At 41.5% G+C, this 46,944-nt stretch carries 39 protein-coding genes, 1 other RNA gene and 2 pseudogenes (1 of these 42 running past the window's edge); 24 read left to right on the top strand and 18 right to left on the bottom strand.

Going from position 1 to position 46,944, the window contains the following annotated elements:
- The 7 genes from AAA952_RS07115 to AAA952_RS07085 form a co-directional block, all read right to left on the bottom strand.
- Positions 1-606 (bottom strand): hypothetical protein (locus AAA952_RS07115; RefSeq protein WP_338255605.1); only part of this gene is annotated, 606 nt, incomplete at its 3' end.
- On the bottom strand, positions 581-871 hold the full coding sequence (locus AAA952_RS07110; RefSeq protein ID WP_338255603.1) for a hypothetical protein: 291 nt from the start codon (positions 869-871) through the stop codon (positions 581-583). The genes AAA952_RS07110 and AAA952_RS07115, both read right to left, overlap by 26 nt.
- Positions 864-1,172, bottom strand: coding sequence for a hypothetical protein (locus AAA952_RS07105; RefSeq protein WP_338255601.1), 309 nt, complete (start codon positions 1,170-1,172; stop codon positions 864-866). The genes AAA952_RS07110 and AAA952_RS07105 overlap by 8 nt, the downstream gene beginning before the upstream one ends.
- An 8-nt stretch (positions 1,173-1,180) precedes the next feature.
- Positions 1,181-1,630, bottom strand: coding sequence for a hypothetical protein (locus AAA952_RS07100; protein ID WP_338255599.1), 450 nt, complete (start codon positions 1,628-1,630; stop codon positions 1,181-1,183).
- A gap of 140 nt (positions 1,631-1,770) precedes the next feature.
- Positions 1,771-2,220 (bottom strand): hypothetical protein, encoded by a 450-nt coding sequence (locus tag AAA952_RS07095; protein ID WP_338255597.1) that lies wholly within the window; start codon positions 2,218-2,220, stop codon positions 1,771-1,773.
- Positions 2,221-2,290: 70 nt separating this feature from the next.
- Positions 2,291-2,911 carry a hypothetical protein gene (locus AAA952_RS07090; protein WP_338255596.1) on the bottom strand — a complete coding sequence of 207 codons (621 nt, stop codon included), beginning with the start codon at positions 2,909-2,911 and terminating at the stop codon, positions 2,291-2,293.
- 710 nt (positions 2,912-3,621) lie between these two features.
- Positions 3,622-5,127, bottom strand: coding sequence for a DEAD/DEAH box helicase (locus AAA952_RS07085; RefSeq protein WP_338255593.1), 1,506 nt, complete (start codon positions 5,125-5,127; stop codon positions 3,622-3,624).
- Positions 5,128-6,283: 1,156 nt separating this feature from the next.
- On the opposite strand from AAA952_RS07085, the gene AAA952_RS07080 reads away from it, so the two are divergent.
- The 3 genes from AAA952_RS07080 to AAA952_RS07070 all read left to right on the top strand — a co-directional run bounded on the left by AAA952_RS07080 (position 6,284) and on the right by AAA952_RS07070 (position 8,669).
- Positions 6,284-7,003, top strand: coding sequence for a T4 family baseplate hub assembly chaperone (locus tag AAA952_RS07080; RefSeq protein WP_338255591.1), 720 nt, complete (start codon positions 6,284-6,286; stop codon positions 7,001-7,003).
- Positions 7,000-7,854, top strand: coding sequence for a hypothetical protein (locus AAA952_RS07075; RefSeq protein ID WP_338255589.1), 855 nt, complete (start codon positions 7,000-7,002; stop codon positions 7,852-7,854). Before AAA952_RS07080 ends, AAA952_RS07075 begins: the two co-directional genes overlap by 4 nt.
- A 218-nt stretch (positions 7,855-8,072) precedes the next feature.
- Entirely contained in the window at positions 8,073-8,669 is a 597-nt protein-coding gene (locus AAA952_RS07070) for a recombinase family protein (RefSeq protein ID WP_338255587.1), read from the top strand.
- 162 nt (positions 8,670-8,831) lie between these two features.
- On the opposite strand, the gene AAA952_RS07065 is transcribed toward AAA952_RS07070, so the two are convergent.
- Both AAA952_RS07065 and AAA952_RS07060 read right to left on the bottom strand, forming a co-directional pair.
- Positions 8,832-10,010, bottom strand: coding sequence for a HEPN/Toprim-associated domain-containing protein (locus AAA952_RS07065; protein WP_338255585.1), 1,179 nt, complete (start codon positions 10,008-10,010; stop codon positions 8,832-8,834).
- A gap of 426 nt (positions 10,011-10,436) precedes the next feature.
- On the bottom strand, positions 10,437-10,865 hold the full coding sequence (locus AAA952_RS07060) for a hypothetical protein (RefSeq protein WP_338255583.1): 429 nt from the start codon (positions 10,863-10,865) through the stop codon (positions 10,437-10,439).
- 274 nt (positions 10,866-11,139) lie between these two features.
- Between AAA952_RS07060 and ffs the strand changes: the two genes are divergently transcribed.
- Positions 11,140-11,234, top strand: an RNA gene (gene ffs, locus AAA952_RS07055) — signal recognition particle sRNA small type.
- Positions 11,235-11,454: 220 nt separating this feature from the next.
- Here ffs and AAA952_RS07050 read toward each other — a convergent pair.
- Genes AAA952_RS07050 through dinG form a run of 6 tightly spaced genes read right to left on the bottom strand, consistent with a single transcriptional unit; the run spans position 11,455 to position 16,933 of the window.
- A complete protein-coding gene (locus tag AAA952_RS07050; protein WP_028760452.1) occupies positions 11,455-11,745 on the bottom strand; it encodes a late competence development ComFB family protein in 291 nt (96 codons plus the stop codon).
- Between the two features lie 33 nt (positions 11,746-11,778).
- Positions 11,779-12,690: a histone deacetylase family protein gene (locus AAA952_RS07045; protein ID WP_338255579.1), complete on the bottom strand. Its 912-nt coding sequence runs from the start codon at positions 12,688-12,690 to the stop codon at positions 11,779-11,781.
- A gap of 29 nt (positions 12,691-12,719) precedes the next feature.
- Complete coding sequence (locus AAA952_RS07040) at positions 12,720-13,409, bottom strand: DUF2057 domain-containing protein (RefSeq protein WP_131524308.1); 690 nt, start codon at positions 13,407-13,409, stop codon at positions 12,720-12,722.
- 9 nt (positions 13,410-13,418) lie between these two features.
- Positions 13,419-14,087 (bottom strand): primosomal replication protein, encoded by a 669-nt coding sequence (locus AAA952_RS07035; protein WP_249195591.1) that lies wholly within the window; start codon positions 14,085-14,087, stop codon positions 13,419-13,421.
- Positions 14,078-14,851, bottom strand: a complete 774-nt coding sequence (locus AAA952_RS07030; RefSeq protein ID WP_338255576.1) for a sulfite exporter TauE/SafE family protein — start codon at positions 14,849-14,851, stop codon at positions 14,078-14,080. The genes AAA952_RS07035 and AAA952_RS07030 overlap by 10 nt, the downstream gene beginning before the upstream one ends.
- 9 nt (positions 14,852-14,860) lie before the next feature.
- Positions 14,861-16,933 carry an ATP-dependent DNA helicase DinG gene (dinG, locus tag AAA952_RS07025; protein ID WP_263199201.1) on the bottom strand — a complete coding sequence of 691 codons (2,073 nt, stop codon included), beginning with the start codon at positions 16,931-16,933 and terminating at the stop codon, positions 14,861-14,863.
- 137 nt (positions 16,934-17,070) lie between these two features.
- Between dinG and AAA952_RS07020 the strand changes: the two genes are divergently transcribed.
- From AAA952_RS07020 to AAA952_RS07005, 4 genes are all read left to right on the top strand, one after another.
- Entirely contained in the window at positions 17,071-19,518 is a 2,448-nt protein-coding gene (locus AAA952_RS07020; protein WP_338255573.1) for a DNA polymerase II, read from the top strand.
- A gap of 222 nt (positions 19,519-19,740) precedes the next feature.
- Positions 19,741-20,952 carry a porin gene (locus AAA952_RS07015; protein WP_028760445.1) on the top strand — a complete coding sequence of 404 codons (1,212 nt, stop codon included), beginning with the start codon at positions 19,741-19,743 and terminating at the stop codon, positions 20,950-20,952.
- Between the two features lie 270 nt (positions 20,953-21,222).
- The gene (locus AAA952_RS07010; RefSeq protein WP_263235529.1) at positions 21,223-23,859 is read left to right on the top strand and encodes a TonB-dependent receptor; all 2,637 of its coding nucleotides are present in this window, start codon (positions 21,223-21,225) and stop codon (positions 23,857-23,859) included.
- Positions 23,860-24,694: 835 nt separating this feature from the next.
- On the top strand, positions 24,695-27,511 hold the full coding sequence (locus tag AAA952_RS07005; protein ID WP_338255569.1) for a TonB-dependent receptor domain-containing protein: 2,817 nt from the start codon (positions 24,695-24,697) through the stop codon (positions 27,509-27,511).
- A gap of 135 nt (positions 27,512-27,646) precedes the next feature.
- On the opposite strand, the pseudogene AAA952_RS07000 reads toward AAA952_RS07005, so the two are convergent.
- Positions 27,647-27,940: pseudogene (locus AAA952_RS07000) on the bottom strand (IS5/IS1182 family transposase); the annotation flags it as partial.
- Between the two features lie 117 nt (positions 27,941-28,057).
- On the opposite strand from AAA952_RS07000, the pseudogene AAA952_RS06995 reads away from it, so the two are divergent.
- The 7 genes and pseudogenes from AAA952_RS06995 (at position 28,058) to AAA952_RS06960 (ending at position 35,462) form a co-directional block, all read left to right on the top strand.
- Positions 28,058-29,153 (top strand): annotated as a pseudogene (locus tag AAA952_RS06995) (ISAs1 family transposase).
- Positions 29,154-30,504: 1,351 nt separating this feature from the next.
- Positions 30,505-31,287, top strand: a complete 783-nt coding sequence (locus tag AAA952_RS06985) for a DUF3450 domain-containing protein (protein ID WP_263175947.1) — start codon at positions 30,505-30,507, stop codon at positions 31,285-31,287.
- Positions 31,287-32,642, top strand: coding sequence for a MotA/TolQ/ExbB proton channel family protein (locus tag AAA952_RS06980; protein ID WP_168823674.1), 1,356 nt, complete (start codon positions 31,287-31,289; stop codon positions 32,640-32,642). The genes AAA952_RS06985 and AAA952_RS06980 overlap by 1 nt, the downstream gene beginning before the upstream one ends.
- The gene (locus AAA952_RS06975) at positions 32,642-33,169 is read left to right on the top strand and encodes a MotA/TolQ/ExbB proton channel family protein (RefSeq protein ID WP_081729046.1); all 528 of its coding nucleotides are present in this window, start codon (positions 32,642-32,644) and stop codon (positions 33,167-33,169) included. Before AAA952_RS06980 ends, AAA952_RS06975 begins: the two co-directional genes overlap by 1 nt.
- 13 nt (positions 33,170-33,182) lie before the next feature.
- Positions 33,183-33,587: an ExbD/TolR family protein gene (locus AAA952_RS06970; protein WP_028760438.1), complete on the top strand. Its 405-nt coding sequence runs from the start codon at positions 33,183-33,185 to the stop codon at positions 33,585-33,587.
- 1 nt (position 33,588) lies between these two features.
- Complete coding sequence (locus AAA952_RS06965; RefSeq protein ID WP_113938835.1) at positions 33,589-34,215, top strand: energy transducer TonB; 627 nt, start codon at positions 33,589-33,591, stop codon at positions 34,213-34,215.
- Positions 34,215-35,462 (top strand): tetratricopeptide repeat protein, encoded by a 1,248-nt coding sequence (locus tag AAA952_RS06960; protein ID WP_338255561.1) that lies wholly within the window; start codon positions 34,215-34,217, stop codon positions 35,460-35,462. The genes AAA952_RS06965 and AAA952_RS06960 overlap by 1 nt, the downstream gene beginning before the upstream one ends.
- Before the next feature lie 70 nt (positions 35,463-35,532).
- Here the strand turns inward: AAA952_RS06960 and AAA952_RS06955 are convergent, their stop codons facing one another.
- Positions 35,533-36,042, bottom strand: a complete 510-nt coding sequence (locus AAA952_RS06955; protein ID WP_028760435.1) for a diguanylate cyclase domain-containing protein — start codon at positions 36,040-36,042, stop codon at positions 35,533-35,535.
- A gap of 79 nt (positions 36,043-36,121) precedes the next feature.
- On the opposite strand from AAA952_RS06955, the gene AAA952_RS06950 reads away from it, so the two are divergent.
- From AAA952_RS06950 to AAA952_RS06930, 5 genes are all read left to right on the top strand, one after another.
- Positions 36,122-37,951: a DUF885 domain-containing protein gene (locus AAA952_RS06950; protein ID WP_338255558.1), complete on the top strand. Its 1,830-nt coding sequence runs from the start codon at positions 36,122-36,124 to the stop codon at positions 37,949-37,951.
- A gap of 171 nt (positions 37,952-38,122) precedes the next feature.
- A complete protein-coding gene (locus AAA952_RS06945) occupies positions 38,123-38,401 on the top strand; it encodes a peptidylprolyl isomerase (RefSeq protein ID WP_028760433.1) in 279 nt (92 codons plus the stop codon).
- Between the two features lie 83 nt (positions 38,402-38,484).
- Positions 38,485-39,021: a GNAT family N-acetyltransferase gene (locus tag AAA952_RS06940; RefSeq protein WP_338255555.1), complete on the top strand. Its 537-nt coding sequence runs from the start codon at positions 38,485-38,487 to the stop codon at positions 39,019-39,021.
- Positions 39,022-39,095: 74 nt separating this feature from the next.
- Positions 39,096-39,326, top strand: a complete 231-nt coding sequence (locus AAA952_RS06935) for an RNA-binding S4 domain-containing protein (protein ID WP_028760431.1) — start codon at positions 39,096-39,098, stop codon at positions 39,324-39,326.
- Positions 39,327-39,348: 22 nt separating this feature from the next.
- A complete protein-coding gene (locus tag AAA952_RS06930; RefSeq protein WP_105252914.1) occupies positions 39,349-39,744 on the top strand; it encodes a ribonuclease E inhibitor RraB in 396 nt (131 codons plus the stop codon).
- A 153-nt stretch (positions 39,745-39,897) separates the two neighbouring features.
- On the opposite strand, the gene AAA952_RS06925 is transcribed toward AAA952_RS06930, so the two are convergent.
- Positions 39,898-40,785 (bottom strand): LysR family transcriptional regulator, encoded by an 888-nt coding sequence (locus AAA952_RS06925; protein WP_113938830.1) that lies wholly within the window; start codon positions 40,783-40,785, stop codon positions 39,898-39,900.
- A 156-nt stretch (positions 40,786-40,941) separates the two neighbouring features.
- On the opposite strand from AAA952_RS06925, the gene AAA952_RS06920 reads away from it, so the two are divergent.
- The 4 genes from AAA952_RS06920 to AAA952_RS06905 form a co-directional block, all read left to right on the top strand.
- Positions 40,942-41,715: a TSUP family transporter gene (locus tag AAA952_RS06920; RefSeq protein WP_028760428.1), complete on the top strand. Its 774-nt coding sequence runs from the start codon at positions 40,942-40,944 to the stop codon at positions 41,713-41,715.
- 383 nt (positions 41,716-42,098) lie between these two features.
- Entirely contained in the window at positions 42,099-43,244 is a 1,146-nt protein-coding gene (locus AAA952_RS06915) for an exonuclease SbcCD subunit D (protein WP_263198220.1), read from the top strand.
- On the top strand, positions 43,241-46,297 hold the full coding sequence (locus AAA952_RS06910) for an SMC family ATPase (RefSeq protein WP_338255550.1): 3,057 nt from the start codon (positions 43,241-43,243) through the stop codon (positions 46,295-46,297). The genes AAA952_RS06915 and AAA952_RS06910 overlap by 4 nt, the downstream gene beginning before the upstream one ends.
- Positions 46,298-46,561: 264 nt before the next feature.
- Positions 46,562-46,944: the 5' portion of a peptidoglycan DD-metalloendopeptidase family protein gene (locus AAA952_RS06905; RefSeq protein ID WP_338255547.1), read on the top strand. 919 nt of this gene lie beyond the right edge of the window; only the first 383 of its 1,302 coding nucleotides appear in the window; it begins with the start codon at positions 46,562-46,564; the stop codon falls past the right edge of the window.

Here is a 46,944-nt window from a genome sequence, read left to right as displayed (position 1 = left end):
GCTTGCAAAAAACGATTCAACAACCGCTTTTTGATCTTTGATTTTGTTTGCTAATCGGGTATCGATAATGGTTGACAAGATGTCTAAGCCACCTGATTTAAAATCTGGATCGATATAGATATCACCATCATCACCTTCATCATAAAATTCAAACTCGTGGTCTATTGCTGATTCGAATTCTTCATCTAGGTAGAAATCATCGTTTTCCATAACACCGACACATTGATCTCTATAGATAACCTTACGAGACGTTGGCGTTGGTGTTGGTGATTCGATAGTAGTAGGTAGGTCAGTTGATACAAGCGCTTCGGATACTGGGCTTGTGCTATTAACAAGCGACATTATCGTTGCCTCTGATACTGGTTGGTCGTTTTTATCAAAACTGCAAAAGTAATTCAAACCAACAGGAACCATTTGTATAAACGCACCTGCATTAATTAGTGCGCTAATTTTTCTAACAATGGCGCTATCATCTGTAAGCAAAAGTAGCTCATCTTTGTTATATCTACCAATAGCATTTGATAGATTTCTTTGTTTTGCACTGTTAGCGTCAAAAAACACTAATCCACCGTGGCTTGCGTTATTGAATGATTTTACGATTTTCATAAATATCTCTTTTCCCCAATCTTGTTGCTTCTAGTTCTTGTTCTCGTCTTGCTGCGATACCGATTTTAACCAACTCATCTTTAATAATAATCATTAATTCATCGTGGGTTAAACCAGTTAGTGTATTCAGATTTGCGCGTCCACCTTGCTCTAACACCGTTAATAAACACGGTAGTCTAGTCGATACGTTTCTGATATCTTGTCGAGATAGATAGCAAGCTGAAATAAACTCTCTAATGCTGTTCTCTAAGTTAATGTTAACCATTATCCACCCCAAATAATTTAATTTGATTCAATCTTCTTGCATCATGTTTTGCTTCGATTTCGATTCTAAGATTGGTATAAGCATTGATGACAAGTGTTTTCAATTCATCTGATACGATAGCCATTTTGCTAAAACCTTCTTCATTGTCGGGCTGATAGGATATCAATACACTGTCATCTTTAGAGGTAATGGATAAACCATTCTCTGATAGCAAACCAAACCCACGTTGTTTGTTTGTACTTGAAACCATTTTGATATTAATTTGTTTAGATATTTCTTGAATAAACTTTATTGATTTCATTATATTCCTTAGAGTACAGTTGCTAAATCAGCAGCATGTTGTTGTTCGATTTTGGTATAAATTGATACCAGTTTTTCTTTGTGTTTAGAAAACTCGGGAAGCTCAGAGCAAAACTGATAAAACTTTCCAATCAATACTTGTTTAGTGGTAAAAAACTCTAATGGCGGTGTAGTACGACCCTGAAAGAAAACACCTAGTTTTTTGTGGGCATCTAATACTAGTTGGTAGTCGCAAGGGGCGGTACGTTCACCGATTGGTCTAGCAATTTCTTTTGCTGCAAACTTTTCACGTTCGATCGAGCCAGTGAGCCCTAATAGGTCTTTCTCCACTAGGTATTTGTCCATCTGGTTTAATACTTTTTTTTCGGTATAAAGTTGTAACTTTCTTGCTCTAATGCGATCGCCGTTCTCTTCATGGTATTTTTTAAAATACTCGGAACGGTCTTTAGTGGTTGACATATAATTTCCTGTTTTTATTTTTTTATTATGTTTAGCGCGAGAACGCCAAGGGTGAGGATAACAAACGATAGTACGCCCATATAAACTCCTTTAATTGCGCTAGACCTTTTATGATATGGTCTAGGTCTAGCGCTTGTTTATTAACAATCTTCTAATGAACTTGCATCACGTTCATGGATTTCCTCGATTAATTCGCGGTTGATTGCAACCAAAACCTTTAACTGGTTAGATTGGATAGCCATCAATGTAATCAGGTCATCTTGGCGTTTGCGCATATCTGCTAACAGATTTGCTTGCTCAGTGATTTGATCCCGTTGATGTGATACTACTTTGTATAAGTTTTCAATCTCTTCTTTTGCGATACGAGCATCAAACATTAGTGATACGATTTCTTCTGTTGATGCTGTACCCATAAACTCTAATGGGATATCCGCTTGTGATTGTTCTGCCATTTTTCGAACGATAGCTAATATAAATTCGACATCAGTAGTGCAGTATTCTTTATATGGATCGTTTTCTGCTTCCACGGCTTTAATTGCTTTTCTGACAGCAGCTAGGTTAATTTCTTCGATCTTGGTTAATATTGACATTTTTTAATTCCTTTGTTTTGTTTGAGTGGGAGAAACTATCTCCCACACATGTATTTAGTAACGGTTTAATTTACTCATATCGATTGCCTGTGTTTGGTCGGGCGCCACCTCTGTTAGACTTAATACTAAAATCAATAGCAGTCGGTTGTTTTAGAGTGGTTAAATCAATCGGCATTTCATGGTACTCAACCTTTGCTCTAACTCTTAATGCAGTTCCAGTTGGCAACGTGACTCGGATCATTTTAAATACAAACCCGTCTTGTTCTTTATCTAGAAAAAAGTAAGATTCAATTTGATTTGTGATGATAGATCCACATAAAATTGTTTTTGATTTCTCAATATTGTATTTTCGGAACGTGGTCGAAAGGGACTCAACTCGTTTTTTTAATGCAGCAGATTCATTTGGGCTTGCATCGGGATTATTCACCTGCAATAGATGGTGATAAATGTTTTTTAGTTTTTGATTACGTAATACAACACTAATGCCACGTGAGTCTGTATTTGTGTTATCTGTCAATTTGATTTGACAGCCAGTAATGACTTTAGCTATGTACTGAACGGTTTTATTTGATTCGATCACCACATCATGCGGTTGGTCGTTGATATTTTCTGTAATAGTGGTTTCGTAATAATCGGATTGTTCAGATAGATATCTCAGTGTATCGATTACAATTTGTTCTAATGGTTTCATTTTCTAACTTCCTTTGTTTATATAATGTATTTAGATAGGTGTGGGAGAACGGTTCTCCCACAAAGGTGATAGGTTGCTGGTGGTAAGTATGCGGGTGCTGGTGGTGTTAAATGGTATGCGGGGTACTGGTGGTGATAAATGTTAAAAGCGGATTCATAACAATACTAACCAGTAATAGTATTATCGTCGGTTCCCGACTCAGTAATAATAGTATTGATTTTAAGTAATAGTATTGATCAAACAAGTTGGTGAGCGCAGCGAGCAGACGCGCAGCGTCCCAATCAATAGCAATCTGTAACCATCTGTAATCCGTCCTATTGATAGGTGGCTTCGCCACGATGCTTCGCATCCTCTGATTTTAAGTAATAGTATTGATCAAACAAGTTGGTGAGCCGTAGGCGAGCAGACGCGCAGCGTCCCAATCAATAGCAATCTGTAACCATCTGTAATCAGTCCTATTGATAAGTGGCTTCGCCACGATGCTTCGCATCCTCTGATTTATTAATTAATTTGTTATGTTAACAACTCAACTTGTATAAACACCCCCTTTATAGATCTTGAGTAATTAACGTAAGGATCATTACTATTATTTGTAAGTCGGGAACCGACGATAATACTATTACTGGTTAGTATTGTTATGAATCCGCTTTTAACGTAAACCATCCATAACAAAAAAGGGATACCAAATTAATGACATCCCTTTTTTTACTTTAAATCTCAAAACTAAAATCAGCAGGCACACGTTTGAAATTTATCGCTGATTTTAGTTTAACCATGTGTTTTGGTTCTAACTCGTTTGGTTTAAAACCATTTGCATTAGTAAAATTAGATATTAAGCGGGCTGCTTTTGGATTTGTTGTACCAGCTTTAACCAATGCAGCAACAACAGGACAACCTTTACCAGTTTTACCTTTATTTCCTTTTGCGTTTATATTACCAACAGGTGCGCCACCAGTATCAACAACAACATTAATAGCCAAACTTTCGTCTATTGTTGCATTTGGAAATTTGGTTGCTAAAAACTTAGCACAGCGCATATCAGATACAAAAAACTTTAACTCACCTGTGTAGCTTGGATTGCGGATAGCAGTACGTGTGACAGTCTGATAGGCCACATCAAGCATGTTCTCGAATACAAACGCATCAACTAAAAAATCTTGATCAAACCCTAATAACTCACTACACATATTCATAAACGCTATATCGTGTGGATTTGGGTTGCTAGAGTATATAATCGCTGCTTGTGTACGATCGCTATATTTGTTAATACCATGCGATTTAGCACTAATCAACTCAAAATGATCATCTGCTTCGATTGTTTTTTTATTGTCATTGTTTACTGCAATGATAATACCTTTTTCTGAGTTTGCTTTAACAACATCAAGCATCTTATCAAAGTTTTCCATCATTGATTCATTACTAATAAAATCACGGTTTTCAAATTTAAGTAAAGGTATAATAGTTACCTTTTGTTCCATTGCATTACCACGGATATTAAGTCTACTTGGATGGATATTAGCTAGTTCATAACCACATAATTTAGTAAAGTAACCGACCGCAACAGAACCCATTGCGTTTGCACTCATTAAGTGGATATGCTCGAAATTATCAAACATTGTTGGGTTTACGTGAAATAAGTAATGAAAATAATCAAAACCACCTACTAATGGCTCGTCTTTTTTATATGCAAAATACTCGTTGTTTACTTTACATTTAAGTAAATTAATTTTACCTACTGAAAACTCTTCACTTTGTTGGTCGCAATGTTGATCGATAATCAATTGTAATTTTGCGTTAGGGCGATTAATAACATCATCAAATAAAACTGAATCGAATTTGGTTGTTTTTAAATGATTTAGTTGGATCAATCCACTAGGTAACTCATCTATCACCAAACACCTTTCACCAAACATATTACCATTAGATATCAAACACGCATGAGTAATGATAATAATACGAGTATTTTGTATTTTATTTTGATTGTTGATGATGTACTGAGTAACAGACCCACCGCATGTATCTTCATTTAATACTAATACTAATGCATTTGGTAACTGTGCTAGATATTGATTTTGTAGTTTTTTAGTTGGTACTGATATAAGGATGTATAAATCAGCTTGTTCTACTTCAATCAAATTTTTCATTAAATTGATCATTGAGTGTGACTTACCTGATCCAGCGTTATGTTCGTGGATAAAAAGTTGTTTGTTATTCATTTTATTTCTCGCTTAATTAATTACCCATTCCAATTGATGCTGGATTAATGTGTAATGATGGCCGAAAGAAGGATTTCTTTCTTATATATCTATTTAGTAAAATCGTATTCAATAACTCGGCTTTTACTTATGCATTTTAAAAAGGCCATGACTATTGCAATAATTTGAGGATTATATGCGTCATGGCCTTACAAAAATCATATTAATTTATCATTGAGTCGATATCGCCCCATCAAAAACCATATCAGACTAATACCATTCTTGAGCGAGGCAAGAAAGTAATAGTGCGGTTCCACAATGATAAATTAATATGATCTATTAAAAAACTCGTTACCACAACCCATTATGGTAACGAGTAAAAAAATAATGGGGAAATGAATAGTAAACCCATTATCATAAACAACTTAAACCTAACACAAAACACAAAACACAAAACACAAAAATAAACAGCATAATAATAGTCACTCGTAAGCGACTATAAAGGCAAACCAAAAATGATAAGTAAGCAATTCAAACTGACTATCATTATGCTGTCTGTAAACCTATTATAACACAATTAAAGCGCGGTCTAAACTAACAGGCTATATTGTGATATCCCCTGTTGCCAAGGGCATCACATATAAACAAGATATTGTCCATTAAACTAATATCACAATATAGTCTCATACCACATAACAATAACCCCTGTTGCCAAGGGCATCGTTTGCAAGGAATTTTGATAACAATGTCAGTATTATCGTTATGTGGTCTGTTTAGTTTAGTGCAAGGCGTCGATATCAAGCGGAGGACTCAACATCAAGCAAAGGGATTGGCAATGGTAATTGGCTTCCCCATACATGTATTTAGCAATGGTCTAAAACCGTGTTTTTGGTGTGTTGATCAAACTATTGCTTAAAATCATAGATTGCGAAGCAATTACGAGCGTAGCGAGTATAATCAATAACTTACTAAACAATAGCGTAGAAATAGAGTTCTTATAATATTTATAATATCTTTATTTCTACGCACATTTATTGACCAGCTAGTGATAGGTGGCTAACGCCACGATTTCGCTACGCTACATCACCCTATAGTATACGCCACCAGCACCACTCAGAGTGTTAAACAATGGTTCTCCAACTCTCTAAATACCTTTATAAACAAAAGGAATTTAGAGATGTCAAAATTTAAAAAAGAAGATTTACTATCACTCGCACCAACCAAATCAATAAATTTATCAGATAACCGCATTGTCCAAATCAGAGGTCTATGTGTTAAAGAGATCAAAATCATGCTTGGGGACAACTCATTTAACGAAACGATGGTTGAGGTAATCCAAAGCTGTGTTTTAACAGAGATCGATATCAGCAAGTTACCGACATTTGATATTGAGCTACTGTATCTAGCGATTTGGCGTTTAAGTAAAACAAGTGCAATCGTACCCGTATCATTCCGTTGTACTAACGAGATTGACGATAATCAATGCAACCACTTAGTACATACAGAAATCAACCTAGACCACGTTAAGCTGACAGACATACCCAGTACCAATATCGCTATCAATGGTGCACTAACAATCAAGATGCGATTTCCAACAATTTTAGAGCTAGATTTTTTTGATATCGAAAAACCAAGTGATGTATTTGATTTGGTATTGCGTTGTATTGAATCAGTCGCAATGAATGGTGAAACTATGGTGGTTGGTACTGATATCGAACCAAGTGAATTGGCCGAGGTGATGGATTATATTGATGAAACTGGCATGATTAAATTGATTGAGTTTGTTACCAACCTACCGACCAATAAGATTGATTTGGCGGTTAAGTGTGATAAATGCGGTCATACCGAACCTATGCGGTTATCTGGTCTAAATGAGATCATCGGGTGGGTTGAATGAACCTAAACCTAAACTATGTATCTAGGTCTGGTACAACCTCAGATGATGAAACACCAGACCTAGCTAGATTTATGAGAAAGGTCGAAACCAGTGATTTAGCTAGGTCAAACATGTTCTTAGTCCGATTTGTTAACTTAAACAACGGATTAAACGAAAATAGTGTTATATCGCCATTACTACCAAAGACCATTACCGACGGTCTATCCTTTAATCGGATAAAGGACATTAGCTATAACCAAATCCAAAAACACTTGAGCCCTAGAGTCAAAAGTATAATGGGCGCGAGTACACCACTACTTTTAAACACTCTGAGTGGTGCTGGTGGATTGCTAAGTGGTTTCTTTGGCGAAAGTTTTGATGTAAACCGCGACCTTGCAATGTTCTGTAAATCGGTATCACTGCCCGGCACTGCGTTTGATACTCAAGTAAACCATCATGAAAGAAAACCATTTACTGAAGTACGCAATAGGACTACTGATACCATCCGCATGACGTTTTATTGTTCCCCTGATTATGCTGAGCGCACTTGGTTTTTAACTTGGATGAATTCAATACACGATCAAGAAAACGCTATTTTCGGATTTTACTCAGATTACGCCAAGCCAATAGACATTATTACTTTAGATAGAGCAGGTGTTAAATCGAGTACGGTTAATTGTGTCGGGTGTTTTCCAATAAGAGTCGGGGAGGTACAAATGGGATACGAGCAAAATAACGAGATTTCTTCGTTTGAAGTAGAGTTTGCAATATCGACAATGAATCACGTTGCAACAAAAGGCAGTCCTAACATGGTCAACTCGATCGAGTCCTTTTTCAACAAATCTAGATCAACCATCAAATCGATTATCTAAATACCTATGCCGATAAGAGGGCATTAAGCAAAAAAGCCAACTGTTAATTCAGTTGGCTTTTTTTTATCCAAAATTTCAATATGAATAGACTATCACCTAAACATAGTACGGTTTTGCACATCAAATCACTATGATATAGATGTTTACACCACTTAAATCATAGTTTATTATTCATAGTGGTCTAATCATAGTAATGTGAAGTAATGATACGAGTTTACATGCGAGCGAGCACAGACGATCAAGATGCTGACCGTGCAAAGCAATCAATTAAGGATTTCCTAAAGTTAAGAGATGTTGCAGTTGCTGGTTGGTATACTGAAAACATATCAGGTACTAAATTAGATAGACCTGAATTAAGCCGATTGATAAATGATAGTGAATCGGGTGATATCCTTTTTGTTGAAAAATTGGATAGGCTTACACGTTTACCTTATGAGCAATGGGAATCTCTAAAAGCAAAGTTAAGGGACAAAGGGCTGATCGTTGTTGTGATGGATCAGCCAATGACACACAGTGCTTTTAGTGAATTAGTTGATGATAGCTTTACCTCACGTATCCTTACCGCCTTTATACTCGACCTGAGTGCATCACAGGCGCGTGATGATTATGAGACTAGGCGTGTCCGTGCAGCACAGGGTATCGAGAAAGCAAAATCACAGGGGAAGTATAAAGGACGCAGTAAAGACAATACCAAGCGTGAGGCAATCAAAAAACTGTTACTAGCTGGTGATACCTATTCAAGTATTCAGCAAGTTATCGGGTGCTCACCGTATCTAGTCCAGCAAGTTAGTCGTGAGTTAAAACAAGCTGAATGAAATCAATGGGAATTGTGGTGTATCTCTGGCTTATGGATAAATCGAGACTTAACACCATCAAAGAAATTTGAGATAACTAAAAATGTTGTTGTCGCTTGGTTTTTTAGTCTAAGTATATGATGCCACTTAAATTAAGAACGATTGGTATATACGTATAATCCCTTAGTTTTCCAAGAGTCCATCAACAATCTGGCTATCTACGGATTTTAATATAACTAAAACTAGTTCAGCTTGTTTTTTGACAGTTTGGTTTGATATTTCAACTATCTCCCCTTTGATTGTTTTTCCCGTTCTGTGAACTATATCGTGGCGAATTTGGACACATTTCGCTAATTCTCCCTGTATATCTTTGGGCAGATCAATTAGCAGCACATTCGAATAGAAAGTATTGATGGTCTCAATATTATGAAAAGAAAGGGTATTGATGTGATCAAGGATTGAGGAGTCAAGTTGCTCAAGTGTTTGAAATATTTTAGATACACAGATGTTTTTTTGACTTGTGTAAAACGGTTTAAATCTTTCTACAAATCTTCTTTTAATAGATTGTTTATTAAGCACTTGCCTTTTAGCTATATCCGACAGATAGGTTTCCATTATAGTGATAAGGGCACTAAACGAAAGCCGCTGGAGAACTGGATTTTTTACATCAGAGTTACAAAGAACTATGATGGCTTCTATCTCCAGTTTTGCAGATTCAAAGAACTTAGTGTATCCAGCTTGTGATTCTGCAATATCACCAAAATCATCTATCCAGCCACTATCTATAAGAGGAAAGACATTCAATTCACAAACTACATTAGGATCAGTTAGTTCAAGAATGACCCATGCATAGCTTTCAGATGACAAACAAGGAAAATGAAATCCACCACATGTGTAATCAGGGTACTCATCGTAGTTCGATAACATAAATTCTAAAAGATTTTGTTCGGCTTCACTTAATACCAGTTTGGTGTTGTCCTGAGAGTTGCTTGTCTGATTCTTCGCAATTGGTATCAGTTTTATCCAGCTATCCAAAGAGCAATTTTGAAGACCATTGAGGTATTTCACATATTCTAGATAACAACTATTCTCATGTTCATTAAATGAAGCAACATCCTCCTGAATATCTTTAATCCAACGGGCTTTTAGCTCTTTAAATTCAAGTTCTACCGACTCTCTATTGACCCCTTTTAGCTCCAATCTCCGCTTTAGTTTATCAGCACTCAAACGGTAACCAATAAACGTCTCGTTTTCACTAATTTCTCGAACTCTATCCAACTCAGAGAAAACCCACTTATGATAAGTGTTTTGCCACTCTTCTATGGTAAATCCACCTAACTCAATTCCTACCCATGTAGACATAAATCCTCAACCTCTTTTCTTTCAGAAGACATGAACTCAGATTTCATCATCTACATATAAAATTTTACTAAAACGATAGTTAGCGTAATGAAATATCCAGTTTAAAAAATAAGCTCTGGGACAAAAGCAATTTAAGCTAGCCTAAGTTACCACCACCAATACTTACGTGATAGTTTGTCTATCTCTTGTTGCTCAGAAGGTGTTAAGCGTTTGCCACTAAAGCGACGCTTGTTCTTCAATTGCTGATAACGGTCTAAATCGCCCTTGTTAGAAAAACTTATACCGATTATTCCTATAAGGACGATTACACCAATGAAGAAAGCAATCATATTTTCCCTAAGTAGGTAATCCCAACGTTCTTTTACGTACTTTCAAAACGAACGTTGGAATGCCAGTTATCTACACTAAAATCGTCAAAACGGTAAGTTAGGCTTTCTGATCCCAGCCTACAACATAACCATTTTCTACAGTAATTCTTAACGAATAGCGATTTGCACCTTGATGATTGTATTTCCAAACTTCTTTAACTTTAGTTTTAAGTCGCTTATTGTCTACGGCTTCTGGACTACCTAAAGAGTCTAAAAGCTGCTCAACTGTTTGACCTTCCCAAAAGTACCCGTCGAAAATTTTCTGAACGATTGACTCATCACCATACTTTTCTCTTAGAAATGCAAGGCGGGCTTTTTTCTTACTGCTGCTGTGTAAAACCATTAGGATAATTACGCCAACTATTACGAAAACTGGAATTTGCCAGCCTGTGGTCTCAAATATTTTTGAAATCACAACAACTGGAATGCCGATTATCATTGCAAGAGCAACTAATTTTCCTTCTGCTTTAGTAGATCTTCGAGCCATATACATCCTCTGTATTGTGCTTGTGTACGAGTTTTATCCTTCTAGTACATCACGAATTAACAATTTCACATCAACGTATCAAAAATCATCAAGAGATACCATATGGTAAAGCACATTGCTGTTTTGAAAATTGTTCTGAGTCGTTGAATTTTGAAGGGGATTATGTTTTTGAGGTTATAAACACTTGACCAAATCGCTTTTGGTGGTACAAATAGTAGGTCATTAAACAATTTAACCCACTTAGGCATCTTTAAGCATGTGAATGGTTACTTACCTTATGTCCCCCCGCAATGATAACTTGTGAACTCGGCCAGGCCCGGAAGGGAGCAACCGCAGCAAGCGACTCGTGTGCCGGGGTGTCGGCTCTAGGGGAACCTCCAATTCAACTTTCCCTCTGTTTATTCCGTTGTACTTCTCTATATCTACTCAATTTATGTTATTCAATATTTTAGTTTGCAGACTATTTCCGTTTTCTGCTGTTAATCATTTATAGCGTTAATATTTCTGCACAATGAGATAATCCATTGCCTGCTTCTGTTCTTGCCACTACAACGGCTAAAAATACTCTCAACAGTAACCTTTAACTAAATCAACGATTGGCTTCGGCTTCTTCCTGTAATCTTTTTTGCAGATTTTGTTTAAGAAAAGCGCGGGACTTTTCGAGTGCGGTTTGGATCTCACGCTTTAATTCCTGTAGCTCGTTATAGTCTTCAAAGAAGTAAGTATCGACGAGGTGGCGTATGTAGCGCACTGGCAGTTGATTTAAGGTCACGCAACATAAGTCGGCGAGATAGTCCTCAGGAAGTTCGTCCATAAGTCCTTCATCTGACAATATTTCCATTAAAAGAACTTCGTAGTAATTACGGATTTCGAGTTGCATTGTTATGCTCCATGACGGTTTTCATTGAGTTTGCTACCACAAATGATTTGCCGCAATAAAAAGTTGGCTGTGTCTTTGGCTTAATTGTAGTGCGTCTCTGCTGTAGCCGCCGCCTATCACGGCTGCAATTGGAATATTTTCCGATTTTGCCATTGATAACACAGTTAAATCCCGTCTGAACAGTCCTTCTTGGCTGATATTGAGCAAGCCAAGATCGTCATTTTGATGAATATCGACCCCAGCATCATAAAGAATCAGATCTGGTTGATGGATTCGGATAAGGAGGGCGAGTGTCTGCTCCACTGTTTCGAGGTACAGATTGTCATCGCTGCCTTTGGTTAGCTCAATATCATAGTGGGAATGCTGCTTACGACTCGGGAAATTCTCTTTGCAGTGAATCGAGCAACTGATGATCCCTTGATGTTGGTGGCTGAGGGTTGCACTGCCGTCACCTTGATGCACATCGCAATCAAAAATCAGTACCTTGTGTACTTGTTGCTGGCTCGCGATGGCATTTCTGGCCGCGAGGATAAGGTCGTTGAAAATACAATAGCCGCTGCCAAAATCGTAATGGGCGTGATGGTAGCCCCCCGTGAGATGCAGGGCAATACCCTGATTTATGGCTAATGAAGCTGTGAGTGTGGTGCCAGCCACAGAATGCAAGGTACGCTCAACTAAGGCTTCACTCCATGGGAAACCAATCCGTCTAAGCGCCGCTGTTGGCAAGGTACCCGCGATAAATTGCTCTACATATTCGCGTTGATGCACTTGCATTACATCTTCTGCAGTCATGGCCGTCGGCGTGTGGAACTGTGCAGTCGTGGCAATGTGGTTATCGAGTAAGTACTGCCGTAAATGTGCGTATTTAGTGGTGGGAAATCTGTGATGGGGAGGAAGCGCCAGCTTGGAATAGCTGGCGTGATAAACCAGTGGGATCAGAGTCAATATTGACTAAACCTCGTTATCGCAAGTTGTTATAGCTGTGAAATTGCCCAGCTCATAAATTCTTTACGGGTTTTTTCATCCGCTTGTAGCCACCAGTATTGCAACATTTGTTGTGGGTTGGCTCCTGCTGCTTTAGAGGTGTCTACGGGGGCTGTGAGTGATGTTGCGTTAACGGTCGCCGATGTTGTCACGGGTGCTGGTGCAACGGCTACTACTGCTCCAGCGGCACCGGTTGCTGCTGCAGCAGTACCGGATACGTCAACGGCTTGATTACCACTGAAAAGGCGAGAGACGAAGCTTTCTTCTTCTAAATTGGTATTCACCACTTGGTAATTGACGTTGCCTTTGTCACTACGGGTTAATTTGATTTGTGGGTTTTGCGCGTAAACTTTAGGCTTTTTAACGACTTCACCTTCGGCCGCTTGCAGATAATATTGATGGTCGCCATCAACATCTAAAGTAACGATGAAAGGTGCTGACTTAACAAAGGTTTGGCTGTCACTAAAATCATCCTCTACCATTTCATGATAACGAATGGCGATTTTGTGAGTGCCGGGGGCCAATTCTAAGCTGCTTTTATGGTTGAATACGCTCGACTCGACTTTTTTACCATCAAGAGCAAGGTACTCAAATGACATAGGAATGTTCAGATCTGCAGCGAAGGCTGAGGCAGATCCGAGTAATACTAGCAGGCTGCTAATTGGCAAAAGTGATTTCATTGTTACTCCTTAACGGTTATTACTCTGATACGGGCGTTCGAATATTTGAATGCGATCTTCTATATAACTAATAGCTTGCCTGCATTTTCCTAGACGACGATGCATCAAAAGGATGTCATTTTGCAATTTTATTTTGTCAGCACTATGACAGTTTTCAAGTTTTGATTCCATTTCTTCAATTTTTTGTTCAAATTTTTTCGCCCAATTCAGATGTTTGTTCAATTCTTCGTAGATCTCATGACTATTTTGCATCACGTTATTGGCGATCCAATCGAAACCACTGGCTTGGTGAGACTGATTCTGGCGTTGTGCAAAACGGGCACGACTACTGGCACGCTGCTGAGTTTTAGACTTAATGTCGATAGAAGTGGTCAGCAAGGCCCGTTTGACTGCGGTGAATCTATCTTGGATCCGCTCACAGCTCAGGGCAATGGTCTGGGGGGCGAGTTTGAGCTTAATTTGTTTTTCGAGCTGCATAATACTGCTACGAATTTGTTCAATACAGGGGCTGAGTTGGGCGCCGTGTTGGACAAACAGCGAGTGATTAAAACGCTCCGTTTCTTGCAGGAGTTTACGCTGCGGCGGCGCGAGTCGATTATCGTGTTGCAGCACTTCTTGTTCTAAGGCTTTAAGCTGATTCTTCAGCATCACCATTAATTGTTGGGTGTTCACAACCATGCGCTCCATGCCAAATTCGCTGCAATCATTAGCACGATCAAAATAAACAGTGGGCGGATAAAGGGTATGCCAAATTTAATCGCACAGCGGGCGCCGATAAATGAGCCTAACATCATGCACAATCCCATCCACAAACCTATTTGCCACTCTACCTGCCCAAGCCAGCCAAAGATAGTCAATGCGGTCAAGTTGCTGGTAAAAGTCATCGCACGGGCAAGGCCACAACTGTGCAGTAAAGGCAGTTTATACAAAGAGCCTGATGTGACGGTCCAAAATGCACCAATGCCTGGGCCTGCAAAACCATCATAAGTGCCTAAAGCCAGTCCCTGTAGCCATTGTTGCTTGGCTGGCGGCTTGCTGGTTGGTGCTTGGCAGTTAACGTCTGACATCGCATTGGGGCTGACTAAACTGTAAATGGCGATGCCAATGATCAGCAAGGGTAGGACCTTTTCGAGCCATTGAGTATCGACTAAATAGACTAAGAAACTGCCCAATACCGCGCCGATAAAGGTGGCGATAAAAGCCATGTACCAAAACGAGGGTTTAAAGAGGTGCTTGCGATAATAGGTCCAAGCCGCCATAAAAGAGCCAAAGCTTGCGGCTAACTTATTGGTGCCTAATACGGTATGCGGCGCAATGCCTAAGGTTAACAGTGCGGGGATTGACAATAGGCCACCGCCACCCACGACGGCATCAATGAATCCAGCGATAAGACCTATGACTGCCAACAGGGCCCAATGACTGGGCTCGAGTAACAACTCCAAATTTTAATCCTACTCTATAACACGTCTAAAGGGCGGTAAGGCGTCCAGTAAGGACTTGCCATAGCGTTTAGTAACTAACCGCCTATCTAAAATGGTCACTCGGCCATAATCTTGCTCTTTACGCAGTAATCTACCACAACTTTGAATAAGCTTACGTGAAGCATCTGGAATCGTTAGTTGTAAGAAGGGATTACCGCCTTTGACTTTGACATATTCTGCATGCGCTTGCTCAACGGGCGAGGTTGGTACGGCAAAGGGCAGTTTAGTGACGATCAAGTTAGTCAGATAATCGCCGGGCAAGTCGAGACCTTCAGAAAAACTGCCGGTGCCAAACAAGATGCTTGGTTCGCCCTTATCGCATTTAGCTTTATGATTTTCTAATAATTGTTGCCGTGGCGCATTGCCTTGAATAAGTAGTTCAGTGGTGAGTTTACCTTCAAGTAATTCAACCACTTTTTCCATCTGCCAGTAGGAGGCGAATAGCACTAAGGTTGCCATTTCGCCTTCAATAAGGGTGATGATTTGTTCGGCAAGTTCAGCCGTATAGGCATCATCCGTCGGCTCAGTGCGCATTTTGGGTAAATAAAGAGTCGCATTATTGGGGTAATCGAAGGGCGATTGTAAGGCTAAATAACGACTGCCATCGTTGAGTGATAACCCCACCTGATGTACGAAATGGTCGAAGTTATTGAGTGCGCGCAGCGTGGCGCTACATAAGACTACGCCTGCGGCCTTTTGCCACAGCATGGATTCCAGCATAAAGCCGACTTCGATAGGTGAGGCGCTAAACAGATAATCCACTTGTTTACCTGTGATGAGCTCAACCCAGCGCGCCATAGGTGCACCTTTATGTTTATCTTCCTTGGCCATCATCTTCCACAATTTTTGTAGATTCTCGAGCCTTTGCAGCATAAATCCAGTTTCGGCTAATAGTGCTTCGGATTGATGTTTAGGAATGTCGCCATCTTTAATCGCCTCTGCCAGCAGTGACAGCATTTTATTAAACTGCTTGAGGGCAAGATTAGAGGTCACTGCAAGGTTTTCGGCCAGAATGAGTAATGACTCTGGTAGTTTGCCGTGCTCAAAACGCAGACGGTTTTCAGGATTGGCAAAGTGTTTGGTCTGGGTATCGCAATAGTGGGCCACTTGATTGAGCTGGGCGATAAGATCGCCTAAGTGATCCTGCATCGCCTGCGCAGGAGCAATAATGTTGTTGCTCTTTATTTGGTTTTGCAACTTAGCGCAGGTTTTGCCAATTTTTTCGAGCCAGTCGCATGCGCCCCTCAGCGTGGCTTGAGCACTGGAGAAATCCCGCGCCACAATCGGTAAGTGATGTGCCTCATCGATAACATAAAACACGTCTTCGGGATCGGGCAAAATCACGCCGCCACCTAGCTCTAAATCGGCGAATAACAAGCTGTGGTTGGCGATGAGTACATCCCAGGTATCGACATCTTCACGGGCTTTATGAAACGGGCAATTTCTGTGGCTGGCCACTTGACGATGACAGCTGTGTTTGTCGCAGGCGATTTGTTGCCACAGGTGATCGGGCAGCGGCACGGCTAAGGTATCGATTTCGCCGTTCCAGCGACCTTCGTTATAGTCTTTTAACAGGCCATGCATCATAGCCACTTGGCTATTGTCAGGTTTAGTTTGCCACATGGCCATTTGTGTACTGTTGTCGTCACCGATGAGCATCGCCAGTTTCGATAGACACACATAACGTTGTCGACCTTTTACTAGGCCAAAGCGGAAATTTAAGCCGGATTGCTCAAGGAAGAAGGGCAAGTCTTTATGCAGTAATTGTTCTTGTAAGGCAACGGTCGCGGTGGCGATACAGACTTTTTTCTTGCTCGCTAATGCCAGTGGAATGGTACCGAGGATGTAAGACAATGATTTACCGATCCCAGTGCCTGCTTCGACCACAATGATGCGCCTATCTTTATCATAGTCGCCGGCGAGGGTCTTAGAGATTTCCGCCACCATATAGTTTTGTTCGCGACGCGGCCTAAAATTAGGCAAGGCAGTAGCGATATCTTTATAGATGGCGCGGATCTGGGTTTTTACATTGTCAGGTAACATGCGTCACTACTTTATCGAATTAATGCTGTACATAATAACAGTGATTGCATAGCCTAAGAAACTTTTCTGCCATTTGGCGGCATTTAAATTGAGGAACCATCTAAATTGACTAGCTACGCGATTTGGGAACCCATGCGATGAAGTCAGAGGCTACCGCGGCCGTTAGTGTACAAGGTCGAGTCTTAACACGCCATGCGATTCATCGTCATGGGAGTTTAGTGTTGCAGTATTATCTGGCTACCGCCCAAGGCCCTGTGCAGGTGGAAGTGCAAGGCACTGAACACATTTGTTTTTGTCATCAAACTGATGTCACGGCTTTGCAGTTGCAAACGCCGGGTCAAGCATTGCGGTTTGTACCGTTAGCACTCAAAAGCTTTAAAGGCGGCGCGGTTAGTGGTGTTTATGCTAAATCGAGCAACAGCTTACGTACCTTACAGCGCATCGCTAAAGATGCCGACATCCCTTTATTTGAAGCCGACATTCGCCCTGAACAGCGTTATTTAATCGAGCGGTTTGTGGCGCTGGATGTGGCATTTTTAGGGCATTTCTCTGCGACGAGTAACATACACGCGCCGACTAGCGACAGTTTTGAGGCTAATTCGCTGCCTGTGTTTATCGCCGAGCGGGCTAAGAGTATTGCCCCTTTAACGGCTGTACATTTGCGCTGTATCTCACTGGATTTTGAATGTAGCTTTGAGGGTTTACTCTATTCGGTTGCACTATATGGTCAATACAGTGGCCTAGACGAAGAGCAAGACAGTCTCAAGCAGACTTATGAAAAAGTGATTATGGTGGGTGAGGCTGAATCAAACTCTCCCGAATATATTGAATGGGTGGCCGATGAGGCTGCACTCATTCATCGATTAATCGCGTGGTTCCATGAGTTTGATCCTGACTTTGTCATAGGTTGGTCAGTGGTGAGTTTTGACCTCGCACTCTTGTCACGCCGGGCATTATTACACCGTATTCCGCTCACCATTGGCCGCGGAGGGGCAAAGCTTGAGTGGAAAGTCGATAATAAATTTCGGCCAGAAACCTTAGTTTTACCGGGCCGTGTGGTACTCGATGGTATCGATTGGCTTAAAGCCGCTTTCTATCATTTTGAGCGGTTTTCGTTGGAATTTGTTTCGCGGAAATTATTAGGTGAAGGCAAGGCCATTCATAACGTGGATAATCGCGTTGAAGAAATTGATCAGCTGTTTAAGGCCCACAAACAAGCATTAGCGCATTACAATCTTACTGACAGCCGTCTGGTGTGGGATATTTTTACTCACACTCAATTATGGGAGTTCGCCCTCGCGCGAGCTGAACTAACAGGTTTAGAGTTGGGGCGGGTTGGGGCTTCGGTGGCGGCATTTAATCATTTGTATTTACCGCATCTACATCGAGCAGGTTACGTCGCTCCCGATGCTCCTGCGAGTGATGGGATCGAAAGCCCCGGTGGCTATGTGATGGATTCTGTACCGGGACTTTATAAGCATATTTTAGTGTTCGATTTTAAAAGTCTATATCCCTCCATTATTCGTACCTTTTTGATCGACCCTAAGGGATTAATTGAAGGTTTGCAATTGCCAGAGTCTGACTGTGTTGCGGGATTTCTCGGTGGGCGTTTCAGTCGGCAACAGCCCATTTTACCTAAGCTTATCCAAACATTATCTGAGCAGCGCGAAAAGGCCAAACGTGAGCACAATGCGCCTTTATCCCAAGCGATAAAAATTATCATGAACTCGTTGTATGGGGTTTTAGGTTCTCAAGGTTGTGTTTTCCATGATGCAAAGTTAGCAAGTTCGATCACTATGCGTGGCCATCAAATCATGAAACAAACCCGCACATGGATAGAAGAGATGGGCTATCAAGTGATTTACGGCGATACGGATTCGACCTTTGTCTGGCTTGGCAGCGAGCCTGATCTCTCAGACATTAACGCCTTAGGTAACACTCTGGCGCGGGAAATTAATGCTAAGTGGCAGGCTAAGATCGGTGAAGATCATCAAGTTGAGAGTTTTCTCGAGTTACAGTTTGAGCGCCACTATGAGCAGTTTTTTATGCCGACCTTAAGAGGGTCGTTAGAAGGCAGTAAAAAACGTTATGTTGGCGCGTGGCGTAATGCGAGCGATGAACTTGAGCTTACTTTTAAAGGTATGGAGCAAGTGCGCAGTGATTGGAGCCCTTTAGCGCGCAAAGTTCAAGAGTCACTCTATGAACGGATGTTTAACCAAAGGGATATCAGTGTTTATTTAGCCAGTGTGTTTGAAAAGCTGCTTAATGGTGAGTTGGATGATGATTTGGTATTTCGCAAACGTATGCGACGCAATATTGAAGATTACACGGCTAAATCTTCTCCCCATGTTAAAGTCGCTCAACAATTATGCGACTTAACAGGAGATGCCTCTTTTGGCAAGCGTGGGGCGCAGATTGATTATCTGATTACTGTAAATGGACCGGAATCCTTACTGTACAGAACGTCACCAATTGATTACCAATACTACATTGATAAGCAAATTGGCCCTATTGCCGAGCCTGTTTTTTCGATAATGAAACTAAACTACATGGATATTGCGTCAAAGCAGTTGCTGTTAATATAGTGTTTTTAATGTTCTTTATGTGTTGCGCAGGGTGGCGAATGTAGCGTTTTAACCTGTTTTGTAGAGGTTAACTGGTTTGTTTTTGTGATGTTAATCGACATATTCTTTAGGTTTAGCTTTGAGGGAATATTGAAAGTTTGCTACCCTTTAAGAGGAAATTGTAAGGAAATATAACAACGGAATGACGTTGACAGAACATAAACAAAAAAGGTTAAGCACCAAATGAACAAGACGTTAGTAGCAACTGCGCTTGCAGCAATTTTTTTAGTTCCATCAGTCTCAGCTATCGAGATCTATAAAGATAATAAAAATGCCGTAGAAATCGGTGGTTTTATTGATGCACGCGTGATCAACACTCAAGGGGAAACAGAGGTTGTTAACGGCGCATCTCGCATTAATTTTGGTTTTAATCGTGAGTTGACTGACGGTTGGAAAGCATTTGCTAAATTGGAATGGGGTGTGAATCCTGTTGGTAGTAGCGACATCGTCTATAACAATCGCTTCGAATCTGTTCAAGAAGAGTTCTTTTATAACCGTTTAGGTTACGCTGGTCTGTCCCATGACACTTATGGAACACTGACTATTGGTAAGCAGTGGGGCGCTTGGTACGATGTCGTTTACAACACTAACTATGGTTTTGTGTGGGACGGTAACACTGCAGGTGTTTACACTTATAATAAAGATGATGGCGCGGTAAACGGTGTTGGTCGTGGTGATAAAACAGTTCAATATCGCAATGCATTTGGCGATGTAAGCTTTGCAGTTCAAGCACAGTTGAAAAACAGCAGCTTCTATACCTGTGATACAACGGATGATATTTCACAAGCTCAGTGTCAAGCGAACTGGGAAAGCGGTGATAAAGCAGCTCAACAAGTAGAATACAATTATACTTATGGTGGCGCGCTGACCTATAAAGCCACTGATATGCTGACCTTAACTGCGGGTGTTAACCGCGGTGAGTTTGATGTGAGTTTTGGTAATGGCGAACAAACCACTGCGGTTGATCTTATCTACGGTGCGGGTATCACTTGGGGTAACTTCGATAGCAATGGCTTATACGCTGCTGCAAACGTTAACAGACAAGAAAATCATGACACAGACAATATTGGTCGTTTGATTAAAGACGCCTATGGTATTGAAAGTTTAGTTTCTTACAAGTTTGACAATGGATTACGCCCATTCATTTCTTACAACGTGCTTGATGCCGGTAAAGACTATGTCATTCAACCTAACTTTAATGCCGATCCTAACGATGAGTTCAAACGTCAGTTTGTCGTGGTTGGTTTGCACTTTGTATGGGACCCAAACACAGTGCTTTACGTAGAAGCACGTAAAGATTACAGCGATTTTACCAGTGCAGATAAAGAACAAGAAGCTAGAATGGCGCTTTCTGAATCTGACGGCGTTGCCATTGGTATCCGTTACACACTTTAAGTTTCCAGTTTCTATATAGTAGAAACCACTGTTTTAACAAAAAGCCAGTCAGCAATGACTGGCTTTTTGTTTTTAACGATAAGTCAATTAGTAATAAAAAAAACATTGTGTATTTTTTGTTTGTATTTAGTTATCTTTTTGTTGATTAAATGTCTCTCATATGATTTTATGCTTCCGCAGCACTTCGGAATGTTTAAGGTGCCCTTGTTTAAAACTGCTTATTAAATAAGCAAATTATAATAAAAACATGATTTTCCCGGGAGATTGACAATGCATAAAAAAAACTTGATAGCAAAATCTGTGCGCTTTGCACTGATTAGCGGTGTGACTGCTACGGTATTAAATGTACCTTTTACATTTGCAGATGATAAAGATGGAGCAAAAGTTGAGCGTATAGCTGTAACTGGTTCGCGAATTAAACGCGCAGATATGGAAACTGCTAGTCCTGTTAGCGTGATTGATGCTTCAGCCATTATTTCCTCTGGTGCAATATCGATTGATGATGTTTTGCAGAAAATGACTTCGGCTGGCGGTGCTATGACTAACGCTGGCATAAATAATGGTTCTGGTGGTAATTCTCGCATAAACCTCAGAGGATTAGGCACTAACCGTACTCTAGTTTTGGTTAATGGTCGTCGAATGATTGCTTCTGGTACAGGAGCTGCTTCTACTGTTGACCTTAATACGATTCCAGTTTCTATGATCCAAAGAGTTGAAGTACTTAAAGATGGTGCTTCTGCGGTTTATGGTACAGATGCTATTGCTGGTGTGGTTAACGTAATTTTGAAAAGAGACTTTGAAGGTTTTGAAGTCAACGCCCAAACCGGCATTTCTGGAGAAGGTGATGCTGACGAGTCTACGATTGATATGACTTTGGGTAACACCTTTGATAAAGGCAATGTCGTTATAGGCGCACAGTATACAAAGCGTGGCGAGGCAAGCCAAGCTGACCGTGATTTTTCTGATTGCCCTGTAACAGAAACTAAGCCTGATGCAAGTGGTAAAATTAGCTTGTTTTGCGGTGGTAGTGGTTATTCTCAAGGTGGTCATATTTGGGGCGATACTGCAGATCTAAGTGGTAGAGGTGGTACTTACCATGATTATGTTACTGCAAATGATGCATATAACTATGCGAAAGATAGTTATCTATCGACGCCAATGGAACGCTTGAATCTCACGGCTGCTGGAACCTATGAGTTGACAGATACAACTCGTTTCTTTACTGAGGCTATGTATTCAAAGCGTTGGTCAAATCAACAAATGGCTCCTCAACCAATTTGGAACAGCGATGCATGGGTTTATAATCCTATTTCAGCTGGTGGTTGGATGACCGATGACCTGCTGCCATGGGTTAAGCCTGGAGAAGAACTCTCTTATGGTCGTCGCATGGTTGAGTCCGGTACCCGTGACTTTAGTCAAGTTGTAGACACTATTCGTATTGTTTTAGGCGTAGAAGGTGAATTTGATAATGGCTGGAGTTGGGATGCCTCTTATAATAAAGGTCGCAACGACTCTGTCGATACTCTGGCAAATCTACATAATTTAGGTTCAATTAATGCAGCAGTTTTAAAGGGGGAATTTGATCCTTTTTTACAGTCTTCATGGGAAGGTGAGAGCATCACTCCATTCATCTATACCGAAGTAAATAGTGGTGGAAGTGAGTTAGATATTATTGCCGCAACCTTATCGGGTGATATTGTTGAGCTACCAGCGGGTATGATGGGCTTTGCTGCTGGATACGAGAATCGTAAAGAAGCAGCAAAGTTTACACCAGATTCATTAACAGCACAGGGGTTAGCTAATGATCCTCGGGTAGAACCTACCGGTGGTGATTTTAGCGTTAATGAAATTTATGCTGAATTGGCTATCCCATTGTTAAGTGGGTTACCACTAGTGGAACAACTCGATCTGAGTGCTGCAATGCGTTATTTTGATTACAGCACGTTTGGTGATGACACTACATGGAAACTAGGCTTAACTTGGCGAGTATATGATGACCTTATGTTCCGTGGGGGGTTGTCTACTGCATTCCGTGCTCCAACTGTTGATGAGTTATATGGTGGTAAGTCACCATCCTTCGAACAAATTGTTCATCCTGCAACAGAACAAGACCAAGCAGAAGTCACTGTTGGCGGTAATGGGTTATTAACTCCAGAAGAAGCCGACATTACAACGATAGGTTTAGTTTATTCACCAAGCTTCGTAGATGGTCTGTCTATGACTGTTGATTACTACGATATTGAATTAACAAACACTATAACTTCTGTTGACAACAATTATATTGCTAACCAATGTTTAGATGCTGCAGGTAATAAGATCAATACTGATACTGTATTGTGTCAATCTTCTAATATTCAGATTGATAACAGTGGTCGTATTAAGTTTGACAATGGCCTACAAAATATCGGTGCGACGAACACTGCGGGTTATGACCTTAATGTTGCTTATGCATTTTCAGCTCTAGGATTGGATTGGAAAGCAGGTTGGGATACATCAATTCTGACCGAATATGAAGAATTCGATCCTGATGGTGTTGCTGTGGATTATCGTGGTTACATTACCGGCGGTACGGGAGCCTATGCAAAATTCAAGAGTAATATGAACATCACTGCTAGTGCAGATGACTGGAGCTTTACTTACGAAGCTCGTTATATTGATGGGATGGACTCATTTGCTTGTAAAGGCAAAGAATCTAGTTGTTATGCACCAACAGTTGGGAGTGTTATATACCATGATCTATCAGGATCTTATGATTTAACTCAAAACATTCGTCTATCAGGTGGTATCAATAACCTGTTTGATAAAGAGCCTCCCTATTACACAGGTAATAATGACTCAAACACAGATCCATATACTTATGAAATGTTAGGTCGTTATTTCTTCGTTCGTGCGAGTATGAAGTTCTAAATCCTCGTTAGCGGGAGTCATTATTTTGTTCCAGCTTTAATTATAAAAACCCTGAGGCAACTTGGGGTTTTTTATCATCAGAATGAAGAAAATGGAAAACTAACTGGTATATAGCGTAATGGTCATTTAGATTAAGTCATTTATTTCAATAATTTGGTCACCTTAAATAACGAGTACTTCTCAAATGGAAGGTAATTCAAATTTTGTTATTGTATTTGTTCGACAAATTTTCAGAACTCGTCAGTTCTGCCCGCACATGTAAACTATCACAGACATCTTTGGTCATTGTTCTTATTGGCAATCAAGGACAAGTCAAATCCAGTCAAATGTCAGTATTAAAATCACTTTGGTTAAAAGTGCATGTTTAAGCAGAACTGAGGTTGTTTGTTGAAAATTATTCCTATGTTGTAATGATCTCCCCATTTTTTGCCGAACAAAATTTAGCCATAAAATGTCAGGTTTTTTGAGCACTTATACTTAAAAGTGGTTTTAAGTGTTAATTTTTTTGCAAGTATTTGTGTTTGAGTTGTTTTTCAATTTTATAATGGTTAACTCTCCATCACCTTAAAATAAATGCTTAAATTTCATTGTCTTATGGTTTTATTCAATTTGGCACTAGATAAAGCTTATGGCTAATCATCAGTTTTAAACTATTCACAAACGGCGATTGCTGTGTTATTTCTGCTTCAATTGTTGATTAAGTGTTTTAAATGTGATTTTATTGGTTCATCTATGTGTCGGCGTGTGATTTTTTGGTGTCGAGCTTAGAGGAAAAGTCGTCAGTGAGATGTCGATGAAAAATAATAAAGACATAGTATGTCAAGGGAGATAGGCAATGCATAATAATAATTTATTAGCTAAATCAGTGCGTTTCGCATTGATTAGCGGTGTGACAGCAACAACCTTAAGTACATTCGGCGTATTTGCTGCGGAAGAAGATGGTGCAAAAGTCGAGCGTATTGAAGTTACTGGTTCTCGTATCAAACGTACTGATATGGAAACAACAGTACCAATTACAGTTTTATCAAGAGAAGATATTGCTCAAACAGGCGCAATTAACGTTGCGGATATTTTGAACTCATCACCAGTAACAATTGCTGGTTCAGATCAATCAAATAGTGCCTTCACTACATCTACAGTTGGTCTCAATACAACTTCATTACGTAATTTAGGAGACTCAAGAACTTTAGTTCTTGTCAATGGTCGCAGATTTGTTTCTGGTGTTGATCCATCAAGTGGTTATGCAGTAGATTTAAACGCAATTCCGACTTCGATGATTGAACGTATCGAAATTTTAAAAAGTGCATCTTCTGCTATTTATGGTTCTGATGCTGTAGCTGGTGTAGTTAACATCATTACTCGTAAAGATTTTGATGGTGTAGAAGTAAATGCTCAAACAGGTATTTCTGGAGAGAGTGATCGTAATACTAAGACTGTTAGCCTTACATCCGGTAAAACTTGGTCAGGTGGTAATGCTTGGGTTTCGTTGGGTTATGATGATGATGAAGGTATTAAAGCAACTGACCGTGATTTTTCTAAACAGGACTTGGCAGTTTTTCTTGATGAGAATGGTAATGAATATGCTGGTCCATTGAATTCCTCTTTCGCCCCACAAGGCAAAATTGGTAAGTATAATGGTGATGGTACTTTATATTCAGGTGCAACAGGTAGTTTTAACAGAGCAGAATATCGGCAGTTAGTTACTCCACTTGAGCGTAAATATGCAGCGGCTGGCTTGAATATGGAGCTAGCAGATAACGTATCTATGTTTACTGAACTTAACTGGAATACGACTAAAACGATAGATTCCACTATTGAACCAACACCTTTAGATGTCGTAAACGATGTATGGTTGAAAAATCGTAATGGTAAAGGTGGAATGGACATTAATTCTCCATTGATTCCTGATGCCTTACGTAATGCTCTTGTTGCTGACGGAATTACAAATTTAAATCAGACAACGTTTACTCGTCGATTGGTTGAATTTGGTCCTCGCTCTACAGATTTAGAAAGAAATACGATTCGTATTGCTACAGGTGTCGATTGGGCAATAAATGATGCATGGGCATCCCAAACGTACATGACCTGGGGGAGAACTGACCAGTTACAAGATAACGGTGGTCAGGTAAATAAAGAGCGAGCAGCACTTGCGTTGGATGTGATTAAAGATGCCAATGGCAACTTAGTATGTGCTAATGAACTAGCACGTTTACAAGGTTGCGTTCCATTAGATTTATTTGGTGCGGGTACTGTATCTGATGAGGCTGTTAAGTATATTGAATCTCCTGCAAAAGCAGCTGGTCAGGCAGAGCAGTTTGTTCTAGGAAGTAGCGTAACAGGAGCTTTACCTGTTGCATTACCGGGGGGAGATATTGGTGTTGCCATGGGCTTGGAATATCGTGAAGAACGCGGCGTTTACAGTCCTGGGGATTTAGCTCAAACAGGTGCGTCAAGTACTAACCAATCAGATCCTACCGATGGAAAATTATACTCAAAAGACGTTTATGTTGAAGCAATTCTTCCTGTTCTTGAAAACCTGGAATTTGATTTAGCAGCGCGTTTTGCTGATCATTCTGTTACTGGTGGTGATTGGACTTGGAATGCTGGTCTAGAGTATACGCCATTTGATTCGTTTAAGGTGAGGGCTTCTGCTGCCACAGCTATACGTACTCCAAATATTTCTGATTTATACGGAGGACGTGGTGAAACTTTTGCTACTGTAGCCGATCCTTGTGATGGTGTGACTGCAACAACTGCTGGAAATGCGGCGGCTAATTGTCGTGCAATCCAATCTGTAAGTGATCGAATCGCTGCTGATGGAGTCTTTAAGTTAACTCAAGCAGAGCGTCAGGCCACTGGTGGTACACAAGGTGGTAACCCTGATGTCAAAGCGGAAACTGCTGATACTTGGAGTGCAGGTATTATTTGGCAAATCGTTGATGATTTGGCATTTACGTTAGATTACTATGATATATCTGTGAAGGATGCAATTTCTACAACAAGTCGCACGACAGTGTTGAACCGCTGTTTTGATGTTGATGCAAGTCAGTTCTCACAAAATTGTAATGGAGCTGCTGTACGTGATTTTAAAGGTGCTTTGATTGAAGTTCATTCAGGTACATCTAACGAAAATAACATTGATACTTCAGGTATTGATGCTGAATTTAATTATACGACTGATTTAGGGCCTGGTAGTTTTAAAGCTCAACTAGTTTGGAACTACACTAATGAATATGTTGTTACAGGCATTCTATCTGGTGAGGCCATTGATTATGTCGGTGATGTTACGCATCCAGAACATAGAGCTAACTTGAATTTATCCTATGCTCTTGATGAGATGAGCTTTGCATGGCGTATGCGTTACTGGGATGCAGTTGTTGACTCAGTAGATGAAAGTAATGGTAATTTTACAGATGGTGCTTCATTAACTACATTTAACGAGATTGATGCGGTTATATACCATGATGTAAATGCTAGTTATACATTTGCGAATGGGTGGGAAGCAATGGTAGGTGTCCGTAATTTATTTGATAAACAACCTCCATTATTGCCTCAAGGCTCTAATTCTGGCTCAACAGGTATCAATACTGCGTCAGAGGCTTATGATGTAACAGGACGTTATTTCTATGCTGGTGTTACTGCCAAGTTTTAATGACTGACTATCGGTAATTAGACTATTACAGAATGGAACCGGATCAATGTTGATCCGGTTTTTTTATTAGTAAGTAAAGTCATGTAAATATGCTGCTTAGATTAGGGCTTATTGTTTTTGTTGTACAAGTATTACTCAGGCTATACATGGTAACCACATTAACGTAAATGCCAGTGAAACCATATTGGCGTAATTCTTCGCTAATTTTTTATATTGCTCGGCAGTGTTTAATTTTTCAAAATTATTCTCCACCAAATGTCGATATAAACACTAATCAATCTTCACTTGAGGTGTGTTGTTATCGTTGCGCTTTGAGATAACTGATTTCCCACCTTTATTTGCGGAGAATTCACGAAAAGTATCACTTCCATAACCTTTATCAACAGTCACAGTATCAACCTGCTTTAAGTGCTCAATGAGGCCAGGGGCTGATCATGCTCGATCGATTTTCATACGTCCCCTTTATAAACAAAGAGATAAAAATAACTTGATTGATCTCGTTAGTGTGATCAAATAGCCCTCTTTTTCTTTGTCTCAACACCTAATATGCTTAAACATTTCGAAAACATTACTGATTGCCGTTCCCATATAAATCTAGAACATGATGTCATTGATATCTGTTTTCTTATTCTGAGTGCGGTTATCTCAGGCCCGCAAAGTTGGGCTGATTGCCATGAGTTCGGTACATTGAAACTGACGTGGCTACGCCAACATCGCCCTTTCATAAATGGTATTCCCTGTCAGCAAAGTATTGGGCGAATTTTCAGAGGCATATCTAAGCAATCTCTTCTTGATGCACTCATGAGTTGGGTCAATGAACATCGACATCCCCCATTGCGATTGTTGGGAAAGTGCTTAAAGGTGCCAAAGCATCAGCTTCAAGCGCAACCTTACATTTGGTCACTGCTTATGATACTGGCCCCGGCTTAGTGTTTAACGCAAAATCAGGCGTGAGTAAAAAGAGTGAGTTGAAACTGGTTCAGGAGCGGCTAACTTGCCTTGATTTGAAATCAGAATTACTGACATTTGATGCGCTCTACTGTCAGACTAAAACACTTGATTATATAGTAAAAGAAGGTGGTGATTGTATTCTGCAAGTGAAAGGTAACCAGCCAACGTTACATGAGGCAGTGCAAGCACAATTTGCAGATTATATTGAGAAGAATCCAGATGCTGAATGTTTTACACAAGACGATAAAGGCCATGGTCGAGTTGAAAAACGGTTCATTTTTCAATGCCCATTGAATTTATCAGTAGAATTAAAGGCGAAATGGGCTCAACTGCACACATTAATCGCCGTTGAACGGCATCGTAAGGTGGGCAATACCATCAGCATTGATACCCATTTTTATGTGAGTAGTGCAGAGCTAACGTCCACAGAATTTGGTACAGCGATTAGAGCGCACTGCACTGGCAAACAGAAAACAATCAACACTGGCTTTTAGATACGCTATTTCAAGAAGATAAGCAGAAGATGTATGATGAAGACGGGGCCAGTATCTTAGCAATTTTAAGGCGTTGGGCATTAAATTTAGTGAAATTACATCCCGCAAAAACGAGTCAGAATCAGAAGTTTAATAGGGCATGCTGGAGTGATGACTTCACTGAGGAGATTATTTTTGGTGCTGGTCAAAAAGTGTAATCAGCCCCTGCAATGAGGTTGGCTGCGATAGTAATATTGTGTCTCTGGCTTTCTGATAATTCGACATAAATCGGTAATTCTCCGCTATCGACTGCTATAAGTTTAATTACAGCTTCGACTTTTATCTAGGCTCTGATTGTTCTGTGTGGTTGCATCAGTTCAGTACTGATGTACGCGCACGATCGAGTCATGGATAAAGACTAATCCTATGTTAGCAAGTCTAGCTAAGGCTTTTTATAGGTAAGCCCACATGCTTTTTTAGACAATAAATGAAGCTGTCTAAAGATTGTACTCCAATGATCGAATTCTTTGGGAAAACCTTGCAAAGGAATAATTGTCGAAGGAGATAAAGAATGCCTTTGAATTTTTGCCTATATTCAGGTTTACCATAAACATGGCCTATGCTTTTCATTAGTTAAATGAAATAGCTTTTCCCTGTGTATCAGTTAGCATAAATCTTGGCATGGCTTGAAGTTATTAGTTTTTTTGTAAAACAAATAATAACGTCTTGCTATGTCTCTAAATATCACTCTCGAAAGAGCAACAGATCCTAGACATTTCTCCAAGAAAAGCGGGGTAATTGAGTAAATTTAGGAAAGCTGCTTTGTAAAAAGGAGTCAGTTAGCCAGTGTAGACATTTTTGAAAACACTATGGTGGGTATTAGGAAGAAGATAATGGTGGTCATCACTTCATTCATTGTGAAGCAGTCAGTGCGTCTCTTCAGTTAATAAAGTTTTCTTCTGTCTCATGATGAAAACAACGGAAACATCATAGATATCACAAAACACTCCTACTAACTTGTTGTGTCAAGGCTTTCTGTGTGATGGGGTTATTTGAGGTCGAAAGATTTTATTACACGGTGCCGCTAGTTCTGATGTTCTTACACCGAGTTCAAGTTAAGTAAATCTTATCGGGGAATATGAGTAAAGAACATCTACTCGAGTTGCTTCAATGTTAAAAAATGTTAATTTTAACAAACGGAGTACACAAAGTTGAGAGTGATCTATCTTTATGATTTTATGGGTTTTAAATTGATTTTATATTTTGTAACACAAATAATAATAACCCTAAAGATTCATTTCCGCCTAAAAAAACACCTTTCGTAAAAAATTTCATTATTAACGCTTCTTTACACTAGTTTTTAGTCGTCTGAAATGTTGACACAGGTCAACATTTTGTGAAATGATGCCAGCGGGTCTATGCCTGTAAGGGCGTAGGAAAGGGAAGAAAAAACTAAGAATCACAAGAGAAAGACGAACTTACAGGAATTTTTTCGGCAAGTATTTATGCCTTGTCGTTATGTTGCTGGTAAGTTAAACCTTTTTATTCACTTCAAATTGGTTGGGAACTATGTCCAAGGTAAGCAATAGAACAAAAATCGCTACTGCACTTGTTGGCGTGCTGGCATTAGCGAGCAGCAACTTAGTAGTTGCAGATCCTCTTACCGACGTGCAGAAAGCGGATAGTATGATCCATGCTGATGCTGCTGCGTCGCAAAAGAACGTTGATAAGTATTTCGATCAAGCACAAGACATGCTTTTTGAGTATGGTTCTGTCGCAGATGAGCGCGAATCACTGAAATCATATAACGATTACGTTGCAAGCTTAGTCGCTGATCAACAAAAGACAATGGATTCAGTGCAGGGTGACATCAATGGTGTTGATAAACTTCGCCAAGGTGTTGTGCCATTAATGTTTAAAATGGTTGAATCATTAGAACAGTTTGTTCAATTAGATTTACCTTTTAATTCTGAAATACGTACTAATCGTGTTAATGAGCTGAAAAGACTCCTTAATACTGCCGAAGTCACACTAGCAGAAAAATACCGTCTAATTCTTGATGCTTATAGTATTGAGCGCGAATATGGTAGTGCTGTTGCCGTTAACCAAGGTAAGTTAAACCTAGATGGTAAAGAAGTGTTGGTTGACTTCTTTAACTTAGGTCGTGTTGCTCTTTATGCACAGAGTTTAGATCAAAAGACTGGCTGGATGTACAACCCAGAATCTAAGGGTTGGGATAAGTTAGATGACAGCTATTTGCGTGAACTGACCAAAGGTATCCGCATTGCCCGTAAACAAGGCGCTCTAGATCTATTCGCGTTACCAATTCCTGCTGCGGAGACTGCACAATAATGAAGAAGTTAATTACTACAGCTGTGTTGGCTGCAAGTTTCTCTTTAACTGCTGGTATGGCGAGCGCTGCTGATGCGCCTAAGTCAATTGACCAATTATTGCAACAAGTTAAAGTTGAACGCGCTGCAGAAGGTAAAGTCAACAGCAAGCGTGAGCAAGAGTTCCAAGCAGAGCGTGGCGATAAGGCCGCTTTACTGCAAAAAGAAAAAAATGCGTTGGCTGCTGAAAAGCAACGTGGTAAAGATTTGAACCAAGCGTTTTTAGATAACGAGCGTAAAATTGCTCAGTTAGAAGAAGATCTAAAAACGGCTCAAGGTGACTTGGGTGAGATGTTTGGTGTAGTTAAAGGTGAAGCTGGCGATTTCGCAGGTAAACTGGCAAGTTCAAACATCAGTGCTCAATTTCCAAATCGCGATAAATTTATTGCTGATTTAGGTGCCCGTAAGCAATTACCAAAAATTGAAGAGTTAGAACAATTCTGGCAAGAGCAGCTATTTGAAATGGCGCAATCTGGCAAAGTGGTTAAGTTTGAAGGTTCTGTTACCGAAATTGATGGTAGCGTGAAAACAACGACTATTCATCGTATTGGTGCTTATAACTTAACGGCTGATGGTAAATATATTGTATATAACCCTGAATTAGGTTTAGTACAACAGCTGTCTCAACAACCTGAAGGCTACCAAGTTAGCGCAGTTGCTAAATGGGAAGAAACGGCTTCTGGTACAGCACCTTTCTATATTGACCCTGCTCGTGGCGTACTGTTAAACATATTTACTAACAAAGCTAGCATGGAAGATCGTATCGAGTCAGGCGGTACCATTGGCTATATTATTCTGATATTACTTGCAATTGGTTTATTAATTGCGGTTGAGCGTTTCATTGTGCTGGCAGCTATCGGTGCAAAAGTTAAACGCCAAGCTAAAAATGTTGATAATCCAGGTAACAATGCCCTTGGTCGTATCTTGAAGGTTTACCATGAAAACAAAGATGTTGATGTTGAAACATTAGAGTTGAAGTTGGATGAAGCTATTCTGAAAGAAACGCCTGCATTAGAAGCTCGAATTTCAATTTTGAAAGTCATTGCAGCTATCGGCCCAATGTTAGGTCTGCTAGGTACAGTAACAGGTATGATTGCGACCTTCCAAAGTATCCAACTGTTCGGTACTGGTGATCCTAAACTGATGGCGGGTGGTATCTCTATGGCTCTGGTTACTACAGTGCAAGGTCTGGTTGCGGCTCTGCCTCTGATGTTACTACATGCAATACTCGTTGCGCGTAGCAAATCAATCACCCAAATTTTGGAAGAGCAAAGTGCCGGCATTATCGCCGCACATGCTGAGAAGAGGGCTAACTAATGATGCTATACCTGATGGACATATGGGATTCCGTCAGGGGCTTCATGGCCGCTGGAGGAAACGTCCTTTGGTTGGTTGCGTTTGTATTGTTCTTAATGTGGGTATTGATGCTTGAGCGTTATTGGTATCTTAATTGGATATCACCAAAGCAACATAAAGCTATCATATCTGCGTGGGATTCTAGAGAGGAAACCACCTCTTGGTACGCACACCGTATCCGTGAAGCTTGGCTGTCCCAAGCGAAGCAAGATTTGAATGCACGTATGCTGATGATAAAAACCTTAGTAGCTATTTGTCCTATGATAGGTTTGTTAGGTACCGTAACCGGTATGATTTCAGTGTTTGATGTGATGGCAGTTCAGGGGACGAGTAATGCTCGTTTAATGGCGGCTGGTATTTCAATGGCGACTATGCCCACGATGGCGGGGATGGTTGCAGCATTATCGGGAGTATTCTTTAGTACTCGTCTGGATGTAAAAATGAAAATCAGTTTAGAAAAGCTAAAAGACAGCATGCCGCACCACTAGAGAGAGATTGAACATGGCACGTAAAAAGCATTCCAGTGTAGACGAGGAAGCGCAAATTGATATGACACCGATGCTCGACATCGTGTTTATCATGTTGATCTTCTTCATTGTAACAACGTCATTTGTGAAACCTTCTGGTTTGGATTATAACAAACCCAAAGCTTCGCAAGCGACTTCAAAGCCTTCGGCTAACATCTTTATCGGCGTCAGTAAAACAGGCGTGATCATGATGGAAAACCGTCAGGTTGATATCGAACGTGTAACAGCAAACGTTGAACGTATGTTAGCTGAAGCTCCTGAAGCTGCGGTATTGATTCAGGCAGATAAAGACGCAACGCATGGCTTAGTTGTTAAAGTTCTAGACCAAGTCAAAGCGGCTGGTATAGATAAAATTTCGGTATCTGCGGGGAACGATTAATATGCTAAGAGCACTAGTATCGATCATTATTGGTGCTGCTGTGACTTTTGGTCTGTTCGCTTTTATGGCGTTCTTGGTCGGTGGCGGCGCACAGCGCGGCGAAACATCGGCCGAGACCCCTGTAATTGAAATCACTATGGATAGACAGGATTCAAAAGCACAGAATAAGCCAAGGGTAGTGCCTAAGCCACCACCACCGCCAGAACAGCCACAGAAGCCTGAGGCAACGCCGCCAGAATCTTCGAGCAATATTGACACAGCAATGTCGTTCAATATGGGTGGTGTAGAAGCAGGAGGTCACTCAGCAGGTGGTTTTAAATTAGGCAATATGATGACTCGCGATGGTGATGCTACACCTATCGTTCGTATCGAACCTCAGTATCCAATTGCTGCGGCGCGTGATGGTAAAGAAGGTTGGGTACAACTTCGTTTTACCATTAACGAACTCGGTGGTATCGACGATGTTGAAGTTATTCAAGCAGAACCAAAACGCTTATTTGATAAAGAAGCGATTCGTGCACTGAAGAAGTGGAAGTACAAGCCAAAGATTGTTGATGGCAAGCCATTGAAACAACCTGGTATGACAGTACAACTAGACTTCACCTTAGATAAAGGAGGCAACCAATAATGCGTAATGTTAATAAAATCGCAGTTCTATTATTGCTTTCTGTTTGTGGCGGTTCATTAACTCTTTCATCTGCAGTCGCAGAAGAAAAGTGTGCTATCGACAAACGTCAATCTAAAGCTGTGGGTGAAAGCGCGGCGAAGAAAGTTCAGAAGTCATTTGAAGCTTATACCAATGGTCAGGTCGATGAAGCTATTGCTATTTTGCTAGAGGCAAATGCCAAGAACGACTTCGACAAAGCCTATGTTGCACGTATGTTGGGTAACTTTTATGCCGAGAAAGGCAAAATGGATACCGCGATCAAGTACCTAAAACAAGCTGTTGAAGCTGATATTTTAGGTGGTACAGATCATGCTGCAACTATGCGTCTTTATGCTGATTTGCTATTACAAGAGAAAAAGTTTAAGGAAGCGATTCCTTATTATTACAAGTGGATGGAATTTACTTGTAAAGCCGATTCTCAAATGTATCGCCGTATTGGTATTGCGCATTCAGAACTTAAACAGTGGGATAAAGTGATTGAAGTGGCCGACAAAGGTCTTTCATTAGCTGAATCTCCTGACAAAGGTCTGTATCAAATGAAACTGACAGCTTACTTCAATCAGAAGAAGTACAAGAAAGCTGTTGGCGTGTTAGAAGTCATGGTGCCTTTATTCCCGGATGATGGCAGATTGTGGGTTCAATTAGCACAGTTTTATTTGATGGTTGAAGACTATGACAAGTCTCTTGCAACTTACGATTTGGCTTATAGAAATGGTTTCTTAGATAGCGCGGGCAACATTACGCGTTTAGCGCAGTTAATGGCACAAAAAGGTGCTCCTTATCAAGCCGCTAAAATTTATCAGAAACATATGAAATCAGGCATGATCGCTGAGGACGCTAAGTCTTTAGAGATTTTGGCGGGTTTCTATCAAAATGCGAAAGAGTTTAAGCAAGCTGCTGAGTATTACGGTAAAGCTGCAGCCATCACCAATGATGGCAAGACTTACTTGAAACAAGGTCGCTTATTAAACTTGAATGAACAATATACAGCTGCGATCCCTGTGCTTGAAAAAGCCATATCAATGGGTATTGATCATCCTGGTGAAGCAAACTTTGAATTAGCTTTGGCTCATTTAAGTTTGAAACAGTATAAGTCGGCTTATAACCGTGCAGTGTTAGCTGCTAATGATAAGAAGACACAGAAGAGTGCAAATAGCTATATCTCTTATATTAAAGAGAAAGCACGTATGCATAATATCACGCTGTAATTACTTCGCAGTTTAGTGTTTGAATCGAAAGCCCCGAAAGGGGCTTTTTCTTTGGTATCAATAAACCTATTTACTGTAAGCGGATTAAAGCTTGAGATTGATCATGATTTTTTTCAAGCTGTTGTGAAAGTTGGCTGACATTACTGAAGAGTGACTCTATTTTACTTTCCTGTGTAGGTAGGCAAATACAGGCAGCCAGTTTATAGTCGATTGTCAGTTTATGATGTTTACCAAAATCTTGATTAAAGTCAGATATTTGTTGTTCTATTCGTTTTAACACTACTTCCGTCCCCACCTCATCTATATTGAACAAACCCAACGCAAAGTGATTGTGATCTAGCCTAGCAATCATATCTGTTGCTCTTAATAACGCTTCTTGCACTTGTTTAGTAAAGAATTCGAGTAAATGGGGTTGTTTGACGGTTTCATGAATGTGAGGGCACAGATACAATAGTGCCAAGCTTTGGTGGTCTCTCATGTGACGATGCCATTCTCGGTTGAATACTTCCATGAAATAGGTTTGGTTATAGACTCCAGTTTCTGGATCCCTGAAACCTGAGTTGCGGAACGAGTAGATCATAGATTAACTCCGATAGCAGACCTTGAACTAAGTATAGAAACAGTTCTGCAATAGCGGGCCAAAAAGGAGAAATATTAAAATGAAATTGGGTTTATTGGCAGGTTCGATAGCGTTAATCTTCACCCTTCAAGGTTGTTCTAAACCTGAAGTCACTGCAGTTCAAGAAAATAGCTCGGCTAATATGACAGCAGTGCAGGGCGAAACACAAACGGCCGAGCAGCGTTATTTAGCGCTTGTGGATGCTTATTTTAAAGATTACCTAAAGCTTGAGCCCATCTACGCCACTTTTGTCGGCGTTAATGACTATAACGCCGATTTCGGCGGAGATTTAACTGAGGATTACCTTAAGGCTCGTCATGATCTTAACACTCACTATTTAGCTCAGGTGCGTGCGATAGATCCAAAGCAACTGCCTGCGGATCTACAGTTGAGTTATGACCTGTTCGTCTATGACCGTGATATGGCGTTAGTAGACGAAACTTTCCCTTCACGCTTTATGCCGATAAGCCAGTTCTATAGCACTGTCATTACTATGGTGCAGCTGGGAAGTGGCGAAAGTGCACAACCTTTTAAGACTGTCCAAGATTATCGTAATTGGGAACAGAGAGTCGATGGTTTCATCAAGTGGGTCGCACTTGCTGAAAATCGTATGAATCAAGGTATTGAAAGTAAAGTGGTACTACCTCGAGTGTTGGTAGAGCGCATTATTCCTCAGTTAGATGCTATGTTAACGACGGATGCGACTCAGAGTATTTTTTACTCGCCAATCCAGCATTTCCCCGAGAGTTTTTCAAAGCAAGATAAAGCGGAATTGACCACCCGTTATCAAGCCATGATAGCCGAACGTATCGTGCCAGCGTTAACGAACTTACGCGATTATTTTAAGCAAACCTATTTACCTAAATCGCGGGCGACTGATGGTTGGTCAGGTTTGCCTAACGGTAAAGCTTGGTATCAGCATCTGGCGAACTCACATACGACCACCACTATGTCTGTGGATGAAATTCATCAAATTGGTTTAAGTGAAGTGGCGCGAATTTTATCTGAGATGGATAAGGTGCGTGAGCAGGTCGGTTTTAAGGGCGATTTGAAGGCGTTTTTTGCGTCTTTATCTTCAGAGCCGCAGTATTTCTATAGCGATCGCCAAGGCTTGATTGATGGCTATATGGTATTAAAAGATAAAATCAATCATGTATTGCCTAACTACTTTAATGTGATGCCAAAGGCTGATTATGTGGTTAAGCCGGTTGAAAGTTTTAGAGAACAATCAGCAGCGGGTGCCTCTTATGAAGCGCCTGCGGTGGATGGTAGCCGTCCAGGGGTGTTTTATATCAACACTTATAACCTCAAAGCACAGCCTAAGTGGGGGATGACGACCTTATCTTTGCACGAGGCCGCTCCTGGGCATCACTTCCAAATCGCGATCAAACAAGAGCTGACTGGTGTGCCTGAGTTCCAGCGTTTCAGCGGTTATACCGCTTTCGAGGAAGGTTGGGCACTTTATGCTGAATACTTAGGGATTGAGATGGGGCTATTTACCGATCCTTACCAGTATTTTGGTAAGCTTTCCGATGAAATGCTGCGGGCAATGCGCTTAGTGGTTGATACTGGCCTTCATTCTAAAGGTTGGAGTCGTGAACAGGCGATTCAGTACATGAAAGACAACTCGCCTATGGCTGAGAGTGACATAGTCGCTGAAGTGGAGCGCTACATGGCGATCCCTGGTCAAGCTTTGTCTTACAAGGTCGGTCAGTTGAAGATTTTGGCACTGCGTGCCCGCGCAGAAAAAGCCTTGGGTGATAAATTTGATCTTAAAGCGTTCCACGATCAAATCCTCACCTCGGGTTCATTACCCATGGCGGTCATGGAAAACAAGATCGATCGTTGGATTGCGTCGAAACAAGCTTAGCCGTGTAAGATGCCGTTAATTGACTTTGTTGTCAGTGACGGCATTTTAAGACTTTTTTATTCAACAGAAAGTTTTTATACTGTTGATTCCAAACCTGTTAAAACGAATGTTTTAGTGGGAACTCAATGATATTTGGGGCAAATGTCTCATGATCCTTACAGGAGTTTTACTATGGTCCAGGCAACAGCAAGACATTTGTTAGTCAGCAGTGAAGAGCAGTGTCAAGCGCTGAAACAGCAAATAATGGAAGGCGCAGATTTTGCTCAAATTGCTCGCGCGCACTCTTCTTGCCCATCAGGTGCCCAAGGCGGCGAATTGGGGTCATTTGGTCCTGGCATGATGGTCAGAGAGTTTGATGAAGTGGTTTTTAGTGCACCATTAAATGAAGTACAAGGACCCGTGAAAACGCAATTTGGCTTTCATTTACTTGAAGTGACCAGCCGCGCGTAAGTTTTGCCGCTTATCTAATACAGCTTGTTTGATACGGCAGCGTTTGCTGCCGTTTTGTTTTATATGCTCATCACGGAGTCACTATGCTGGAACTCTACACTGATAGATTGAAGCTCAGGAGCTTACAAGATAGTGATTGGGAACATTTTTATGCACTGCATAACGATCCTGAGATTAATCGTTTTGTACGCGTTCCAGAGTCGCAAGAGGTGATCCGCAGTAAGTTTCAGCAGCGTTCTGATACTTGGTTCTACGGTTCTGGTGTTTGGCTGACCTTAGTGATTGAGACAGTTGATACTGGGCAGTTTATTGGTTTAACGGGCCTTTATTGTCAAAGTTTCGAGGAACAGCGTGCCGAAGTGGGTTATTTACTGGCGGCCGAGGGCCACGGTAAAGGTTATGCGACTGAGAGTTTAATGGCGGTCATTGATTGGGCTTGTTTAAGTTTTAATGTACATAAATTTGTTGGCCATTGTGCTAAAGATAATCACGCATCGGCACGAGTACTCGAAAAGTGTGGTTTTCGGCTTGAAGGTTTGCTCAGGCAGCAATTCAAAATAGGTGAAAACTGGCTCGATGAATCAGCCTTTGGCCTACTCGCCGATGAAAGACGTCTCTAGCCAAATTATCTTCAGCGAATTTTGTACTGTGCTGGTATAATGCCGCAGGTTTATTTTTAGAAGGCGTGTATTAAGTGGCGCAAATTAATCAATTGGCTTTGCATTCTGGCGAAGATTTCATTGAATTGTACAAAGTATTAAAAGTGCAAGGCATGAGCAATGCGGGTGGTGAAGCCAAACATTTTATCGACGAAGGTCAAGTCACTGTGAATGGTGAAGTTGAAACTCGTAAACGTAAAAAAATTATCGCGGGCGACATCGTCAGCTTTAATGGTGAATCAGTTCAAATCATTGCGGCAGAATAAGCCTGAAACAGTGGAGCAAGAAATGCAATTTCCAGATGATGACAATGGTAAAATGCTGGCCGCAATGGCTGAAGCGGGAATCGATTTAACTAAAGAGTTAGATGTTGATTTCTTTTTGGTTTTTGATGACCAACGCGATGCTGAAACTGCGTTAGAAGAATTAACAAATTCTGACTTGGAAGGCGAGCTTGAGCTGAATCTGAATGATGAGCTTGGTAAGTGGGAAATCATTGTTTGTCTCAATATGGTGCCTGAGTACGATACATTGGTTGAACAAGAAGTCATGCTAAATGATTTTGCTGCCGAATTCGGCGGCATGACCGACGGTTGGGGCGTAATGCAACATCAAGACGGTGACGATGAGTTTATGGACGATGATGACCATGACCATGTTCACGGTGAGCATTGCAATCACTAATTCTGATGCGCTTTAAGCCTTGAATCTAATAAACCACCTTTTGGGTGGTTTTTTATTGGTGTTTTTCTGCGCTCAGTTAGTGATCTCAATAGCTTCGTTTGGCACTTATAGCGTTATTGTGCCTCGCTTGAACTGAGATAGGCTTAATGCAGATTAATGACGATAGGGCGCAAAAATCTCTAATAACCAGTCGATAAAAGCTTGAGCTTTTAACGGCAGGCTTGGGGATTTTGGGGTGAGTAAATAATATCGATAGGGACTGGTAAAGGGGGCGTCGAAGGGGATGACTAAGCTGCCATGTGCCAGTTGTTCTTCGATGAAAAATCGCGGAATAAGTGCTGCGCCCATGCCACTCGCTGCCGCTTGACTCAACATATAAAAATGCTCGACACCAAAGGTTTGTGCTTGGGTGAGTGTTAAACCCACCTTTTCCGCCCAATACTCCCAAAGTTCTGGTCTGGTGGTGTGTTTAAGCAAAGTGACATGATTAATATCTTCGATACGCTGGAGTTTCGGGGCTAACGAAGGCGCGCAAACTAAGCATAAATCCTCATCCATCAGCTTGATATAATTCGCGCCCTTAGGGATAACAGTGCTACTACGGATCGCAATATCATAACGACCTTGGCTAAAATCCACGGCAAAGTCGCCAATGGATAAGTCGACATACAAGTGTGGATGGCGGGATTTAAACTGCTCCATTCTTGGAATCAGCCAATTGATGGTTAAGCTTGGCAGCACATTGATGGCTAAGGTTTGCGGCTTAGTGGGCTGACGGCGCAAGTCACTTGTAGCACTAGATAGTGTCTGCAGAGCGGCTTGAACATGGGGTAAATAGCGTTTGGCTTCATCGGTTAAACCGACTTTTTTGTGTAAGCGTACAAAGAGCGCAAAACCTAAATAATCCTCCAATACTCTGATTTGTTTGCTGACTGCGCCATGGGTGACATGCAACTCCTTGCTGGCTAATGTCATGCTCTGTAAACGTGCTGCGGCTTCGAAGGCACGGAGAGAATTGAGGGGCGGTAGTTCGGCAAACATTTTATTTCCTACTGCTGGAAAATCAGAACAGGACTCGGGATTTTGTGTGAGTTTATCTCACGCTGTGCCGACAATAACTCCTTTGCGTTTATTTGGCAAACGCAGTCTAATGTTCGGCAATCACTCTCTTTTTTATCAGAAGAATAATAAATCATCATGGAATTTGAACTGACTCTACAAATCGCAGCGATACTTTTTGCCGTCGCTATGGTGGCTGGTTTTATTGACTCAATCGCCGGTGGCGGAGGCTTGCTGACCATTCCTGCACTTATGTGGGCAGGCTTGCCGCCTGCGGTTGCCTTAGGGACAAATAAGCTGCAGGCCTGTGGCGGCAGTTTTTTTGCGAGTCTGTACTTTGTCCGTAAAGGGCTGGTTGATCTTAAATCCGTTAAGTTAGCCTTGATTTGTGCATTTATCGGTGCGGCATTAGGTACGATTCTAGTTCAACTCGTCGATACTGAAGTGCTGGAGTTGATGTTACCTTTTTTGATTTTGGCTATTGGTTGTTACTTTTTATTTTCGAAAAAGATTTCTGAAGATGATAAACATCAAGTGCTGACTCCTACCGCATTTGCCTTTACTGCGGCATTGGGCGTGGGATTGTACGATGGCTTTTTTGGCCCTGGTACTGGGAGCTTTTTTGCGCTGGCCTTTGTGTCGTTAGCGGGGTTTGGTTTGGCGAAGGCAACTGCCCACGCAAAACTCCTTAATTTCTCCACTAACATTGCTTCGCTGATCTTCTTTGCCTTGGGCGGAAAAGTGATTTGGTTATTAGGATTAGTCATGCTGGCAGGGCAAGCGATTGGCGCAACCTTGGGTTCTCGTCTCGTGGTCACTAAAGGTACAAAGATTATCAAGCCATTGGTGGTGACTATGTCCCTTGCTATGAGTTTTAAACTTTTGGCGAGCCAATATAATTTATTTTCGTAAACTCTTTGATATTAAGCATTTTATAAAACTCACTCATCAATAGACGCTCTTTAAGCTGCGCATGAGTGTATCTTAGTGGCGTCCATCTTGGCTCAAAAGTTAAGCCGAGGTGGATATCACCCAAAAGATCCGCCAAATGACGACTTAAAACGTCTCATCCTACTTTGAGTTAGGTGTACTCTTTCAAGTTTTTTGAATAGTATTACCTGTCATTTTTAATACACTTTTTAGGCTTCTTATTGTTTTGGTGTGTATTTTAAATATTGTGTACATATTTAATCCGATTGATATAAGTGCAGTGTCTATCTTGCCAGTCTTATTTTGCATCGACGGGCGGCATGTGCGCTCGGGTTTAGCGCCACCACTTCTTTAAAAGAGCGATTATGAAATTTATCCACACCTCGGACTGGCACATAGGTCGTCAATTACACAATCAATCACTACTGGATGATCAAGTCTTTGTGCTCGAGCAAATTATTGCTCTAGCGGATGAACACAAGGTGGATGCCGTGATTGTGGCGGGGGATATTTATGACAGATCGATTCCGCCTGCAAATGCGGTCGCACTGTTAGATGATGTGCTTAACCGCTTAGTGCATGATTTAGGCCTGCAAGTCATTATGATTGCGGGTAACCACGATGGTCACGAGCGCTTAGGTTTTGCAGCAAAACAAATGGCGGCAAGTGGGTTACATATTATTGGGCCTTTGAGTGCTGACATTCATCCCATTACTTTATCGAGTTCAAGCGGTGATGTGGTGTTTTATCCCTTGCCCTATGCCGAACCTGCCACAGTGCGCCAAGTTTTTGAGTGTGAGGCGGCAAGCCATGAGGCCGCAATGACGCTATTGCTTGAACAAGTACGCCAGCACGATAGCCAAGGTTTGCCTAAAGTGGTGATAAGCCATTGTTTTTTGGATGGTGGTAGCGAGTCAGAATCTGAGCGGCCACTGAGCATTGGTGGCGCCGATAAAATATCGCCAACGCTATTTACTGAGTTTGATTATGTCGCTCTTGGGCATTTGCACGGACCGCAATACAAAGGTGCAGAGCATGTGCGCTACTCAGGATCGATTTTGAAGTATTCCTTTAGCGAACAACATCAACATAAGTCGGTGACCTTAGTCGAACTTAGCGCGCAAACGCCGATTAAAATTAGTTTATTGCCTTTAACGTCGATACGCGATGTCCGTATCTTAGAAGGGGAGTTAGCCACATTACTCGCCCAAGGTAAAACGGATATCAAGCGTGAGGACTACCTTATGGTCAGACTCCTTGATAAACATGCCATTTTAGATGCTATGGGAAAATTGAGAGCCGTTTACCCTAATGTGCTGCATTTAGAGCGGACTGGTCTGATGGCGGGGCAGCAACAAGTCACCTTGAGCCGAGATCATATCAAAAAAGGCGAGATGGACATGTTCCGTGACTTTTTCTCTCAAGTGTCCGGCGAGTCATTAACACAAGCACAGCAAGCCGTGATGGATGAACTCCTGACTAAGCTACACAATGAGGAGCGCCAAGCATGAGACCACTTAGCCTTTCCATGTCAGCCTTTGGCCCCTTTGCATCGACTCAAGAACTTGATTTTACGGCCTTAGGGACTAATCCGTTATTTTTGATCAATGGACCCACAGGTGCGGGTAAGACGACCTTGCTCGATGGTATTTGCTTTGCCCTCTATGGCAAAACCACTGGTAATGAGCGTGAAGGCAGCCAGATGCGCTGCGATATGGCCGATGATAGTCTGCTAACAGAAGTCACTTTTAGTTTTCAGTTGGGTAATAGCAGTTATCGTATTCGCCGTGTGCCAGAGCAAGACAGGGTTAAAAAAAGCGGTGACGGCTCAACGGTGCAGAAGCCCGAAGCTCAGTTATATAAGATAGACGCCGAGGGTAATGAAAGTTTGCTGGTAGCGAGCAAAGTCTCTGAGGCAACCGCTGAGATTGAAGCCTTAACTGGCCTCGATGTGGAGCAGTTTCGCCAAGTGATGGTGTTGCCGCAGGGAAAATTTCGCGAATTGTTAATGGCAGACTCTAAAGCCAGAGAACTGATATTTAGTCAGCTATTTCAAACGCATATATACCGACGTATTGAAGATTCCTTAAAAAGTAAGGCTGCAGATATCCGCGCCTTAGTGAAAGATCAACGCAGTCGCCGTGATGGCATTTTACAAAGTGCGGGTTTAGCATCCGATGACGAGCTTAGCTGTGAATTAGCCCAGCTCACGCCAGAACTTGAAACTGCCCAAAGTGCGAAAGAACAAGCATTACAGCAGCAACAATGGGTGATAAAAACCAGCGATGCCGCCCAGCATTTATTGGCAGAATTTGCGCAGTTTGATGCCTTAACTCAAATGGCAGTAGCGCTTGATGCACAGCAAGAAAACATGGCTGCGCAAACCTACAAACTGAATTTGGCCAAACAGGCGCAGCACTTGGCACCCATGCTTGAGGTGTTTGTGGCCCGTGAGCAGGAAGCCAAGGCGGCAAGTCTTTCCCTTGAACATGCGAAAACAGCATTAATCAATGCTAAACAAGCCTTCGATAACGCAGAGCTTAAGGCCGCTGATTTGCCCGTGTTGGAAGCGTCGTTACTCGAACAGGAACAGGTCAAACAGCAACTGAATGCCTTAGGGCCGCAGCTCAGGGAATTGGATAGGCTTAATAAAACCCTTGAACAAGAGCAAGCGCAGCTCATTAGCGCGAAAACACAACTTCAGAACAGCAAAAATGAGTTAACCACCGTAGTCCAAAAACGCCGTGAATTGGAATCCGCTCTGCCGCAACTACAGGCCAACAGCGAAACTCGCCTCTCATTGCAACAAGCGCATCAGCAGCAACAGCAGTTATTGTCTACCTATCAGCAATGGCAACAAGTGGCGGCAAGGGTATCGTCGACACAGGCAAAACTTGTTGAGGCTAAAGTCAAAGGGCGACAACTCAGTGCTCAGCATCAGCAAGCACAGGTTGCATATAAAGCCTTATTGTTGACTTGGCACCAAGGGCAGGCCGCTATTTTAGCGCGGCAATTACAGCAAGATGAACCTTGCCCCGTTTGTGGCAGCCAAACACATCCACAGCCAGCACAAAGTCAAGAGCCGCTCCCAAGTGATGAAGCGCTGCAATTAGCACTAGAGGCTGAAACGAATGCTCAAGAAATCCTGAGCAAAGCCAGAGCGGAATATCGTGGGCTACAAACGCAGTTAGAAACCTTGCAACAGCAAGCACAAGATCTCGCGGTCCAATTGGGCACTGCGGTTGATATTCCTTTAGGCGAACATACACATACCTTGTCGCAATACGCTTTCTCACTCACTCAAGCGGAGCAAGCCCATCAGCAGTTACAGCTGTTACAGCAAGAGATTGCATTGTTGCACGCACAGGAAACGCATCTACAACAAAAGCTAGAGCAAGGACAAACACACGACAGTGCACTGCAATCTAAAGTGGATCTATTGCAGGGGCAGTTAGCGCACATGCAGCAAAGTGTTCCATCTGCGCTTGCAACGCTTGAGGCCTTAACTGCAGCAATCGCGCAAAATCAGCAAAGTATCAGCCAAATTAAGCAACAGATCACTAGTGTTAGGGAGCTCCAACAAGAGACTGGCCAATCTTTTGTTGCGGCTAAAGCGGCACTTAATGGTGCTGAAAATGCTGCTGAGGCGGCATTAGCCCAGCAAACGCGTGCACAGCAGCAACTCAATCAGCAATTAGTCGCAGCAGGTTTTGCCGATCAACAGGCCTTATTTGAGGCCATGCTGGATGAAGAACAACAGCGTGCATTAGCCAGCGAAATTGAGGCTTACCAGCAGCGCAGTGCTTTGACCAAGGCACAGTGCGAGCAGTTAGCGCTTAAGCTTAAGGATAAAGTACTACCCGATAGCATTAAGCTGGCTGCTGAGCTTGAGTTCGCGCAGCAAGCATTACACGCTGCCGAGCAGGCATGGCAGTTGCTTCACACTCGCACAGTATTACTGATGCAAACCCAAACCCAGCTGAGTATTGCCGATGCAAAAGCTAAGGTTTTGGAAGATGAATATGCGGTTATTGGCACCCTTGCAGATGTCGCTAATGGAAATACAGGTAATAAGATCAGTCTGCAACGTTTTGTGTTAAGCGTACTGCTTGACGATGTGTTGTTAGAGGCAAGCCACAGGCTACACCTAATGAGCAAAGGGCGTTATCGTTTACTACGTAAGGAAGATAGGGCCAAGGGTAACAAAGCTTCCGGGCTCGAATTGGAAGTAGAAGATGCTTATACCTCCAAAGTGCGTCCTGTGGCCACCTTAAGCGGTGGTGAAAGTTTTATGGCAGCATTATCTATGGCGTTAGGCCTATCTGATGTCGTGCAAGCCTATGCTGGTGGTATTAAACTCGATACTTTATTTATCGATGAAGGCTTTGGCAGTTTAGATCAAGATTCTTTAGAACTGGCCATTCGGACCCTGATGGATTTGCAATCCTCTGGCCGCATGATAGGGGTGATCTCGCACGTGTCGGAAATGAAAGAGCAGATAAATACCCGCATCGACATCAATAAAACCTCACATGGGAGCGAAATGACGATAGTTTTGCCTTAGTTGCTCATTCTCACAGAGTGCGATAAATAACAAATTGTTTTATAAGTGTTATTTATTGTATCTCCTGTGTGTTTAACATTCGGATAATACACACAAAGTGAGTTGGAAATGCCAACTAGCGCATGTTTTTCATTAATGGTGCAACAAAAGAGTGAAATAGCGTTTGTCATAATCGGTTTTTTGATATAAGTTGGAAAAAATTCGGGCTTCCCTCAAAGGGACTGGTCAAAAATAGAGCGCAAAGTTAACGAAAGGTGAAAAGCGTTGCAAACAGGCAAACCCAACTTTATCAACTTATCGCAAACCCGTTTGCAGAACTTATCATCGACCCAAAAGAACATTCTATTAATGGGTAGTTTGTTGATGGGTGCTGCGATGTTGATACCGAATAATAACCATGTTACGCCAACTGCTCAGCGTATCCCTGTTGTTCTCGATATTGAAAATATTCTCCCTCAAGTTTCTGAACCTGAAGTCCTAGATCAAGCTGCACTCATTAATAATGCTCCCCAGTTTGAGCGAATTATCGTTTCCGGTGATACCTTAAGTGGGTTATTTTCCAAGGCGGGTGTTGATCAGCAGACTATGTATAAGGTTTTAGAAGCTGATTTAAACATTTTGGCACTTGATACCTTGTTACCTGGTAA

The sequence above is a fragment of the Shewanella sp. M-Br genome (assembly GCF_036245925.1).
GTDB classification, from domain to species: domain Bacteria; phylum Pseudomonadota; class Gammaproteobacteria; order Enterobacterales; family Shewanellaceae; genus Shewanella; species Shewanella oncorhynchi.
Note: the sequence above shows the minus strand (reverse complement) of the source record. Positions and strands in the feature narration are given on the sequence as shown.

Coding starts and splice junctions, on each gene's coding strand:
- AAA952_RS07110 (WP_338255603.1), bottom strand. CDS start 871: ATGGTTAACATTAACTTAGAGAACAGCATTAGAGAGTTTATTTCAGCT.
- AAA952_RS07105 (WP_338255601.1), bottom strand. CDS start 1,172: ATGAAATCAATAAAGTTTATTCAAGAAATATCTAAACAAATTAATATC.
- AAA952_RS07100 (WP_338255599.1), bottom strand. CDS start 1,630: ATGTCAACCACTAAAGACCGTTCCGAGTATTTTAAAAAATACCATGAA.
- AAA952_RS07095 (WP_338255597.1), bottom strand. CDS start 2,220: ATGTCAATATTAACCAAGATCGAAGAAATTAACCTAGCTGCTGTCAGA.
- AAA952_RS07090 (WP_338255596.1), bottom strand. CDS start 2,911: ATGAAACCATTAGAACAAATTGTAATCGATACACTGAGATATCTATCT.
- AAA952_RS07085 (WP_338255593.1), bottom strand. CDS start 5,127: ATGAATAACAAACAACTTTTTATCCACGAACATAACGCTGGATCAGGT.
- AAA952_RS07080 (WP_338255591.1), top strand. CDS start 6,284: ATGTCAAAATTTAAAAAAGAAGATTTACTATCACTCGCACCAACCAAA.
- AAA952_RS07075 (WP_338255589.1), top strand. CDS start 7,000: ATGAACCTAAACCTAAACTATGTATCTAGGTCTGGTACAACCTCAGAT.
- AAA952_RS07070 (WP_338255587.1), top strand. CDS start 8,073: ATGCGAGCGAGCACAGACGATCAAGATGCTGACCGTGCAAAGCAATCA.
- AAA952_RS07065 (WP_338255585.1), bottom strand. CDS start 10,010: ATGTCTACATGGGTAGGAATTGAGTTAGGTGGATTTACCATAGAAGAG.
- AAA952_RS07060 (WP_338255583.1), bottom strand. CDS start 10,865: ATGGCTCGAAGATCTACTAAAGCAGAAGGAAAATTAGTTGCTCTTGCA.
- AAA952_RS07050 (WP_028760452.1), bottom strand. CDS start 11,745: ATGCAACTCGAAATCCGTAATTACTACGAAGTTCTTTTAATGGAAATA.
- AAA952_RS07040 (WP_131524308.1), bottom strand. CDS start 13,409: ATGAAATCACTTTTGCCAATTAGCAGCCTGCTAGTATTACTCGGATCT.
- AAA952_RS07035 (WP_249195591.1), bottom strand. CDS start 14,087: ATGGTTGTGAACACCCAACAATTAATGGTGATGCTGAAGAATCAGCTT.
- dinG (WP_263199201.1), bottom strand. CDS start 16,933: ATGTTACCTGACAATGTAAAAACCCAGATCCGCGCCATCTATAAAGAT.
- AAA952_RS07020 (WP_338255573.1), top strand. CDS start 17,071: ATGAAGTCAGAGGCTACCGCGGCCGTTAGTGTACAAGGTCGAGTCTTA.
- AAA952_RS07015 (WP_028760445.1), top strand. CDS start 19,741: ATGAACAAGACGTTAGTAGCAACTGCGCTTGCAGCAATTTTTTTAGTT.
- AAA952_RS07010 (WP_263235529.1), top strand. CDS start 21,223: ATGCATAAAAAAAACTTGATAGCAAAATCTGTGCGCTTTGCACTGATT.
- AAA952_RS07005 (WP_338255569.1), top strand. CDS start 24,695: ATGCATAATAATAATTTATTAGCTAAATCAGTGCGTTTCGCATTGATT.
- AAA952_RS06985 (WP_263175947.1), top strand. CDS start 30,505: ATGTCCAAGGTAAGCAATAGAACAAAAATCGCTACTGCACTTGTTGGC.
- AAA952_RS06980 (WP_168823674.1), top strand. CDS start 31,287: ATGAAGAAGTTAATTACTACAGCTGTGTTGGCTGCAAGTTTCTCTTTA.
- AAA952_RS06975 (WP_081729046.1), top strand. CDS start 32,642: ATGATGCTATACCTGATGGACATATGGGATTCCGTCAGGGGCTTCATG.
- AAA952_RS06970 (WP_028760438.1), top strand. CDS start 33,183: ATGGCACGTAAAAAGCATTCCAGTGTAGACGAGGAAGCGCAAATTGAT.
- AAA952_RS06965 (WP_113938835.1), top strand. CDS start 33,589: ATGCTAAGAGCACTAGTATCGATCATTATTGGTGCTGCTGTGACTTTT.
- AAA952_RS06960 (WP_338255561.1), top strand. CDS start 34,215: ATGCGTAATGTTAATAAAATCGCAGTTCTATTATTGCTTTCTGTTTGT.
- AAA952_RS06955 (WP_028760435.1), bottom strand. CDS start 36,042: ATGATCTACTCGTTCCGCAACTCAGGTTTCAGGGATCCAGAAACTGGA.
- AAA952_RS06950 (WP_338255558.1), top strand. CDS start 36,122: ATGAAATTGGGTTTATTGGCAGGTTCGATAGCGTTAATCTTCACCCTT.
- AAA952_RS06945 (WP_028760433.1), top strand. CDS start 38,123: ATGGTCCAGGCAACAGCAAGACATTTGTTAGTCAGCAGTGAAGAGCAG.
- AAA952_RS06940 (WP_338255555.1), top strand. CDS start 38,485: ATGCTGGAACTCTACACTGATAGATTGAAGCTCAGGAGCTTACAAGAT.
- AAA952_RS06930 (WP_105252914.1), top strand. CDS start 39,349: ATGCAATTTCCAGATGATGACAATGGTAAAATGCTGGCCGCAATGGCT.
- AAA952_RS06925 (WP_113938830.1), bottom strand. CDS start 40,785: ATGTTTGCCGAACTACCGCCCCTCAATTCTCTCCGTGCCTTCGAAGCC.
- AAA952_RS06920 (WP_028760428.1), top strand. CDS start 40,942: ATGGAATTTGAACTGACTCTACAAATCGCAGCGATACTTTTTGCCGTC.
- AAA952_RS06915 (WP_263198220.1), top strand. CDS start 42,099: ATGAAATTTATCCACACCTCGGACTGGCACATAGGTCGTCAATTACAC.
- AAA952_RS06910 (WP_338255550.1), top strand. CDS start 43,241: ATGAGACCACTTAGCCTTTCCATGTCAGCCTTTGGCCCCTTTGCATCG.